The organism is Microbacterium sp. C448 (assembly GCF_000582705.2).
Taxonomy (GTDB): Bacteria; Actinomycetota; Actinomycetes; order Actinomycetales; family Microbacteriaceae; genus Microbacterium; species Microbacterium lacus_A.
In genome coordinates this window covers 1-57492 of the sequence record NZ_HG779619.1, presented here as the reverse complement: position 1 = coordinate 57492, position 57492 = coordinate 1, and the positions used below count along the sequence as shown (strand labels likewise).

Below are 57492 nucleotides of genomic sequence, written 5' to 3'. Positions count from 1 at the left end.
GATCAGCGACAGCATCCTCGACGCGATCCTGACGGAAGATCCGGTCGGGCGCGTCGCGGTCGAAACGCTCGTCACGACGGGTCTCGTTCACGTCGCGGGTGAGGTGTCGACCTCGGCGTACGTCGAGATCCCCGCGATCGTCCGTCAGGTCGTGAACCGCATCGGGTACACCTCGAGCGAGACCGGCTTCGACGGCGATTCGTGTGGTGTGAGCGTGTCGATCGGCGCGCAGTCATCTGACATCGCGGCGGGAGTCAACAAGGCGTTCGAACAGCGCGAACAGCGATCGGCCGATCCGCGCGACGAGCAGGGCGCGGGCGACCAGGGCATCATGTTCGGTTACGCCACGACCGAGACGCCTCAGCTGATGCCGATGGCCAGTTGGACCGCGCACCGGATGGCGGAGCGTCTCGCAGACGTCCGGCGCGAGGGTCGTCTGCCGTTCCTGCGGCCGGACGGCAAGACCCAGGTCACGCTCGGCTACGACGGGCCGACTCCGAAGACGGTGGACTCGGTCGTGCTGTCGACGCAGCACCACCCCGACATCTCTCAGGACGATCTGCGTGCCCTCGTGCAGGCCGAGGTCATCGACCCGGTGCTCGAGGCTACGGGTCTCGACATGCCCGACGTGAAGTACTACATCAACCCGGCGGGTCCCTTCCTCGTCGGCGGACCGAAGGGTGATGCGGGTCTCACGGGTCGCAAGATCATCATCGACACCTACGGCGGGGCATCGCGGCACGGCGGCGGGGCATTCAGCGGCAAGGATCCCTCGAAGGTCGATCGTTCGGGCGCATACGCCATGCGTTGGGTCGCGAAGAATGTCGTGGCCGCGGGTCTCGCGGACCGCCTCGAGGTCCAGGTTGCGTACGCGATCGGCAAGGCGCGGCCCGTCGGCATCTACGTCGAGTCGTTCGGCACCGGGCGAGTCCCGGATGCCGAGATCACCCGTGCGATCACGCAGGTCTTCGACCTGCGCCCGGCGGCGATCATCGAGCAGCTCGACCTGCTGCGTCCGATTTATGCGCAGACGGCCGCCTACGGCCACTTCGGACGTGACCTGCCGGACTTCACGTGGGAGCGCCTCGACCGCGTCGAGGAACTGCGCGCCGCAGCCGGATTCTGACCGTGGCAGGACGTCCGGTGGCGCGCGTGCTGCTGGATTCGCCGCTGCCGCAACTTGACCGCTTGCTCGACTACGCGGTCCCGCCGGCGATGGATGACGCGGTCGTGCCCGGCGTGCGAGTTCGCGTTCCCCTGCGCACGGTCGGTCGACTCGTCGACGCCTATGTCGTCGAGCGTGGCGAGGCCGTGGATCCGGACCGACCGCTGTCCGAGATCGACACGGTCGTCTCGGATGTGCGGCTGCTGCCAGAGCGCCTCTACACGCTCGCCCGTCGCGTGGCGGATCGAGCGGCGGGTTCGGCCTCGGACATCCTGCGCCTGGTGATCCCCAAACGTCAGGTGCGCGTCGAGAAGGCCTGGGTCGCGGGGGAGCGGCCCCTCGTGCCCGAGATCTCCGCAGACAGTGTGGCGGCTGCCGAGAGGACGTTGGGCTTCTACCCGGGGTTGTGGGGGGCGATAGATGGCGGCGGTCGTGTGGCCCTGGACGCGCCGCCGCGCCCGGCCCGGACGGCGACCGGCGAACCCGTCGGCGAATGGGCGCTTCTGCTTGCCGCTGCGGCGACCCGGACGTTGGCCGCGGGGCGCAGCGCGATCATCGTCGCACCCGATCACCGGGACCTTGACCAACTCGCGCGGGCTTTGTCAGGCGCGGTGCCCGCTGAAGCGATCGTGCGCGACGACTCGTCTCGCAGCGCCGCCGAGCGGTATCGCGGTTACCTTCGGCTGTTGGCGGACGCGCCCGCCGTCGTCATCGGAAACCGCTCGGCCGTGTACGCCCCGGTGGCGAACCTCGGGCTCGTTGCGATCTGGAACGACGGCGATCCTCTGCTCGAAGAACCGCTCGCACCGTATGTCCACGCCCGAGATGCGGCCCTCGTGCGACAGGGGCTCGATGGCGGCGCGCTGATCTTCGCGGGACACACCCGAACGACGGATGTCGAGCGCCTGGTCTCGGTCGGCTGGCTGCGCGATCTCCCGGCAACCCGTCGCACCGCACCACGCGTCGTTCTGAGCGCCACCCGCGAGGGCGAGCGGCCCGGGGTGCGCGTGCCGTCTGCCGCTTTCGCTGCCGCCCGCGAGGCACTCGCCCATGGTCCCGTTCTGGTGCAGGTGTCGCGCCCGGGTTACGCACCGGTCCTCATCTGCGACGGCTGCCGGCGCGCCGCACGCTGCGCGCACTGCGGGGGACCGCTGCAGGCCGAACGCCGCGGCGCGATACCCACCTGCCGGTGGTGCGGGCGCGTCGCAACGGGATGGCAGTGCCCGCACTGTGAGCAGACGAAGTTCCGGCTCGCATCGGCGGGGAGCATCCGCACGGCAGACGAACTCGGGCGTGCTTTCCCCGACACGCGCGTGATCATCTCGGATGGCTCGCACCCCGTGCTGGAGGTCGATGATCGGCCGGCGCTGGTGATTGCGACCCGCGGCGCGGAGCCTTTCGCCGCGGGCGGATACCGCGCCGTCGTGTTGCTCGACGGCGACCGGATGCTGATGTCCGATGCGTTGCGCATCGGCGAGGCGTGCCTGCGTTGGTGGTCGGATGCGGCGGCACTGGCAACCCCCGGTGCGCCCGTTCATCTGGTCGGGGTGGCGGGCGCGGTCGGACGCGCTCTCGCGACATGGACGCAGCCGGCGTACGCGCGGGCGGAACTCGACGACCGTGCTCCGCTCCGCATGCCCCCGACGTATCGCGTGGCATCCCTCGAGGGCGACTTCGACGCCGTGGAGCGCGCGGTTATCGAACTGCGCGCGGCGGTCGCTCTCGATCCGGAAGCGGTCATCGGGCCCGTCGAGATCCCGGCCGATCCGATGGCGACGCGCCCCGGCCCTGCGGCCCGTGTGCTGGTGCGTTTCGACTACGCGCACGGCGCGGCCGTCACCACGAGTTTGCGGGCAGCCGTCGTCGCTGCCGCCCTCCGCGGGCGCCGCGGACCGAGGAAGAGTGGATCAAGCACGACTGCGCCGCGGAATACACTCAGAGTGCGGGTCGATCTGGCCGACCCGGAGCTCTAGGAGGCGTCATGCGGCTGGTCTTTGCCGGGACGCCCGAACCCGCGGTGCCCTCGCTCGGGGTGCTCGCGGCGGAGGGGCACGAGATCGTCGGTGTCGTCACGCGACCCGACGCTCCGCTCGGGCGGAAGCGCGTGCTGACGCCCTCGCCCGTGGCCGAGGCCGCGGAGAAGCAGGGGCTCAGGGTCATCCGTGCCGGGCGCCTCGACGACGCCGTAACGGACGCGATCACCGCACTCGAACCAGAGCTGGGCGTCATCGTCGCGTACGGCGGCCTGGTGCGCGAGCCGCTTCTCAGCGCGCCCACGCACGGCTGGATCAACCTGCACTTCTCGCTGCTGCCCCGCTGGCGTGGAGCGGCACCCGTGCAGCACGCGCTCATTGCGGGCGATGAACTCACGGGTGCGAGCGTCTTCCAGCTCGTGGCCGAACTCGATGCGGGGGATGTCTTCGCCGAGCGCAGCTATCGTGTGCCGCGGGATGCGACGGCCGGCGAGGTCTTGGTCGACCTCGCGGGGCTCGGGGCCGAACTCCTGCGCGATGTCGTCGCCGGCATCGAGAGCGGACGGATGACCGCCGCACCGCAGGTGGGCGAGCCCACGTTCGCTCTCAAACTCACGCTGGACGACGGCCGGGTTCGCTGGGACGAGCCCGCCGAGCGAGTTCTCGGGCGCATCCACGGCACGACCCCCGAGCCGGGCGCTTTCACGACGGTCAACGGCCAGCGTCTGAAGGTGCTCACGGCACGCTCCGGCGGGGCGCACATCGCATTGCGCCCGGGCGAAATCGCGGCCGCGGGCCGGGACATCCTGATCGGCACCGCAACGGACGCGATTCACGTCGATCGCGTGCAGCCGGCGGGACGACCGGCGATGGCGGCGGGCGATTGGTGGCGGGGTCTGCGCACCCCTGACCTGAGGGCAGGCGAATGAAGATCCAACCCGCACGTCGCGTTGCGTACGAAGTCCTGAGTGCCGTGTCGGAGTCGGATGCCTACGCCAACCTGCTTCTGCCCGTCGGCATCGGTCGTGCGGGCCTCGGATCTGCCGACGCCGGCCTTGCCACCGAGTTGACCTACGGGACGCTGCGACGCCGCGGCTACTACGACGCCGTCATCGAGCTCGCGTCACGGCGCAAGGTGGCCGCGATCGATGCCCCCGTGCTCGATGCGCTTCGCATGACGGTGCACCAGCTTCTCTCGACCCGTGTCGCCTCGCACGCGGCCGTGCACGAGGGCGTCGAGCTCGTGCGGGTCTACGGCGGCAGTAGCGCGACGGGCTTCGCGAACGGGGTGCTGCGCTCCATCGCCCGGGAAGATCCCGGAACGTGGCGCGAACGCGTGCTGGCCACGGCACGGAACACCGACGAGCGTCTCTCGCTCGGGCACGCGCATCCGACGTGGATCGTGCGCGCCTTCCGTCGGGCTCTCGCCGCCGAGGGCCGCAGCGATGAGCTTGAGGCTCTCCTCGCGGCAGACAACGCTTCGCCGTCGGTCACCATGGCAGCGCTGACGGGTCTGGCCGATGTGCCGGAAGACGCCGTGCGCACGCTGTATTCGCCGCTGGGCTTCCGTGCCGGGGGCGGTGACCCCGAACCTCTCGTCATCGGATCGGGCGGGCGCCTCCGCGTTCAGGACGAGGGCTCGCAGCTCGCGGCGCTCGCGCTGACCCGGGCCCGCGAAATCCGCGCGGGGGAGCGTTGGCTCGACCTGTGCGCCGGACCCGGCGGGAAGACCGCGGTGCTCGCCGCCGAGGCGCGGGGTGAGGCATCCGTCGACGCGAACGAGGTCTCACCGGCGCGAGCGGGACTCGTGCGGCGAGCGCTCGAGGGTGTCCCCGCGACCGTCGAGGTCAGCGAGGAAGATGGCCGCACGCGCGTCGACCGCGACGCCGGCGGGTACGACCGCGTGCTGGTCGATGCCCCCTGCACCGGCCTGGGCGCGCTGCGCCGCCGACCGGAGGCGCGTTGGCGGAAGGGCCCGGAGGATGTCCCGCAGCTCACGACGTTGCAGGGCGAACTGTTCGATGCGGGTGTGCGCGCACTCCGTCCGGGCGGCATCGTCGCGTATGTGACGTGTTCACCGCACCTCGCCGAGACCGTCGGAGTGACCCGTGAGGGCGCACGGCGCTGGGAGGGCCAGATCACCCAGCTCGATGCCCGTGCGGTCGTCCGTGACGTCTCGCGCGCACCGATCGATCTGCCCGAGGCATCCGAGGACGCCCTCCACGTTCAGCTCTGGCCGCACCGGCACGGCACCGACGGCATGTTCATCGCCCTCTTCGAGCGCAACGCCTGACGTCGCGCGTGAGCGCTTCCGCTGTCGCAGATCGACCCTCCGGCGCGGTGGAAACGTCGATGTGCGACAGCGGAAGGGCATCTGGGTCAGTCGAGGAAGTGCAGACGCCCGCCGTGCACCTCGAGCTGGCGACGCAACAACTCCAGCGCGGCGGGATGAGCGCGCGCGAGTTCGCTCCCGTCGACCAGGATCGTGTCATCGGTCACGGCGCCGTCGGCGAGGTCGCTCAGCACCCCGATCATCCGTTCCGCGCCGCTGAAGGCGAGCTCACCGCCGAGGTGGACGACGACGCGTCCTTCGCTCCGGTCGATGCGGATGCCAGGTGCTGCGATCGCCTCGTGGGGCTCGAAGACATGCATCCCGAACTCGCCCGACATGCGCTCCAGGATCTGGATGCCTCGGACGCTGTTGCCGTGGCGATCCAACCGCGGGCTGAACGTGGCAACCCCGAACTGCGACGGCGCGATGGCGAGCAGAGCCCCGCTGACACCGCTCTTGGCCGGGAGCCCGACGCGCAGCAGCCATTCCCCGGAGTAGTCGTACATGCCGCAGCTCGCCATGACCGAGACGACATCGCGGGCGACATCCTCGCGCACGACACGTTCGCCCGTGACCGGGTTCACGCCCCCGAACGCGAGGGTCGCGCCCATCACGGCGAGGTCCCGAACGGTGACGAGTACCGAACACTGGCGGAAGTACGTCTCGACGACCGTCGGGACATCGCCACGGATGATGTCGTGCGAGCGCGTCAGGTAGGCCAGGGCGCGATTGCGATGGCCGGTCTCGGATTCGCCGCGGTAGACCTCCTCGTCGACGGTCAGCGTTCGACCGGCAAAGCGTGAGAGACCCGCGACGATCGTCTCGGCGCGCGAGAACTCGTCGCCCTCCCCGAGAAGAGACGAGGTCACGATGGCGCCCGCATTGACCATGGGGTTGGCGGGACGACCGGTCCCCGCCTCGAGGCTGATGGCGTTGAAGGGCTCGCCGCTCGGCTCGACCCCGACCCGCGCGAGGACCGCGTCCCGCCCGAGCTCTTCGAGGGCGAGCGCGAGCACGAACGGCTTCGAGACCGACTGGATCGTGAACTCGACGTCGTCATCGCCGACAGAGGTCACCCGCCCCCTCGGGCCCACAACCGCAAAGGCGAGCCGCTCGGGATCGGCCGCCGCAAGGGAGGGGATGTAGTCGGCGACACCTCCGGCGTCGCGCCCACGCACGTCGTCCAGCACGGTCTCGAGCATGCGCACAATCGGGTCCACGCCCTGACCCTATCGGCCGGTATCGACGCTCTCGTCGCTCAGCGAGAGGACGCGACATGCCGCGTGCACCTCTACGCCGACGGCATGTCGCGTCCTCTCGGGGTCACTGGCGTGCTCGAGGGCCGACGTGGCTTGTCGTGAGGAGTCCGTCGGCATAATGAGGGGGTGCCCCAGACCGAGCTTCCCTCCGCCCCGCGGATCAACCCGAGCATCCTTGCGGCGGACTTCGTCAACCTGCAGGCCGATCTCGAGCGGATCGCCACCGCTGACTTCGTCCACGTCGACGTCATGGACAACCACTTCGTGCCGAACCTGACATTCGGGCCCCAGATGGTCGGGCGAATCCAGGCGACGAGCCCGGTACCGCTCGATGTGCACCTGATGATCGATGACCCCGATCGCTGGGCCCCGGGGTACGCCGAGCTCGGCGCAGCATCCGTCACTTTCCATCTCGAGGCCGCGACAGACCCGGTCGCGTTGGCGCGCAAACTCCGCCAGATCGGCGCACGCGCGGGCGTCGCCGTCAAACCGGATACCCCGGTCGAGGGGCTATTCGACGTGCTCGACGAGTTCGACCAGATCCTCGTCATGACCGTTGAGCCCGGCTTCGGCGGCCAGTCGTTCCGCGCGGACACGATGCCCAAGCTGCGTCTGCTCTCCGAAGAGGCGCGCCGGCGCGGCTCACAGGTCTGGCTACAGGTCGATGGCGGGATCTCGCAGTCGACCATCGCGCAGGCTGCCGAGGCGGGGGCCGACACCTTCGTCGCCGGATCCGCGGTGTTCGGAGCGGAGCGTCCGGATGCCGCGATCGCCTCGCTCCGTGCGGGCGCGGCTCGCCACGTGCACTGAGCCGGTAGCCTGGCAGGGTGAAGACATTCGACGAGCTGTTCGCGGAGCTGACGGTCACGGCCGCCGAGCGACCCGAAGGCTCGGGTACCGTGGCGCAGCTCGATCGCGGAGTGCACGCGATCGGGAAGAAGATCGTCGAAGAGGCCGCCGAAGTGTGGATGGCCGCGGAGTATGAGTCCGACGAGGCCACGGCGGAAGAGATCTCGCAGCTGCTCTACCACCTGCAGGTGCTCATGTTGGCGAAGGGTCTGACGACCGGCGACGTCTACCGACATCTCTGATTCGCCCTCGTCCTTCCACCCTCGAACCGAAAGCCCGCATCACCATGTTGCGAATCGCCGTGCCCAACAAGGGCTCGCTCGCCGACACAGCCGCCGACATGCTCGCGGAGGCCGGATACACCGGCCGCCGCGACCCGAAAGACCTGCACGTCATCGACCCGCAGAACGACGTCGAGTTCTTCTACCTGCGTCCGAAGGACATCGCGACCTACGTCGGTTCCGGCGCCCTCGACGTCGGGATCACCGGCCGTGACCTCCTGCTGGATGCACGGATGCCGGGGGCTCAGGAAGTCGAATCCCTCGGTTTCGGGGGCTCGACCTTCCGCTTCGCGGGCCCTCCCGGACGCTTCGAATCGGTGAAGGACCTCGAGGGGATGCGGGTCGCGACCGCGTACCCGGGTCTCGTCGACGGGTTCCTCGACGAACACGGCGTGGCCGTCGACCTCGTACCGCTCGACGGTGCGGTCGAGTCGGCCGTCCGCCTCGGCGTCGCGGATGCGGTCGCCGATGTCGTGTCGACCGGGACGACCCTGCGTCAGGCGGGGCTCGAGATCTTCGGTCCGGTCATCCTCGAGTCGGACGCCGTGCTCATCGCCGGCCCCGACCAGAAGGTCGGGACCGAGACGCTGCTGCGGCGCCTCCGCGGCGTGATGGTGGCCCGTCGATTCGTCCTCGTCGATTACGACCTGCCGGCGGCCCTTCTCGACCAGGCCGCCGCCGTCGCTCCGGGTATCGAGTCGCCGACGATCTCGCCTCTGCGCGATCCCGAGTGGGTCGCCGTCCGCGTCATGGTTGCTCGTCACGGTGTCAACCGCGTCATGGACGAGCTCTACGCGATCGGTGCGCGGGCCATCCTCGTCACCGCCATCCACGCCGCGAGGTTGTGACGACGTGGCTCTCGTCTGCCGCGTCATCCCGTGCCTCGACGTCGCGGCGGGGCGCGTCGTCAAGGGCGTCAATTTCGCGAACCTGCGGGACATGGGCGATCCCGTCGAGCTCGCGCGGCTCTATTTCGCGCAGGGCGCCGACGAGATCACCTTCCTCGATGTGACCGCGACCGTCGATGAGCGCGCGACGACCTACGACGTCGTGCGCCGAACGGCCGAAGAGGTCTTCATTCCGCTGACGGTCGGCGGGGGAGTGCGCACGGCCGAGGATGTCGCACGGCTGCTCGCGGTCGGTGCCGACAAGATCGGCGTCAACTCGGCCGCGATCGCGCGGCCCGCGCTGCTCGACGAGATCGCCGACCGCTTCGGTGCCCAGGTGCTGGTGCTCTCGCTCGATGTCAAGCGCTCCGCCGCGACCGACTCCGGATTCGTCGTCACGACCCACGGCGGACGGACCGAAACGACGCTCGACGCGCTCGAGTGGGCGCGCGAGGCGATCGAGCGGGGTGCGGGCGAACTGCTCGTCAACTCGATCGACGCGGACGGCACGAAGGAAGGCTTCGACCTGGAACTCGTCGGGCTGATGCGCGAGATCGCGAGTGTGCCCGTGATCGCATCGGGGGGCGCGGGTTCGGCCTCGGACTTCGCGCCGGCCATTCGCGCGGGAGCAGACGCCGTGCTTGCCGCGAGCGTTTTCCACTCGGGCCAGCTCACGGTCGGGGATGTTAAGGCGGCCATGACCGCGGACGGGATCGAGGTTCGATCATGAGCGACGTAGACGCATCCGGCACCGACGTCGACGACCGCATCGCGCGCGTCGCCTTCAACGACGACGGCCTGGTGGCTGCGATAGTGCAGCAGCATGACACGCTCGAGGTCCTGATGCTCGGATGGATGGATGCCGAGGCCCTCCGCCGCACGCTGACGAGCGGTCGGGTGACCTTCTGGTCGCGCTCGCGGCGCGAGTATTGGCGGAAGGGCGACACGTCGGGACACATCCAGCTCGTTCGCGGTGCCCGTCTCGACTGCGACGGCGATGCCGTGCTGCTGAGCGTCGAGCAAGTGGGCGCCGCTTGTCACACCGGCACCCGCACGTGTTTCGACGCGGACGATCTGGCGCCTGTCGTCGCTGTCGAGGCTGAGTCGGATTCCCCTGCGGGATTCGGGGAGGCCGACGCGTGACGGTTCGTCGGGCACGGTTCATCACCGTGCTGCTCCTGCTCGCGGCCGGCTCGTTGCTGCTTATCGCGTCGACTCAGACGTGGTTCGTCGTCGTGCTGCGCGAGAGCCCGGACACACCACTCGAGGTCAGCGGATCGGCCGCGATGCCGGTGCTCGCGCCCCTCGCGCTTGCCGCGCTGGCCCTGGCCGCCGCGACATCCATCGCGGGTCGCTTCATGTCGTACGTCTCCGCGATCCTGGCGATTCTGCTCGGGGTCGCTCTTGTCGTACTCCTGTGGTCGCCCTCGACGGGCGACACCGCCAGCGCGATCGCTCCCACGGTGACCGAGGCGACCGGAATCGCGGGTACGGATGCCGTGGCCGCTCTGGTTCGACGCGTAGAGACGACGCCGTGGCCCCTCATCGCGCTCGTTCTGTCCGCCGCGCTCCTGCTGATCGGGCTCTTCGCCGTCGCCACGGCGCACACCTGGCGCCGCACGGGCCGGCGGTACCGGACGGACTCGACTGCTCGAAGCGCCGGAGCGGCGACCCGAAGCGCTGGAGGAGCGACCCGAACCGCCGGAGCGACGACGCAGGCCGACGACCCCACGGCCCCCGGAACGGGAGCACCCTCGACGCCCGGTGAGCCGCTCGATGCCATCGATTCGTGGGACGACCTCAGCCACGGATCCGACCCGACGCGCTGATCCCGGCACAGTCCAACGGGCTCAGCACCCCGCGCGCTCCCGATAGACTGGGGTGCGCATTCCACCGAAGGAGCCCCCATGAGCCACGACATCGACGAGCCCGGTCACGGACACTCTCCGGCCGCCTGGACAGCAGTGGTGATCATGCTGGTCGCGGTCACGATCGGCACCGTCGCCTTCGTCATCGACGTTCCCTGGGTCGTTTGGGCCTCTGCTGTTCTGCTGCTCGTCGGCCTGCTGGTCGGCTGGGTGATGAAGCGCGCCGGTTATGGAGTCGGCGGCGCCAAGTCCGCCCCGAAAGCACATTGAGCATGCTCGCCGACCTCACATCCGGCGCCGTGGAAGATGCGCGCGCTCGTGAGGCCGAGCTTCCCCTCGTCGACCTCGAGCGCAAGGCCCTCGCCGCGGCTCCCGCGATCGATGCTCTCGCAGCCCTTGCTCCGACCGACACTGTACGGATCATCGCCGAGGTCAAGCGGGCGAGCCCGTCACGCGGCGACCTCGCCGACATCCCGGACCCGGCTCTGCAGGCAAGCCTCTACGAGCAGGGTGGCGCATCGGCAATCAGCGTCCTGACGGAGGGACGCCGCTTCAAGGGCAGCCTCGCCGACCTCGAAGCCGTACGCGGCGCCGTCTCGCTCCCCGTCCTCCGCAAGGACTTCATCGCGACGGCCTATCAGGTGTTCGAAGCACGCGCCGCGGGCGCCGACCTCGTTCTGCTGATCGCCGCCGCACTCGACCAGCCCACACTCGCGACGCTGCATGAGCTCGTTCGCGAACTGGGCATGACCCCCCTCGTCGAGACGCACAATCTCGACGAGGTCCGCCGCGCAAGCGAGATCGGAGCACGCCTCGTGGGTGTCAACGCACGTGACCTGACGACATTCGAGCTCGACCGTGACCTTTTCGGTCGCCTGGCCGAGCACATCCCCGTCGACGCGATCAAGATCGCCGAATCGGCGGTGCTGCGTCCCGAGGACGTCGCGCACTATCGCAACGGCGGCGCGGATGTCGTGCTCGTCGGCGAGGCGCTCGTGACGGGCGATCCCGTCGCCACGCTCCGCGACTTCCTGGCGGTGCCGACATGAGCCTGCGCGCGGCCACGGGGCCGTTCTTCGGCGAGTTCGGCGGGCGTTTCATGCCCGAGTCGCTCATCGCCGCGATCGACGAGCTCACCGCGGTCTACGAATCGGCGATGGCGGATCCGGAATTCACGCGCGAGTTCCACCGCCTCCTGGCGACCTACGCCGGCCGCCCATCGATCATCACCGAGGTGCCGCGTTTCGCCGAGCACGCGGGCGGTGCCCGGGTTTTCCTCAAGCGTGAAGATCTGAACCACACGGGGTCGCACAAGATCAACAACGTGCTCGGCCAGGCGTTGCTCACGCAGCGTCTCGGCAAGACGCGCGTGATCGCCGAGACCGGCGCCGGCCAGCATGGTGTCGCCACCGCGACGGCCGCGGCTCTGTTCGGCTTCGAATGCACGATCTACATGGGCGAGGTCGACACCGAGCGTCAGGCCTTGAACGTCGCACGGATGCGTCTACTCGGCGCCGAGGTCATCCCCGTCACGACGGGCTCGCGGACGCTGAAGGACGCGATCAACGAGGCCTACCGCGACTGGGTCTCGAGCGTCGAGACGACCAACTACATCTTCGGCACGGCTGCGGGTCCGCACCCGTTCCCGGCGATGGTGCGGGACTTCCAGAAGGTCATCGGCGACGAGGCGCGCGCCCAGCTGCTCGAAGAGCTCGGTCGTCTGCCCGACGCCGTCGTCGCGTGTGTCGGCGGCGGGTCGAACGCCATCGGCATGTTCGACGCGTTCCTCGACGACACCGATGTGCGCCTCTACGGCGTCGAAGCAGCCGGTGACGGCGTCGACACCCCGTTCCACGCGGCATCCATCGAACGCGGACGCCCCGGCATCCTGCACGGCGCGAAAACCTTCGTGCTGATGGACGAAGACGGCCAGACGACCGAGTCGCACTCGATCTCCGCCGGTCTCGACTACCCGGGCGTCGGTCCCGAGCACGCGTGGCTCTCGGCGATCGGACGCGCGGAGTACATCCCGGCGACCGATGATCAGGCCATGCAGGCTCTGCGCCTGCTCAGCCGCACCGAGGGCATCATTCCCGCCATCGAGTCCGCACACGCCCTCGCGGGCGCGCTGCGAATCGGGCAGGAGCTCGGACCCGACGGCATCATCGCGATCTGTCTCTCGGGACGTGGCGACAAGGACATGGACACCGCGGCGCGGTACTTCGAGCTGTATGACGCGGATGCGGTGGCCCCGGTTATCCCCGAAGACGTCATCGGTCCGGATGACGCCGCATCGGGAGAGGGCATCCAGCTGTGACGTCACGCGTCGAAGAGGCGATCTCGCGCGCCCACTCCGAGGGGCGGGGAGTGCTGATCGGATACCTGCCGGTGGGCTTCCCCGACATCGAGACGAGCATCGAAGCCGCGGTGGCGCTGGCCGAGAACGGCGTCGACATCATCGAGCTCGGCCCGCCGTACAGCGATCCGGTCATGGACGGGGTCGTCATTCAAGAGGCGACGCAGGCTGCTCTGGCCGCGGGGTTCCGCCTCAGGGATCTGTTCCCGGCGATCCGCGCCATCACCGAGCGCATCGACATTCCGGTCCTCGTCATGTCGTACTGGAACCCGATCTGGCAGTACGGCGTCGACCGCTACGCGGACGACCTGCTCGCCGCGGGCGGGGCCGGCATCATCACGCCGGACATCACGCCGGAAGCAGCGGGGGAGTGGATCGCCGCGAGCACCCGCACGGGACTTGACCGCGTCTTCCTCGCCGCGCCGACCTCGACCGACGAGCGCCTGAGCCTCGTGGTCGAGAATTCGACGGGCTTCGTCTACACGGTTTCAACGATGGGCATCACGGGAGAGCGCACCGCGCTGGATGCCGCCGCTCGCACGCTCGTCGCCCGCCTCCGCGACCACGGCGCGAAGCACGCGTGCGTCGGCATCGGCATCTCGACGCCGGATCAGGTCACAGGAGTGATCGAGTACGCGGACGGCGCGATCGTCGGTACGGCGCTCGTGCGTGCACTACGCGACGGCGGCGTGGAGGGCCTCAGCGAGGTCGTCCGTGCCCTCTCTGCGGGCACCGCGCTTCCCGCGCGCTGACCGGCCGCGCCGTTCGCCGAGGACAGGCGATTCGCCGAGAACAGGACGATCCTTCGCCGATCGTCCTGTCTCCGGCGATTCTCCTGTTCTCAGCCGTTCTCATCCCGGTAGGTGCACCGGTGGGCAGGGCGTCGAATCGGGCGCGTCGCCGCGCTGATCTAGACTTCCGGTCATGCCTTCTTTCGCCCTGAGCGTGCACGCGAGCATGCATGCAAGTGTTGTTGCGAGCATCCCGAGCCCCTCGGTCAGCTTCATCGAGCTCGGACCTTTCCGCATCTACTTCTACGCGCTCTGCATCATCGCCGGCATCATCGTTGCCGCGATCATGACGAACCACCGCCTGACCAAGCGCGGGGCAGAGCCCTGGGTCGTGCTGGACGTCACGCTGCCGGCCATCGTGCTCGGCATCATCGTCGCGCGGATCTATCACGTGCTCACGCATCCGGCGTTCTACTTCGGCGAGGGCACCAACCCGCTCGCGGTTTTCTTCATCTGGGAGGGCGGCATCGCTATCTACGGTGCCCTCATCGGTGGGGCGATCGGTGCATGGCTCGGTTGTCGCTGGAGCGGCATCCGATTCTGGACGTACGCGGATGCCCTGGCCCCGGGTCTGCTGCTCGCCCAGGCGATGGGTCGCTTCGGCAACTGGTTCAACAGCGAGCTGTTCGGGCTGCCCACCGACGTTCCGTGGGGACTCGAGATCGACCCGGAGAACGTCGCCTTCCCTGAGGGCCTCGCGCCTGACACGTTGTTCCACCCCACGTTCCTGTACGAAGTGATCTGGAATGTCGCGGGCGTTCTCGTCCTGTTGTGGGTGGGGCGCAAGTTCCAGCTGCAGTGGGGTCGCCTCTTCGGCCTGTACCTGATCTGGTACAGCGCGGGCCGCATCGTGTGGGAGTCGATCCGCATCGATCCCAGCGAGATCATCCTGGGCCTCCGCACCAACGTCTGGGCCGCCATCTTCGGTGTGATCATCGGCATCGCGATCATGGTCATCCAGAAGCGCCGTCACACCGGCAAGGAGCCGAGCCCGTATATGCCCGGGCGTGGCCCCGCCGCAGCGGAGCCCGGCGAACACGCTGGGGTACAATCGCAAGACACCACTGAGTTCGTGGACGTGAGCGAGCCGCCCGCGAACGAACTCCCTGGCGGGGCAACGGCCACAAGCACAGTCGCCAGTAAATAACCGCCACGAAGTAATGCTTCCGGGCCGACGTCGTCCCATAAGATCCACCAGTGAGGACGGTTGACATGGCCGTGAGCCCGAACAACGGCGACAACAGTTCATTCCCCGCAAAGCAGGGGATGTACAACCCGGCATTCGAGAAGGACGCCTGTGGTCTGGCGATGGTTGCCACGCTCCGCGGCACGCCCGGGCACGACATCGTTGCGCAGGCGCTGACGGCGCTGCGCAACCTCGAGCACCGCGGGGCAATCGGCTCCGACGCGGGTACCGGCGACGGTGCCGGCATCCTGACGCAGATCCCCGACGAGTTCCTCCGAGCGGTCGTCGAATTCGACCTGCCCCCGATGGGCGAATACGCGGTGGGAATGGCGTTCCTGCCCCTCGACGAGGACGAGCGGACGAAGCTCAAGGCCGGCATCGCCGAGATCGCGGCGAGTGAGAACCTCGTCGTCCTCGGATGGCGCGAGGTTCCGACCGACGAGCGCCACCTGGGCAAGCTCGCCCACGCGGCACGCCCGGCGTTCGAGCAGCTCTTCGTGTCGCGTCCGGCCGTGGGCAATGCTCCGGCGCTCTCCGGGATCGACCTGGACCGTCGGGTCTTCCGGCTGCGTAAGCGTTCGCGGCACGAGCTCGGCGCGTACTTCGTGTCGCTCTCGGCGCGAACCCTCGGCTACAAGGGCATGGTCACCACGCTCCAGCTCGAGCCGTTCTACCCCGACCTGCAGGACGAGCGCTTCGCGTCCGAGCTCGCGGTCGTGCACTCGCGTTATTCGACGAACACCTTCCCGTCGTGGCCGCTCGCGCAGCCGCTGCGCATGCTCGCGCACAACGGCGAGATCAACACCGTCAACGGCAACCGCAACTGGATGCGGGCGCGCCAGTCGCAGCTCGAGTCCGAGCTGCTCGGCGACATCAAGCCGTTGTTGCCGATCTGTACGGTGGGCGCATCCGACTCCGCGTCTTTCGATGAGGTGCTCGAGCTGCTCACGCTCACCGGGCGCAGCCTGCCGCACGCGGTCATGATGATGGTGCCCGAGGCGTACGAAAAGCAGGCCGACATCGACCCGAAGCTGCGGGCGTTCTACGACTACCACTCCATGCAGATGGAGCCGTGGGATGGACCGGCCGCCCTGATCTTCACCGACGGCACGCTCGTCGGTGCGACCCTCGACCGCAACGGGCTGCGTCCCGGCCGCTGGACCGAGACCACCGACGGCCTCATCGTCATCGGCAGCGAAACCGGCGTGCTCGACTTCGAGCCCGAGCGCATCAAGCGCCGCGGGCGCCTGCGTCCGGGCCGCATGTTCCTCGTCGACACTGCCGCGGGTCGCATCATCGAAGAAGAAGAGGTCAAGCAGCAGCTCGCCGAGCTCCACCCGTGGCAGGAATGGCTCGACCGGGGCACGGTGCGCCTGTCTGATCTTCCCGAGCGCGAGCACATCGTGCATCCGATCGCCTCGATCACTCGTCGTCAGCGCACCTTCGGGTACACGGAAGAAGAAGTGCGGATCCTTCTTACGCCCATGGGCCAGAACGGCGCTGAGCCGCTGGGCGCAATGGGATCCGACACGCCCATCGCCGTGCTGAGCGAGCGCCCCCGCCTGCTCTTCGACTACTTCGTGCAGCAGTTCGCCCAGGTCACGAACCCGCCTCTCGACTCGATCCGCGAAGAGGTCGTCACGAGTCTGCGCATCGGGCTCGGCCCCGAGCCGAACCTCCTGTCGTGGGGTCCCGACCACGCGCGCACGGTCACGCTCGACTTCCCGGTGATCGACAACGACGAGTTGGCGAAGATCCAGCACGTCGACACCGCGCTGCCGGGCCGCTCGTCCGTCACGATCCGCGGGCTTTACCGCGTCGAGGCCGGACGCAAGGGGCTCGAGAAGCGCATCACGCAGATGTGCACCGAGGTCGATCAGGCGATCGAGGACGGCGCGGAGTTCATCGTGCTGTCCGACCGCGACTCCAACAAAGACCTCGCGCCGATCCCTTCGCTGCTCATGGTCGCCGCGATCCACCACCACCTCATCCGCAAAGAGACGCGCATGAAGGTCGGTCTGGTGGTCGAGGCGGGCGATGTGCGCGAGGTTCATCACGTGGCGACGCTGATCGGGTACGGCGCATCCGCCGTCAACCCGTACCTGGCGATGGAGACCGTGGAGTACCTGGTTCGCGCCGGGTTCATCTCGAACATCACGCCCGAGAAGGCCGTCAAGAACCTGATCTACGCGCTCGGCAAGGGTGTTCTGAAGATCATGTCCAAGATGGGCATCTCGACCGTCTCGTCGTATGCCGGCGCGCAGGTCTTCGAAGCCGTCGGACTCTCGCAGTCCTTCATCGACGCCTACTTCACGGGCACCGAGACGAAGCTCGGCGGCGTGGGCATCGATGTCATCGCAACCGAGAACGCCTCTCGCCACGCGTACGCGTACCCGGAAGACGCCGCGGTGCACGCACACGAGCGCCTGTGGACCGGCGGGGAGTATCAGTGGCGGCGGGATGGCTCGCCGCACCTCTTCAACCCCGACACCGTCTTCAAGCTGCAGCACGCGACCCGTTCGCGTCGCTATGACCTGTTCCGCGAGTACACCAAGCTCGTCGATGACCAGGCTTCGGAGCTGAAGACGCTCCGCGGCATGTTCCGTCTGCGCAAGGGCGTGCGTCCGGCCGTGCCGATCGACGAGGTGGAACCCATCTCGTCGATCATGAAGCGGTTCCAGACGGGCGCGATGAGCTATGGCTCGATCTCGAAAGAGGCGCACGAGACGCTGGCGATCGCGATGAACCGCATCGGCGGACGATCGAACACGGGCGAGGGCGGCGAAGATCTCGACCGCCTGCTCGACCCCGAGCGGCGGAGCGCCATCAAGCAGGTGGCCTCGGGCCGCTTCGGCGTGACGAGCATGTACCTCACGCATGCCGAGGACATTCAGATCAAGCTCGCCCAGGGTGCCAAGCCCGGCGAGGGTGGTCAGCTGCCGCCGACGAAGGTGTACCCGTGGATCGCGCGCACACGCCACGCAACCGCGGGTGTGGGCCTCATCTCGCCGCCGCCGCACCACGACATTTACTCGATCGAAGACCTCAAGCAGTTGATCTTCGACCTCAAGCGCGCAAACCCGAAGGCGCGCATCCACACCAAGCTCGTCAGCCAGTCGGGCATCGGTGCGGTCGCGGCGGGTGTCGCGAAGGCGCTGTCCGACGTGATCCTGGTGTCGGGTCACGATGGGGGAACGGGCGCCAGCCCGCTCAACTCGCTCAAGCACGCCGGAACGCCGTGGGAGCTGGGGCTCGCCGAGACGCAGCAGACGCTGATGCTGAACGGTATGCGCGACCGCGTGGTCGTGCAGGTCGACGGACAGCTCAAGACCGGACGCGACGTCATCATCGGCGCGCTTCTCGGCGCCGAAGAATTCGGCTTCGCGACGGCCGCGCTGGTGGTCGAAGGCTGCGTCATGATGCGCGTCTGTCACCTCGACACCTGTCCGGTCGGAGTGGCGACGCAGAACCCTGTTCTGCGCGCGCGATTCACCGGCAAGCCGGAGTTCGTCGTGAACTTCATGGAGTTCATCGCCGAAGAGGTGCGCGAGCTGCTCGCCGAACTCGGCTTCCGCTCGATCGATGAGGCCGTCGGACACCACGAGTTGCTGGATGTTGACGGCGCTGTGGAGCACTGGAAGGCGAGCGGAATGGATCTCTCGCCGATCCTGGTGGGTCCGCCGTTCGCCGAGGACGAGCCTCGCCGCAACGCGCGCGAACAGGAGCACGAGCTCGACGAGCACTTCGATGTGCAGCTCATCGAGCGCGCGCAGGACGTCATCGCACACGGTGGCCAGGTCGAGATCGACCTGCCGATCCGCAACACCGCGCGCGCCGTCGGCACGATGCTCGGCAACCGCGTGACGCTCGCGCACGGTGAGAACGGACTGCCGTCCGGGTCGATCGTGGTCAACCTGCGAGGCTCGGCCGGTCAGTCATTCGGCGCGTTCATGCCTGCGGGCATCACGCTGCGCCTCGAGGGCGACTCGAACGACTACGTCGGCAAGGGCCTCTCGGGTGGTCAGATCGTCATCCGTCCGCCCCGCGGCGCTTCGTTCGACGCCTCGCAGAACGTGATCGCCGGCAACGTGATCGGCTATGGCGCGACGCAGGGCAGCATGTTCCTGCGCGGTGTCGTGGGGGAGCGCTTCTTCGTCCGCAACTCCGGCGCGACCGCCGTCGTCGAGGGCGTGGGCGACCACGCGCTCGAGTACATGACGGGCGGACTCGCCGTGATCCTCGGGGCGACGGGGCGCAATCTCGGAGCCGGGATGTCGGGCGGAACCGCCTACGTCTACGACCTCGACCGCACGCTCGTGAACCGCGAGGCCCTCGCATCCGGTGAACTCGAACTGCTCGAGCTCGGCTCGGGCGACGTCGAGATCCTGCGCGACCTGCTGAAGTTGCACGTCGCCGAGACGGACTCGACCCTCGCGGCCGACCTGCTCGACAACTTCGACGAGGCTGTCACGCGCTTCACGCGGGTTCTGCCGCGCGACTACGCGGCGGTGCTCGAGACCCGCCAGGCGGCGGTTGCCGAGGGGCTCGACCCCGACGGCGACGTTGTCTGGACTCGCATCCTGGAGGTGACCGGTGGCTGACCCGAAGGGTTTCCTCAAAGTCACGGAGCGCGAACTCGCGCCCCGTCGTCCCGTGCCCGTACGCATCATGGACTGGAAAGAGGTGTACGAACCGGGTGACAAAGCCGTTCTGCGTCGCCAGGCCGGGCGTTGCATGGACTGCGGCATCCCGTTCTGTCACAAGGGCTGCCCGCTGGGCAACTTGATTCCGGAGTGGAACGACCTGCTGTGGCGCGGCGAGGGCCGCGACGCGATCGAGCGTCTGCACGCGACCAACAACTTCCCGGAGTTCACGGGTCGGCTGTGTCCCGCGCCCTGCGAGAGCGCCTGTGTGCTGGGCATCAACCAGCCCGCGGTGACGATCAAGCAGGTCGAGGTCGGCATCATCGACCAGGCATTCTCCAACGGATGGGTCGAGCCCGAGCCCCCGGGACGCCTGACCGGCAAGACGGTCGCCGTCGTGGGCTCCGGCCCCGCGGGCCTCGCGGCCGCACAGCAGCTCACCCGCGCCGGACACACGGTCGCCGTTTATGAGCGCGATGACCGCATCGGAGGACTGCTGCGCTACGGCATCCCCGACTTCAAGATGGAGAAACGCCACATCGAGCTGCGCCTCCGCCAGATGCAGGACGAGGGCACCCGCTTCCGTGCCGGCGTCGAGATCGGCGTCGACATCTCGTGGGACGACCTGCGCGCGCGCTACGACGCCGTCGTGGTCGCGACCGGGTCGACCCTGCCGCGCGACCTGGCGATCCCGGGTCGTGACCACGCGGGCATCCACTTCGCCATGGAGTATCTGATCGAGTCGAACCGGGTCGTCGCCGGCGATTCGGTACCGCACCAGATCTCGGCCGAGGGCAAGCACGTCATCGTCATCGGCGGTGGCGACACCGGTGCCGACTGCATCGGCACCGCGCACCGCCAGGGGGCGCTCAGCGTCACGAACCTCGCGATCGGCATCCAACCGCCCAGCGTGCGCCCCGAGGAGCAGCCCTGGCCGATGACGCCGACGCTGTTCGAGGTTTCTTCGGCCCACGAAGAGGGTGGTGAGCGCATGTACCTGGCGTCCACCGTCGAGTTCCTTTCGAACGGCGCTGGCGAAGTGCGGGCGTTGCGGGTGGCGGAAACCGAGTATGTGGACGGCCGTCGCGTGCCCAAGAGCGGCACGGAGCGCGAGATCCCCGCGGACCTGGTTCTGATCGCCCTCGGGTTCACCGGCCCGGAGCAGAACGACCTCGCCGACCAGCTCGGCGCGCGATTCACCAACCGGGGCAACGTCGAACGTGACGGGGATTACCAGACCACCGCGCCGGGCGTATTCGTCGCCGGCGACGCGGGTCGCGGCCAGTCCCTGATCGTCTGGGCCATCGCGGAGGGCCGTGCCGCGGCCGCCCGTGTAGACGCTTACCTGATGGGGTCAACCGAACTGCCATTCCCCGTGCATCCCACCGACATCGCGATCGGACTGCAGCCCGCGTAGGCTGACCCTCGGACTTTGTTACCGGTCCCATCCAGACCAAAACCCCGAACCCCACCGGAGCATCACACGATGAGACGTGCCAAGATCGTCGCCACCCTCGGCCCCGCAACCTCGACCTACGAGTCGGTGCGAGCGATCATCGACGCGGGGGTGGACGTCGCCCGCATGAACCTCAGCCACGGCGACTACGCCGTGCACGAGAGCAACTTCGCGAACGTGCGTAAGGCGGCGGAGGATGCGGGTCGCCCCGTCGCGATCCTGGTCGATCTGCAGGGCCCGAAGATCCGCCTCGGCAAGTTCGCCGACGGCCCCCACGACCTCGCCGTCGGCGACATCTTCAAGATCACGATCGACGACATCCCCGGCACGAAAGAGATCGTCTCGACGACCTTCAAGGGGCTGCCCCAGGACGTCAACCCCGGTGACTTCCTCCTGATCGACGATGGCAAGGTCAAGGTCGAGGTCGTCGAAAAGACCGACACGGTCGTCACGACCAAGGTCATCGTCGCGGGTCCCGTTTCCAACAACAAGGGCATCAACCTGCCCGGTGTCGCCGTCAACGTCCCCGCATTGTCCGAAAAGGACGAGGCCGACCTCCGCTGGGGTCTTCGCATCGGCGCCGACCTCATCGCGCTGTCGTTCGTGCGTGACGCGAAGGACGTCCAGCGCGCGCACGTCATCATGGCCGAAGAGGGACGCCACGTCCCGATCATCGCCAAGATCGAGAAGCCGCAGGCCGTCGACCACCTCGAAGAGATCGTCGACGCGTTCGACGGCATCATGGTCGCCCGTGGCGACCTGGGCGTCGAGCTGCCCCTCGAGGCTGTGCCGATCGTTCAGAAGCGCGCGGTCGAGATCGCTCGTCGCATGGCAAAGCCCGTCATCGTCGCGACGCAGATGCTCGAGTCGATGATCAACAGCCCCGTCCCGACCCGAGCCGAAACATCCGATGTCGCCAATGCCGTCCTCGACGGTGCGGATGCCGTGATGCTCTCGGGCGAGACCAGCGTGGGGGAGTACCCCGTGGTCGTCGTGGAGACGATGGCTCGCATCGTGGCTTCCACCGAAGAGCACGGGCTCGACCGCATCGCCAAGCTCACCAACAAGCCGCGCACGCAGGGTGGCGCGATCACCCTCGCCGCCATCGAGGTCGCCGACTTCGTCGAGGCCAAGTACCTCTGCATCTTCACCGAGTCGGGCGACTCGGCCCGTCGTATGTCGCGCCTGCGCCCGAACATCCCGATGCTCGCGTTCACGCCTGAGCCGGCCATTCGCCGCCGTATGGCGCTCACCTGGGGCATCCAGTCGACCCTGGTCGAGCACGTCGCCCACACGGACCGCATGTTCATCCAGGTAGACGACTACCTGCTCTCGAACGACCTGGCATCCGTCGGCGACAAGGTCGTCGTGATCTCGGGATCCCCTCCCGGAATCGTCGGCTCGACCAACGACATCCGTGTCCACAAGGTCGGAGACGCCGTCCACGGCGCCGCCCCGATCTACCAGACCCGGGAGTAGCCGCGGGGACGGGCGGGGCGGCCGATAAAAGTACCGGTGGTGGGACTCGAACCCACATGCCCTCACGGGCAACCGATTTTGAGTCGGTCGCGTCTGCCATTCCGCCACACCGGCCCGCACGTCCGAGAATGACCATACCGTAGGATTCAAACGTGACCGAGCTAGACCAGAACTCAGCGCCCACGCCCTCGACCCCGAGGCGCGTCGTCGTCGCGGAGGACGAGTCGCTCATCCGACTCGACATCGTCGAGATCCTCCGTGACAACGGATACGACGTCGTCGGAGAGGCAGGGGACGGCGAAACCGCCGTTCAGCTCGCCACCGAACTGCGTCCGGATCTGGTGATCATGGATGTCAAAATGCCCATCATGGATGGCATCAGCGCCGCTGAGAAGCTGAACAAGAACCACGTGGCGCCCGTCGTGCTGCTGACGGCGTTCAGCCAGAAAGAGCTCGTGGAGCGTGCCAGCGAGGCCGGCGCCCTGGCGTACGTGGTCAAGCCGTTCACGCCGAACGACCTGCTTCCGGCGATCGAGATCGCGCTCAGCCGCTACCAGCAGATCATCACGCTCGAGGCCGAGGTGGCCGACATGGTCGAGCGCTTCGAGACCCGCAAGCTCGTCGACCGGGCCAAGGGCCTGCTGAACGAGAAGATGGGCCTGTCGGAGCCCGAGGCTTTCCGCTGGATTCAGAAGGCGTCGATGGATCGGCGTCTGACGATGCAGGATGTCGCGAAGGCGATCATCGAGCAGCTGGCGTCGAAGAAGGCTTAGCCCGCATCTCGGGGGGTCGCTTCGACAAGCTCAGCGACCGATCCGCTGCGGTCCCTGAGCTTGTCGAAGGGACCACGAGGGCTTACGGCGTGGCGGGCACGTCCTTGATGAGGTTCGTGATGCGGACCGTCGACAGGCGTCGGCCCTGTTCATCCGTCACGACGATCTCGTGCACCGTCACGCTGCGGCCGACGTGAATCGGCGTGCAGGTGCCCGTCACCACGCCAGCGGTGGCTGAACGGGTGTGCGTCGCGTTGATGTCGAGACCCACGGCCAGTCGACCGGGTCCGGCCAGCAGGTTCGCGTGCATCGAGCCGAGCGATTCTCCGAGCACGACGTAGGCACCGCCGTGCATGAGGCCGACGGGCTGCGTGTTCCCCTCGACGGGCATCGTGGCGATGGCACGCTCGCGCGAGAACTCGACCCAAGACATCCCCATCTTGTCGCCCAAGGCGCCGAATCCGCGTCGGTTGACCCATTCGAGCGGGTCCACGGCGGGAGCATCAGACATGGGCCCTCCTTCAAGAGCGAGGGCACGGTCGCGCCCGTGGGGACTGTCCGAACCGGTGGCTAGGCTGTGGGGGTGCCGGACTCCGAAAAGCCTACCCTCATGATCGTCGACGGCCATTCGCTGGCTTTCCGAGCGTTCTACGCGCTCCCGGTCGACAATTTCACCACCAAAGATCATCAGCACACGAACGCCATCTACGGCTTCCTGTCGATGTTCGTGAACCTGATCAAAGACCACAAACCCACGCACATCGCGGTCGCCTTCGACCTGTCGCGTACCTCGTTCCGTACCCGCGAGTACGCGGAGTACAAGGCGAACCGCTCCGAGACGCCTCCCGAGTTCTCCGGCCAGATCCCGCTATTGCGCGACGCCCTCGACGCGATGGGAATCCCGATCGTGACGAAAGAGGACTACGAGGCCGACGACGTTCTCGCAACCCTTTCGACCCAGGGTGCGGCGCAGGGTTTCGACGTCTTGGTCGTCTCGGGCGACCGCGACTCGATCCAGCTGGTGACGGATGACGTCACGCTTCTCTACCCGTCTGTGCAGGGCGTCTCTCAGCTCAAGCGCTACGACACCGCCGCGGTGATCGAGCGCTACGGCGTCCGGCCGGAACAGTATCCAGACATCGCCGCGCTCGTCGGTGAAACGAGCGATAATCTGCCCGGCGTGCCAAAGGTCGGCGAGAAGACCGCGGTCAAGTGGCTGAATCAGTTCGGCTCGCTCGACGAGCTTCTGAGCAACGCGGACAAGGTCGGCGGCGTCGTCGGCAACAACCTCCGTGAACACATCGATGCCGTGCGGCGCAACCGCACGCTCAACCGCCTCGTCACGGACCTTGAGCTTCCGCTGGGCCCGGCCGATCTCGCGATGCAGCCGATCGACGCGCAGGCGGTGCGCGACATCTTCGCGCGCCTCGAGTTCCGAACCCTGCTGCCCCGCGTCTTCGAGGCCGTCGGCCTGGATGCCGAAGAGACCGCGGCCGCAGCCGCACGTGAGCCGGGCGTCGCGGCCCCGACGGTGCGAGAAGTGACCGCTGTCGAGGCGGCTGAGTGGGCCAACGCGCTCGCACCCGAGGTATCCGTCGGTGTCACCGTCACCCTGCAATCCGGGATGCCGCACCGCGTGGGTCTCGCAACGAGCGATGAGGCACTGGAGCTGACGTGGACGGCGGATGCTCCCGGCTGGGACGCCTTGGGGGAGTGGTTCGCCGGGCCGGCACCCAAGGTGACCAACGATGCCAAGCCGCAGGTCAAGGCGCTTCGCCGTGCGGGCTATTCCCTTGGCGGGCTCGCATTCGACACGTTGCTGGCGGGTTGGCTGCTGCGCCCGAGCTTCCCCGACAAGACCCTCGCCGACCTCGTCGACCGGTACCTGGACGAGAAGCTGCCGGAGTCCGATCCGACCCAGCTCGTTCCCGAGACCGAGGGCGCGACTCCCGCGCAACTCGCCTGGTACACACTGCGCGTCGCCGACGCTCTCGCCGACGACATGCCCGAGCCGGTCCGCGCGGTTCTGGACGACATCGAGCTGCCGACCCTCACGGCTCTGGCGGATCTCGAACTCGCGGGCGTCGCGGTCTCGCATACCAAGCTCTCGGAGTTCTCGGCCGAACTCGGGGCGCGTGCCGAGGGAATCGCACAAGAGGCGTACGCAACCATCGGTCGTGAGGTCAACCTCGGGTCGCCCAAACAGCTGCAAGAGGTTCTTTTCGAAGAGCTCGCTTTGCCGAAAACGCGCAAGACGAAGACGGGATACTCCACGGATGCCGCCGTGCTCGCCGACCTGCAAGAGACGGCGCCGCATCCGTTCCTGAATCTTCTGCTGCAGCATCGCGAGGCGACCAAGCTGCGCCAGATCATCGAGTCGCTCGACACGGCGATCGCGGACGACGGGCGCATCCACACGACCTATCTGCAGACAGGCAGCCAGACCGGCCGTCTTTCGAGCACCGACCCCAACCTGCAGAACATTCCTGTCCGCACCGAAGAGTCGCGCCGCATCCGGAGCGCATTCGAAGTCGGGCGGGGGTACGAGGCTCTCCTGACGGCGGACTACTCGCAGATCGAGATGCGGATCATGGCGCATCTGTCAGAAGACCCTGGTTTGATCGAGGCGTTCAACTCGGGCGAGGACCTGCACCGCTTCGTGGGTGCCCGCGTGTTCGGCGTCGAGCCGGCCGAAGTCAGCTCGGCCATGCGCACGAAGGTCAAAGCGATGTCGTACGGGCTGGTCTACGGTCTCTCGGCGTTCGGGCTGTCCAAGCAACTCCGCATCGAGCAGAGCGAAGCCAAACAGCTGATGATGGAGTACTTCGCCCGCTTCGGAGCCGTGCGAGACTACCTGCGCGCTTCGGTGGAACAGGCCAAGATAGACGGGTACACCACCACGATCTTCGGTCGCCGTCGGCCGTTCCCGGACCTCGCCAGCCCGAACCGTGTGCTGCGCGAGAACGCCGAGCGCGCGGCGCTGAACGCACCTATCCAGGGCAGTGCGGCCGACATCATGAAGATCGCGGTGCTCGACATCCACGCAGCCCTGCGCGAGCAGGGTCTCGGGTCGCGAGTCCTGATGCAGATCCACGACGAACTCGTCCTCGAAGTGGCGCCGGGGGAGTGGGACGCCACGGAACAGATCGTCCGGACCCGCATGGGCGGTGCCGCGAAGCTTTCGGTTCCTCTCGATGTGCAGATCGGCCGAGGTTCGGACTGGAACGAGGCCGCTCACTAGGCTCGAAGGATGACCGAAGCAACTCGCACGCAAACGCAGATCGACGCGATCGCCGAATCCTGGGTCGACACGCTCGCAGAACTCTCGCCCACGCTCGGTACGTACATCGGCCGGACGGAGCACGCCGACCGGTTCGATGACTTCTCGCCCGAGGGCCACGCGCGGTTCGCCGACGAGGCCCGCCGTACGCTGGGCGCACTCGATGCTGCGCAGCCGGCAGATCCGATCGACGACATCACCCGCACCGATCTCTCGAGCGAGCTTCGTCTGGCGTTGGAGCTGCACGACATCCGCTGGAACCTGCGAGACCTCAACGTGATCGCCTCTCCCGCGCAAGAGATCCGCGAGGTCTTCGACCTCATGCCGACAGCATCCGCCGAGGACTGGGAGGTCATCGCCCGCAGGCTCGGCGCGGTCAAGGGGGCTGTCAAGGGCTACACGGAGTCGCTCCGCGAAGGTCTGCGTCAGGGCATCGTGCCCGCACGGCGTCAGGTCGTCGAGGTTCTCACGCAGATCAGCCGCTACACCGCCGACAATGGCTTCTTCGCCGAGTTCGCCAGCGAAGCCGCCCCCGCGGAGGGGCAGCTGCCGGCATCTCTGGCACGCGAACTCGCCGACCAGTCGGGTGCCGCGCGAGTCGCCTACGATGACCTCGCAGAGTTCATGCGCGCGGAACTCGCCCCCGATGCGGGTGAGGCCGACGCCGTGGGGCGTGAGGTCTATGCCCTGCACTCACGCCGTTTTCTGGGTGCAACCATCGACCTCGACGAGACGTACGAGTGGGGCACGGAAGAACTCGCGCGCATGGTCGCCGAGCAAGAGTCCATCGCCCACGAGATCAGCCCCGGCGCAAGCGTCGAAGAGGCCGTCGCCCTGCTCGAGAAGGACCCGTCGCGCAAACTGCACGGAACCGAGGCGCTGCAGGAGTGGATGCAAGCAACGAGTGATCGAGCCGTGGCCGAGCTGGGGGCCACGCACTTCGACATCCCCGAGCAGATCCGCACGCTCGAATGCATGATCGCCCCCACGCAAGAAGGCGGCATCTACTACACCGGCCCCACCGACGACTTCTCCCGCCCCGGCCGCATGTGGTGGTCGGTGCCCGAGGGCGTCACCGAGTTCGACACCTGGCGCGAACTGACGACCGTGTATCACGAGGGAATCCCCGGACATCACCTGCAGATCGGGCAGGCCGTCTACAACCGGGCGCAGTTGAACTCGTGGCGGCGCCTGCTCGCTGGAACGTCCGGTCACGCCGAGGGGTGGGCGCTCTACGCGGAGCGCTTGATGCAGGATCTCGGGTACCTCGATGACCCCGCCGACCGGTTAGGCATGCTCGATGGACAGCGGATGCGTGCGGCCCGCGTCGTTCTTGATATCGGTGTGCACCTCGGCAAGCAGCGCCCGGATGGCGAGGGCATCTGGGATGCCGACTACGCACTTGCCTTCATGGGTCGGAACGTCAACATGCCGGACGAGTTCGTGCGTTTCGAGGTCAACCGCTACCTCGGGTGGCCGGGACAGGCCCCCTCGTACAAGGTCGGTCAGCGCATCTGGGAGCAGGTGCGCGACGACTACGCCGAGGCCCGGGGCACAGACTTCTCGATCAAAGAGTTCCACAAGCGCGCCCTCGACATGGGCGGCGTGGGTCTCGACACGCTGCGTACGGCCCTCCTGCGCGGCTGACCTCGGATCGGGCCGACCCCCTGTCGACGCACGTTGGGGCAAGCGGGAATGGTCGAGTGAGGCTTCCTGTTACATACACGTGAATAGAAAGGCGTGCCCATGACTCTCGAACTCGGTCTCGATACCTTCGGCGACATCACCCGCGGCTCCGATGGCTCTCTGGTCAGCGATGCTCAAACGATCCGTGACGTCGTCGACGAGGCGGTGCTTGCCGACCAGGTGGGCATCTCGCTCATCGGTCTGGGGGAGCACCACCGACGCGACTTCGCCATCACGAGCCCCGAGATCGTCCTGTCGGCGATTGCGGCCCGCACCGAGAACATCCGTCTCGGCACCGCGGTGACGGTGCTCTCGAGCGACGATCCCGTGCGCCTGTATGAGCGGTTCGCCACGCTCGACGCGATCTCGCGGGGCCGCGCCGAGATCATCCTGGGGCGTGGTTCGTTCATCGAATCGTTCCCGCTGTTCGGCTACGAGCTGAGCGACTACGAGGTGCTGTTCGAAGAGAAGCTCGGGCTCTTCACCGAGCTGCTGAAAGAGAAGCCGGTCACCTGGCAGGGCACGACGCGCGCCCCCCTGAACAACGCCGACGTGTTCCCGAAGACGGAGAACGGCCTGAAGGCATGGATCGGCGTGGGCGGCAGCCCCGAGTCGGTCGTACGTGCCGCGCGGCACGGCCTCGGCCTGATGCTCGCGATCATCGGGGGACCGGCCCACCGGTTCCGCCCGTTCGTCGAGCTGTACCACCGCTCGCTGACCGCGCTGGGAAGCGAAACCCTGCCGATCGGCGTCCACTCGCCGGGCCACGTCGCCGAGACCGACCAGCAGGCGTGGGACGAGGCCTTCCCCGGTTTCGAAGAGCTGAACAACACGATCGGCCGCGAGCGGGGCTGGCCTCCGTACAACCGGATGCGCTTCCAGCACGATGTCGGACCCGAGGGTGCGGCGTATGTGGGTTCGCCCGAAACGGTCGCGCAGAAGATCGCGCAGACCGCGCGAACGCTCGGAATCTCCCGCTTCGACCTGAAGTACGCTTCGGGCTCGTTGTCACACGACAAGCTCATGACGAGCATCGAGCTCTACGGCACGCGGGTTATCCCGCGTGTGCACGAGCTGCTCGCTGAGGACCCGGGGTCGCACGCCGCGTAGGTGTTTGCCCGTGTTTGGCGGACACAACGACGGTGACTTCGTGCCTATCGCAGGCCCTCCGGGCTGAACCGGGGCTCTGAAGGCAGATTTACCGTCGTTTTGTCCGCCGCCTCGGTCGTCACGGCCGGTTGGCGAAAGGCCGACGTGCGCGCGGCGCTTAGGCTGGGTCGGTGTCATCCGTACGTTACGTCGCAATTGGCGATTCCTTCACCGAGGGCGTCGGCGACGAGCTTCCCGATGGCACAACCCGGGGCTGGGCGGACCTCGTCGCACAAGGGTGGGCGAACGCGAACGCCGAGCCCGTCGAGTACGCGAACTTCGCCATTCGCGGCAAGTTGATCTGGCCGATCGTCCGCGAACAGCTCGAGCCCGCGCTTGCCTTGAAACCGACGCATTTGTCGTTCAACGGCGGCGGCAACGACATGCTTCGTCCGCGAGCGGATATCGAGCACATTGCGGATGCCTTCACGCAGGTGCTCCGGCGCTGCGATGAGGAGGGTGTCACCCTCATCCTGCTCTCGGGCGCGGACCCGTCGCAGCAGCTTCCGCTCGGCCGCATGATTCGGCGCCGCGGCGATGCCTTGTCTCGTGCCGTCCTCGCGCGGGCGACGGGTCGCGCCGATGTCGTTCGGGCACTCAACTGGCCTGATGCAGACCTCGGAACCCCTCCGTTCTGGTCGGAGGATCGGCTGCACATGAATGCTCGCGGACACCACCGGGTGGCTGCTCGCGTGCTGGACGCTCTCGGGCTCACCCCACCCGCCGACTGGTGGGAGCTACCGTCCCTCGCGGCCGGGGGATTGACGGGGCTGAGGTACTACCGCACGCACGTCGGGCCCTGGATGCGTCGGCGCATCACGCGCACCTCATCGGGCGACGGCCGGATCGCGAAGTACCCGGAGTGGGTAGCGGTTCCGCCGTCCGCCTGAGCTGCGTCAGTTCTCGTTCGGGTGCTTCTCTCGCGAGTCAGCAGCCGGGGCCCGACGGGTCTTCGGCGCAGGTCCGCTGCACGAGTCCGGTACGCACCTCGACGACGCGCACGTCGTAGAACGCGGCCGCGGAGGTGACCGCACCGGTGACCGGCCGCCACGTGCCCGTGCCGAAGTTGACGGCCGCGGTGTACACGACACGCACGCCCGCTCGATACGAGCCCGGGGCCCTATAGACGTGACTGGTCGGGGTCGCGGTGTAGTCGGGAACGCCGAGGCGAGCCCAGCTCGATCCGCCCGTCGTTGTCATGCGGCTCGTACCATCGCCGTGATCGAACCGGAATCCGGTCGGCGTGAACCGCACTACGACGTCGTAGCCCAACAGCGGCCCGCTCTGCAGCTGGACGGATGACCCTGCCACCAGATTCGTCGGCATCCCGACTACACCCAGACCGAGCGGTTCGCCCGTCACCGTGGGCAACGCGGGAATGAAGGAGCGCAGATCTTCGGCGGTCACGTCGGGGAGCGTCACGACGCTGTACAGCGGTCGGCACAGTTCGGAGTCACATTCCTCCTCGGCTGCCGGGGGAGTACTGCCCGATCCGCCGCCGCCCGACCCGCCCTGGCCGTTGGATGAGCCGGAATTGCCCGGAGTGGTGGTCCCGGCGCCGACGTCGACCTGGCTCCCGTCGGTGGTCGCGCTGCAGGTGTTCGTCCACCCGCCGCCGCACTCGGGCTCCGCAGAGGTGACCAATGCAAGGGCTAGGGCTGCTGCAATGCCTGACAGCGCGAGCGATCTCAACATGGCGGTCCGTCGGCCCTGCCAACTATGGACGTTATTGCCAATCCGGTCTCGCTTAGCGACGGCACCAGTTGCAACCGCATGGACTGAACATCGACCCGATCTGGCGAGACAATCGACACCCCATCCACGTTGTGAACGTCGACCGCAGAGACGTCCAGGCAGACATCAGCACCTACCGAACTGTCGTCGCTGACTGTCGTCGGGGCAAACGTCTTCACTTCCGACTTCCCGCTTACGACCTCTCCATCGGCATGCATTTGAGCAAACAGTTTGCGATCCGCAGCGTTCGCGTCACCGGTCGTCCAGGCGTAGACGGCCTCGAACGTCTCGGGGTCCGCGAGGTCCACGTGGTTCAGCGCATCGACGTACGCCCGATAGGTGGCTTCCGCGGCAGCGAAAGCCTCGGCCTCCGAGGTGAAGGACGGGGACGGGGTGGGTTCCGCTACCGGATCGGCCGCGCACCCGGCCAGCAGAGCGGCGAGAGCCGCGACGACGAGGATCGGGACGGGCCGCTGCACGCCCACACGCTAGCGCGCGGTGCCGCTCAGCGTTTGGACTTATCCACAGAGTAGGTCAGCTCCGCGAACTGACCGACCCGGCGCACTCCCTCGAGACTCAACCGGTCGGATTCCAGCCGGCGGGGGAGAAGTGCCCGCCCCGATCCCAACGCGACCGGGGCAACGCTCACCACGATCTCGTCGAGGAGCCCCGCATCCGCGAACTGCCCGGCGAGATCACCGCCCCCGACCACCCAGACATCTTTCTCGCCAGCAGCCGCGACAATCTCGGACCAGGTATCGACGATTGCACCCGACCGGAAACGGATGTCGGCTCCCGGAACAGCTTTCAGAGACCGACTTGTGAAGACGAACGTCGGACGATTCGCATAGAACTGTGCCCACTTCTCGGGATGCTCGAGCAGTTGATCGTTGCCCACAACCCATTCGTAGGTCGTGGAGCCCTCGACGAGTACGCCGATTCGATCCATGAACGCGTCGATGCCGGCCTCCGCTTCGGCGGCATCCGGCACGGCGAAGAGCCAGTCAAGGGAGTCGGACAGATCCGCGATAAACCCATCGAGCGTGGCAGCTGTGTAATAAACAACCCGAGTCATCCTGCAAATGTACGAGGCAGCACCGACACCCACTCGACGAACCGACGAACCGACGAACCGACGAACGGTCTAGCGGATAAGGACGGCCGACGAAAGGGGGTGGGGTCAAGGGCGGGTGGTTGATACAGATAGAGCATGCACAAAATCCACTACGCGGGAGATTCGATCGTGACCGGGTCGGAGATCGCGCGCGCACTGCTGGACTACGCGCAGGCTTTGTCGCAGGTGACTGCATCAGCCACCGTTGAGGTGCCGACGTTGGAAGAAGACGGTGAACGCGGTCGAGTCGAGTTGCTCATCGGCCCCGCCAGCCAGCTGATCGCGCACGAATTGCGCACGGACGAAGCGGATCCGGTCGATGACGAGCTCGTCGATCGGATGACTGCGGAGGCGAAGCGTCTCCGCCAGTTCGGCTGGCACACGCCGACGGCGGGAGTTGTGCCGATCGATTCGAAGCAGGAGTGGGCGGACCTCGAGGAATTCTGAATCGCCCGCAGCTCAGCGCGTAGCGTGTGAGCGTGCGCCGACGCTACGAACTTCCCTCGATGCGGGCGATCACGGCGCTCGGCCTGGGCGCGACGATCGCGACACTGTCGGCGACAACCCTCATGCACCTCGTCCAGGGTGTGCTGCACTACGGCTGCGAGTTTCTCATCGGGGGAGAGGCAGGCACAGGGTCATGGGTCTGTTCGGATGGAATCGGATACCTCCTTCCGGGCATCTCGCTCGTCGTTCCGATCTTTCTCGCGGCCGTGCTCGGTACGGTGGTGACGTTCGCGCTGTACGCGTTTGGCGCGTCGAATTGCGCTCGGACTCAGCGCGGTGGCGCCGCTGGCATGGGCGTTCGTGTGGACCCTCTCAGCGGCCCGGTTGTACGTCGATAGCCATCCCGACAGCATCGGAGTGTGGGCGAGCGCGGTCCTGCCGGCCCTGCTGGTCTCTGTCGGAGGAGTGCTCGTGCTTGCCGTCACCCCGATTCGGAGCGCCACGGGCGATGGCACTGTGCTCGGTGTCGGCCTCGCGCTCTTCATCGTCTTTGCTGCGATGCAGCCGGGCCTCATCCCGATTCTTGCGGTCTCCGCGGCGCGCAACGCGTCCGATGACGACATCAATGTATGTATTGACACAATGATACAATTGCCGACACAATAGGGGAGTGGACAGCTACCTAGCAATCGAACCCGCGTCGGCCACGCCGCCGTTTGAGCAGCTGCGAACACAACTCATCCGCGCGATCGAGACGGGAAGGCTCGTCCCGGGAGAGCGGTTGCCCACAGTACGGCGACTCGCAGAGAGCCTGGGCATTGCGGCGGGAACAGTTGCGCGGGCGTACCGCGAACTCGAGGCATCCGGATTCATCGAGACTCGGGGCAGAAACGGCACGTTCGTCTCACCGCATGGCGACGCCGCACATCGCGAAGCGCAGCGCGCGGCTATTGCGTTCGCGGATCAGGTTCGCGCTCTGCGGTTCGACCGAGAAGAAGCTCTGGCACTCGTGGCGGCAGCACTGCGGGCGGATGCGCCGAGCTAACGCTCGAGCGTGCGCGTGAACGCCCCGCACGGAGCTTCTCTGGGCTTTCATGCCTCCGTCGGGGAGAGCCCCAAGCGTCGAGTTCTAAACGAACTGACATAATGTGCATTATCGGCGATTATGCACAGGCCTCGAGAGTGGCACGAAGGCCCTGGCTCAAGACCCCCGGAGTTCTCCCAGCGCAGAGACGACGAGCCGTGGCGGTTCGTCCGCAAACATCAGGGTGGCAAGAGTCTTCGTGCACGAGCGACAACGGACGATCGCCGCGGTGTCGTCGATCTCGACCCAAGCCTCGGCAATCCGAGCCGCCGTTCCGCATGCGCCACATACGGCGATCATCCCGGTCGGTTCGCCACCGAACAGACGCTCCAGAGCGCCAGCCAGCACATTGCCATCAACATGGTCGGCGTGAGCCGCACGCCTGTGTGGATCCATCATCCGCCCCCGAATCGTTCGGTTTTGATGCGTGCCGGATCGTGGCCGAGCTCGACAAGTCGACGCGAGACGACCTCGACGAACGCCGTCGGCCCACAGACGTACACCGTGGGCGAATCCGTCGCGGGAAAGACTGCCGCGGCGATCGTTTCGGCATTCAGTCGTCCGACGACACCCGGCCAGCCCGCGGGAGCATGCTGCGTGAACGCCCAGGTGAGATCGATCCCCTGCTCCCCCAGCATCATCAGATCATCGCGATATATCGCATCTTCCGGCGATTTGACCGAATACAACAAGCGGAACGGTTGGCCTGTGCCGGCGGCAGCCCGGGCGCGGGCGATGGCACGGAGCGGCACGATCCCCGATCCCCCCGCGATCAGCTGAACAGCCGAGGCATCCTCATCCCGCCAGACGAAGTATCCGCCGAGCGGTCCGAGGACCTCGACATGATCGCCCGGCTGCGCGTCACGCACGAGATAAGGCGAGACTTCTCCCTCAGGGTGCTCGTCGACCGCGAGCTCGATCCGCTCCCCCGTGCCCGACGAGCCGAGCGAATACGAGCGCACCGCTTGATAGCCGTCCTCCGCGGTCAAACGGACGTCGACATGTTGACCCGGAAGATTGCCCGGCCATCCGGGCACATCGATGCCCAGAACCCGCGCATTGGGAGTGACTTTCGTGACGTCCGCAACCTGCGCGACGGCCCACGTACGAGGGTTTACCAATAGCGTTCCTCGGTCCAGGGGTCACCGTGGGTGTGGTACCCGTTCTGCTCCCAGAATCCCGGGTCATCGTGCGCCTGCAGCGTGATGCCCCGAACCCACTTGGCGCTCTTCCAGAAGTACAGGTGCGGCACGAGCAGCCGTGCGGGGCCGCCGTGCTCGGGATCGAGCGGCTCACCGTCGAACTCGAACGCGATCCACGACTTACCGCCGAGCAGATCTTCGAGAGCGAGGTTCGTCGTATAGCCACCGTAGGAGTGGACCATGACGTATTCATCGGCTGTGTCGATTCCGGCGAAGAGCGTGTCGAGCGAAACACCCCGCCACGTCGTTTCCAACTTCGACCAGCGTGTGACGCAATGGATGTCGGTGTGCACATCCTCGATCGGCAGCGCGTGGATCTCGTCCCACGTCCAGTTGGTGACGACACCCTTCTCCGTGCCAATCGAGAAGGCCCACTCCCCCGTGTCGATCCGGGGCGTCGGACCGGCAGAGAGCACCGGGAAGTCAGCGGTGAGGTACTGGCCCGGCGGGAGTCGCGGATCGCTCTCACGTCGTCGCTCACCGAATCCTCGCGAGAAGATCGCCACGTCAGCCTCCCGTCACGCCCGATCGGGCTCCGAAATCGTGCCCGGTTGGGGCAAGTCCGAGCCACAGCGTATCCGAGCGCACCTCGTCCGCGACACAGCGGATCGTCGCAAATCGTTACGCTCGAGTCGTGACACTCCCCCACGCACTGCGCCTCCCCGGCGGAAGCCGTACGCAGTGAGTGGGATCCTCACCGGGTTCGCCGTCGTCGGACTCGCCATCGCGCTGGGTTATGTTCTCGGACGACAGGGATTACTCGGCGAGCACGCACGCTTTGTCCTGTCTCGTCTGACCTTCTTCGTTCTCTCGCCATTCCTGCTGTTCGTGGTCCTGGCCGAGGCGGATATACCGACGCTGTTCTCCGCGCTACTGCCCGTCTCGGCGCTGACAGCGATCTCGATGTTCGCGGTTTACGCGGTCCTCGCTCGCTTGCTCTGGCGACGCGGGCTGGGAGACACCGTCGTGGGTGCGCTCGGTTCCGGCTACGTGAATGCCAACAACATCGGCATTCCGATCGCGCTCTACCTGCTGGGCAACGCCGCATTCTCGGCACCCGTGATCCTCGCCCAGTTGCTCGTCTTCATGCCGATCGCTCTCGTGCTGCTCGACGCGTCGACCAGCACGTCGGCGCCATCCGTCGGTCGCATCCTCAGGCAGACAGCCCGTAACCCGATGCTCATCGGCGCGGCGCTCGGTGTCGTCGTTGCGCTCACCGGGATCCAGTTGCCACCCGTCGTGTGGGAGCCGATCGCGCTGATCGCGGGCGCATGCGTTCCCATCTTGTTGATCTCGTACGGCCTCTCCCTGCCCGGGGCCCGGGTGCTGACGACGAAAGGGCGCCGCCGCGACATCCTGTTGGGGAGCGGGCTCAAACTCGTCGCGATGCCGCTCGTCGCGTGGGCGCTCGCGCAGTTCGTGTTCGCGCTCCCCCGCGACCAGGTTCTGGCGGTCGTCGTGTTGGCCGCGCTGCCAACCGCGCAGAACGTCTTCAATTTCGCGCAGCGCTACGACGTCGGCGAACGCATCGCGCGCGACACGATCTTTCTGACGACGATCGGATGCATCCCGGTGCTGCTGATCGTCGCGTTCCTGCTGTCGTAAAAGTCAGACGACACGCACTCGCCGACTACCTGTGCACGGCGCCACGACAGCGCTAACCTGGTGTCTCACAGGTATTTCCCAGAAAGGACACTCCCATGTCCACCGACATTCCCGTCGAAAAGGCTGCCGTCAACGGCATCCGTACCGCCCTCGGCCTGAGCGGTGCCATCGCGCTCATCGTGGGTATCCTCATCCTCGTCTGGCCCGGACGCACCGCGATCGTGGTCACCGCCATCATCGCGGTCTACGCAATCGTCGGCGGCCTCGTATATGCCGGCCTCGGCATTTTCTCCAAATCCATGAGCGGGTGGGCACGCGTCGGCCACATCGTGCTCGGCGTGATTTACGTCATCGCCGGCGTCATCGCCTTCTTCAACCTCGGCGCGACCGCTGCGTGGCTCGCGCTGTTCCTCGGCATCCTCGTCGGCATCATGTGGATCGTCGAAGGCGTCGTGGCACTCACGACCCTCGGCGGCTCGGCATCGAAGGGCTGGACGGTGTTCTTCGCGATCATCAGCATCATCGCCGGCATCGTTCTGCTCTTCTCCCCCATCTGGGGCGCCGTGGTGCTCTGGTGGCTGCTCGGCATCTCGCTCGTCGTGCTCGGCATCATTCAGATCGTCCGCGGGTTCAGCTTCAAGTCGCTGTAGTCGATCGTTCGCAACACGCGAAAAGCGCGCATCCCTGACGACGGGATGCGCGCTTTTTCGTGCGGCAGGTCAGCCGAAGTCGGTGGTGTCCCCGACGAGGCGCGTGTTGTCCTCCGGAATCGGATCGACAGCCGCGCGCGCGATCTCGGCGGCGAACTCGCCCACGTTGTAGAGCTTGCCGGCGGATTCGCGCCGCGAGGCGATGGCGCCGGGGTTTGCCCGCTCGAGCAGGGTGGCCGTGATGGTCCCCTCGATCATGTCGCCCGAAACGACGACGAACTCGATCCCGCGCTCCGTCAGATCGGGGATGAGTTCACGCAGCGCATCTTCGCCCGCGCGCTTCGACAAAGCGACGGGTTCGTACTCGGGCATCGTCGGCGTCGTACGGATGAAGTGGGCCTGATGGCTCGTCACGAACACGACACGTGACCCCGCACCGAGCAGCGGCAGTGCGCGCTGCAGCGCGCCGACCTGGGCATCACGGTTGAGCAGGAGCGCGTAGTCCTCGCCCATTCCGCTTTCCATGCCGCCGGATGCGTTCAGGACCAGGATGTCGAGTCCACCGAACTCCCGCTCAACCTCGGCGTACATCGTGCCGACCGAGTCGGCGTCGGTGAGGTCCGCGCCGATGACGAGCGCGCGGACACCGAGCTCGCGGACCTGAGCGGCGAGCTTCTCGGCCCGGGGCGCCTTGTTGCGGAAGTTGATGACGACGTCCGCGCCCGCCTCGGCGAGAAGGCGCACCGTATCGGCACCGATTCCGCGGGATGAGCCCGTCACGAGCGCCCGCTTTCCTGCGAGCGAACCGGGGGCGAGGGGCTGTGACATGCGTACTCCTGGGGTGGCGGGGTGAGACGTTCTCGACCCTACCAAGTGGGCGTTGATCGCCCGTTCTTACGGCAAATGCCCCGGCCTTTCGGGCACTACCGCGTGCTAGGTTCGTTGAGGAGGAGGCTTCCCATGGAACTCATCCAGAACATCGAGCAGTTCGCGTGGATCGGATGGATCGTTCTGATCCTCGTCTTCTTCACGATCGAGACTTTGACGCTCGAAATGACCTTCCTGATGCTGGGACTCGGCGGTGTCGCTGGCCTGGCCTCGGACCTCGCGGGTGCGCCACTCTGGCTGCAGGTCATCATCGCCGCCGCTGTCGCCGCTCTTCTCCTGCTCGTGCTCCGGCCGCCCCTGCTGCGACGCCTGCGGCGGGGTGAGGATCCTGCGCTCAGCAATATTGATGCACTTCGCGGCATGCTCGGTGTCGTCGTCTCCACCGTCGGTCCGATGGGCGGGCAGGTCCGCCTCGCGAATGGCGAAACGTGGACGGCCCGCGCAGCGACGGCGATCGAGATCACCCCCGGCGTCGCGGTCACCGTCACGCTGATCGATGGAGCCACCGCCATCGTGCAGCCGGTCGAAACAACGCAAGCAATCCAGGAGGACTTCCCCGCATGATCGAGGACATCATCCCCACCGCGATCGGATGGGCGCTTGCGCTCGTCGTTTTCATCTTCGTCGTCGTCGTCATCGCTCGGTCGATCCGCATCATTCCGCAAGCCTCCGCGGGAGTCGTCGAGCGACTCGGGCGCTACCGCCGCACCCTCATGCCGGGGCTGAACGTGCTGGTGCCCTTCATCGACCGAGTTCGCCCCCTGATCGATCTGCGCGAGCAGGTCGTATCGTTTCCCCCGCAGCCCGTCATCACCGAAGACAACCTCGTCGTCTCGATCGACACGGTCATCTACTTCCAAGTGACGGACCCCCGCGCGGCCACCTACGAGATCAACAACTATCTCGGTGCCGTCGAACAACTGACGACCACGACGCTTCGTAACGTCGTCGGAGGCCTGAACCTCGAAGAAGCGCTGACGAGCCGCGATGAGATCAACCAGAAGCTGCGCATCGTGCTGGACGAGGCGACCGGCAAGTGGGGCATCCGCGTCGGTCGCGTCGAGCTGAAAGCGATCGACCCGCCCGCCTCCATCCAGGATTCGATGGAGAAGCAGATGCGTGCCGAGCGTGACCGACGCGCTCTCATCCTGACGGCCGAGGGCACGAAACAGTCTGCGATCTTGACCGCCGAGGGCGCTCGCCAGGCCGAGATCCTCCGCGCCGAGGGAGACAAAGCCGCGGCGGTTCTGCGCGCCGAGGGCGAGGCTCAGGCGATCCAGACCGTCTTCCACGCCATCCACGTAGGCGACCCAGACGAGAAACTCCTGGCCTACCAGTACCTGCAGATGTTGCCGAAGATCAGTGAGGGTGAATCGAACAAGCTCTGGATCATTCCCAGCGAGTTCACCGCAGCGCTCAGTGGCATCACAAACGCCTTCGGTGTGAAGCCGGCGACACCCGAGCAGCCCGCTCCCCCGGCGCCGAGCGGTCGCGTTCCTCCGCTCGCCTGACCGTCTCTCGTGAGCCACCCCTGGTTCGCCAGTGCGCGCACGCCCCGCGTGCTGGCTCATCGCGGGCTCGTCACGCCGCGCATGGCGCGTGAGGGAATCGTAGAGAACTCTTTCGCGGCCCTGGCGCAGGCACACGCCACAGGCGTCCTGTACGTCGAATCCGACTGCCATGTCACCCGCGACGGTGCCGTCGTCCTCTTCCACGACAACGACCTGAAACGCGTCGCCGGCGACCCCCGCCCGATAGCGGATGTCGAGTTGGGCGAACTCCAGGACCTGATGGCATCGCGCGGCGGTCTCGCGACTTTGAGCCAGGCGCTCGAGGCCTTTCCCACCCTCCGCTTCAATCTCGACGTCAAAGCCGCGGCGGCAGCTGCCTCGGTCGGACGCGAGGTCGCCGAGCACGGCGCGCGGGTCCTGCTCACGAGCTTCTCGGACCGGCGGCGTCGCGCCGCGCTGGCCACAGCACGCTCTGCCGCCGGAGCCGTGAGACCCGCGACATCCGCTGGCACCGCCACCATCGGCCGGCTCGTCGCCGCGCTGGCCATCCTTCCCGCGCGCGCCACTACTCGACTGTTCGCGGGACTGGACGCCATCCAGATCCCCGAACGCCACGGGCGCTTTCGCGTCCTCACACCGCGGCTCGTCCGTGCCGCGCACGCGGCGGGCGTAGAGGTGCACGTCTGGACCGTGAACGATCCGGCGGACATGCGCCGCCTGGTGCGACGAGGAGTGGACGGGATCGTCACCGATAGGGCGGACGTCGCGCTCGACGCATTGAGGTAGCCACGTCACTCGCGCAGGCCGTGACTCTGTGCGTTGACTGGGAATGCCCCGGCGGCACGGCCCGTTCGGATGATCCACCCAGGTCATGGCGTTATACCGGAGGAAGGAGTCATACGACTCCGTCATACACACGCCGAGGAGACCACACGATGGCAGATCGCAGCCTACGGGGCATGCGTCTCGGCGCCCAGAGCCTACAGAGCGAAGAGGGCGTCGTATTCATGGAGCGCACGGAGTACACCTACGCGTGTACCGTGTGCGAACGAGAGACCAAGCTGGTGTTCGCGGCGGACGCCGAGGCACCGGAAGCCTGGGAGTGCCGCACATGCGGTGCCGAGGCCGCACTGGTCGTTGACAACGAGGCCGTGACGATCGATCACAGCGCCGACAAGATTCCGCGTACGCACTGGGACATGCTGCTCGAGCGTCGTTCACGCGCCGAGCTCGAGGAACTCCTCGAAGAGCGCCTCGCGTACCTGCGGGCACGGCGCGGTGCCGGCCAGAACCCCGACAGCCTGCTGCTCGGGGCGTAGCCCACACGCCACCGAGAAGGGACCGGATGCTTCGGCATCCGGTTCCTTCTTCATGTCTGGCCGACAGTTCTCACACCGCGCGCCTGCGCGTTCTCAGCACCAGCCCCAGTCCCGCGAGCGACAACAGGCTCGCGGCCGCGATCCCGATCGGCACCGCGTCGCCCATCACCACGGCCGGAGTCAGTCCCGTTCGCAGGGGAACCTCGGTGAGCATGTATCCGGCTTCGTCCACGGGAAGACCGTCGATCACACTGCCGTCCGGCGCGATCACCTGGCTCGTGCCCACGGTTGACAGGTTCACCACGGCCCGACCCGTTTCGATCGCGCGCATGCGGGCGAACGCGAGCTGTTGCACGTTCTCGTCCGTCCCGCGGAAGTCCGCATTGTTCGTCTGGAACATGTACACCTGCGCGCCCTCGCGTGCCCCGTTCCAGATGACCTCGTCATAGATGACGTCGAAACAGATCGCGAGGCCGACACCGACTCCATCGACATCGAAGAGCGGCGCATCGGTGCCCGGTGTGTACTCGCGCTGGATCAGATCGATCAGGTCGGGCGCGAACAGGCGGTAGAACCAGCGGTCCGGAACGTACTCACCGAACGGCACGGGGTGTCTCTTGTCGTACGTGGCAACCGCGCCCTCCCCCGCCTTCCACAGTATCGACGTGTTGAAGAACAGTCCGTCGCGTTCCGTGGCGGCGTTCACGATCAGCGGCGCATCGACACGCTCGGACACGTTGTCGAGCGTTCTCGCGGTGTCCGAGTTGTTCAGCGGATCGGAGTCCAGGCCACCCTCGGGCCACAGCAGCACGTCCATCTCTTGGCCATAGAGCGGCCGAGTGGCGGCGAGCTGCGCGGCGAGTACCGCATTCGCCGGAGCACCGTCGAAGTAGCCCGACGGACCGTTCCCCTGCACGGATCCCACACGCAGGGTCCCCGCGTCTGTGGTCGGAAACTGCGGCGCAACGGTGATCAGCAGGATGACCACCGCCGTGGGCGCCGCGGTACGCAGATCTCGGAACCTCGCGGCGCGCGCGTACTCGATCAGCGCAGCGCAGGCTGCCACCACCAGGAAAGACAATCCTGTGACGCCCACCCAGGACGCGGCCTCCGCAAAGGGCCCGTTCGTCTGGGTTATGCCCACCCGGCCCCAGGGATACCCGCCATACGGCCACGTGCCGACGACCAGTTCCCGCACGCACCACAAACCGGCGACGAGGGCCGGCAGCGCAATCAGGCGTGACCACAGTCCCGGCAGCACACGGGGCAGCCAGCGATAGGCCAACGCGATCAAGACCGTCAGTACGGCGGTGATGGCCGCCTCGAACAACGACAGGGCAAGCCAGGGAACGGGGCCGAGATACCGCGCCGTGAAGACCTGGTTCGAGAGGAAGAACGGAGCCGCGAAAGCGAACCCCACCAGGACGGCACCCCAAACCCCCCGTCCGATGATGGAGATGAGCGCCAGCACGACGGCGACGAAAGCTGCGGGCCACCACGCGACGTCGGGATAGGCCAGATCGAGCGCAAACCCGCCCGCGACCGAAGTGAGGACGGCGGCCCACAGCGGCAGGAGGGGCCGGGGCATGAGCTCAGACACCCGAGTAGGCAACGATTCCGCGCCGCACCGCATCGAGCGCGGTTCGTGCCGTGCGTCCCAACTCGCCGTCGGCCACGATCGAAAGTTGATCGAGTAGATCGATCAACTGCTTGCACCACCGCACGAAGTCTCCCGCAGCCATATCGGCGTCTTCCAGAACACGGTCCAAGGGCATCCCGCGCGCCCAGCCGCGGATCGCGCGGGCGAGACCCGTGGCGAGGGGCTCTGATCCCGGCAGGCGATGCTCGCGCTCGAGGTCGTCCAGGTCGGACCAGAGCTCTTCCGTGGCGCTCAAGGCGACGCGGAACTCGCCGCCGGGCAGCCCGTGCTCGCCCGGGCCCGCCGAGTCGCGGCGCGGTTCGTAGACGAGGCAACTGGCGAGGGCGGCCAGCGACGGCGCATCCAACCGGTCCCACAGACCACGTCGCAGCGACTCGGCCACGAGAAGGTCGCGTTCACCGTAAATCCGGCGCATCGTGCGCCCCGCAGCGGTCAGCGTGGTTCCGCCGTCCTCCCCCACACGCAGGTAGTCGAGCGCGGCGAGCACATCGGTGACGCGGTCGAACTGCCGCGCGACCGTACCCGTGCGGGTGTCGATCTCGCGTCGGGTCTTATCGATCTGTCGCTTGAGCTTCCAGTACCGCTCGGCCCAGCGGGCGTGCGCCTCACGATCCGGGCAGGTGTGCGACGGATGTCTCTGCATCCGCGTGCGCAGATCGCGGATCTGAGTCTGCCGGCGCTCGCGCGCACCCTTCGAACCGAGGAACTCTCCGCGGTTCTGTTTCTCGAGATCGCTCAGTTCGCGCCGGATGCCCGAATACTCGGCGAAGTCGCCGCGATCGCAGGTCATCGACTTCGCGTAGCCGTTAAGCGACTCTTCCTGCTCGCGCACCTGGCGGGCGAGGCCCACGACGGCACGGTCGGCCTGGAACTGTGCGAACGAGGATTCGAGTAGCTCGCGGGCGCGTGCTCGACCGTACCGGTCGATCAGGTTGACGGCCATGTTGTACGTGGGGCGGAAGCTCGAGTGCAACGGATACGTGCGTCGCGACGCGAGCGCTGCAACCGCCTGTGGGTCGAGTCCCTCGGTCCACTGGATGACCGCGTGGCCCTCGACATCGATTCCGCGACGCCCCGCCCGGCCGGTCAGCTGCGTGTACTCCCCCGACGTGATCGCGACGCGCGCCTCGCCGTTGAACTTCTCGAGCTTCTCGAGCACCACGGTGCGGGCGGGCATGTTGATGCCCAGCGCAAGGGTCTCGGTCGCGAACACGGCCCGCACGAGCTTGCGCTGGAAGAGCTCTTCGACGACCTCTTTGAAAGCGGGCAGGATGCCGGCATGGTGCGCCGCGACGCCCCGCTCGAGATTCTCGCGCCACTCCCAAAAGCCGAGGACGGCAAGATCCTCGTCGGGGAGCGAGCGTGTGCGATCCTCCACGACAGCCCGAATCTCGGCTCGTTCTTCGGGCGTCGTCAGACGGAGGTTCGCGCGACGGACCTGGGCCACGGCCTGCTCGCACCCCGCGCGACTGAAGATGAAGAAGATGGCGGGCAGCAGATTGTTGCGGCGGAGCAATTCGACCACCTCGGGGCGGTCCATCCGCTCGATGCGCTGCACGTTACTCGGCCGAACCGGACGCTGACCGCCTGACCGGTGACCAGCTGACCGTTGACCAGTTTTGTGGGGACGCCCCCGCGACTGCTCGTAACGACCGGTCTGGCGGGCGCTGTTCATGCTCTGTGCGCGGCGATTGTTCTCGAAGTTCGGACCCTTGGGTGAACGGATCCGCATGAGTTCTTGATTGACCTGGGCGGTCGCGATCCCCGCGCGGTCGTCGAAGAGCGGTAGCAGATCGGTTCGCACCAGCACGTGCTGTTCCAGGGGAACGGGCCGGATCTCGGACACGATGACCTCGGTGTCGCCGCGGACCGTGTCGAGCCAGTCACCGAACTCTTCCGCATTGGACACGGTGGCCGAAAGCGAAACCAGCCGCACCGAGCGATGCAGGTGGATGATGACTTCCTCCCACACGGCACCGCGGAAGCGGTCGGCGAGGTAGTGGACCTCATCCATCACGACGAAGGAGAGATCGCGCAGTGCCGGCGAGTCGGCGTAGAGCATGTTCCGCAGCACCTCGGTCGTCATGACGACGACCCGGGCGTTGCCGTTGATGTTGGTGTCGCCCGTCAGCAGCCCGACCTGGTCGGCACCGTAGACCTGTTGCAGCTCACGGAACTTCTGGTTCGAGAGCGCCTTCATCGGCGTCGTGTAGAACGCCTTGCCCCGGGGCGACAGCATTGCGAGATGGATGGCGAACTCGCCCACGATCGTCTTGCCCGCGCCGGTCGGGGCGGCGACCAGCACGCTGCGACCCTCTTCAAGCGCCTGGCATCCGGCGATCTGGAACGGATCGAGGTCAAACGGCTGAGCTTCGGCAAAGGCTGAGGTGACGGGGTGACGCTGCGCTTCGCGCGCCGCGGCGAACCTTTCCGCCGGCGACGGGATCTCCGCCGAGGGACTCACCCGTCGAGCCCGGGCGTTGGCAGAAGAGGCTGGCGCTTGTTGCGACGCCGATCGAACAGTACCGAGAGTCCAGCCGCGGCGAGATACAGGATGATCATCATTCCGGCAAGAAGGAGCATGGAGGCGATGTCTGCCGCCGGGGTCGCCAGTGCGGCGAACGTCGTCGAGATGATGACCGCCACCCGCCAGCCCTTCAGGATCGCGATACCGCTCATGATCCCCGCGAGGTTGAGTGCCACGAGGAAGACCGGCAAGACGAACGCGACGCCGATCACGAGCAGGAACTTGAACACGAAGTCGTAGTAGATGTCGTACTTGTAGAACTGAGCCATCCCCGTCGGAACGAAGCTCGCCATGAGCTCGATGACGTGAGGCAGCAGGAAGAAACCGAGCGTGCAGCCCGCGAAGAAGAGAGGGATCGCCGCTCCGAGGAACGACCAGGTGTAACGGGCCTCTTTGCGAGTGAGACCGGGCATGATGAACGCCCAGATCTGCCAGAGCCACACGGGAGCCGAGATCAACAGGCCGATCGCGAACGAGATCCGCAGACGAAGGTCGAACCCGCCCGTGACGGTGTCGAAGTTGAGCTGGACGTAAGTCCGGCCTTCTTCTTCCGCGATCTGTCTGATCGGGACCGTCAGCAGATCGATGATCGGTCCGGTGATGAAGAAGGCCACGACCATGCCGACCACGAGCGCAAGCGCAGCGATCATCAGCCGCTTGCGCAACTCCACGAGGTGCGCCGCGAGAGACATCCGCTTATCGCGGCGCGGTTCGTCCTCCGAGACGGTCGCGCCCGCGTCGGTCGTGACCACGCTCGACTACGGCTTGGCTTCGGAGCTTCCAGCCGGCGGGGGCGGCGTGAGCCCCGTAGCCGACGGCGGATAGGGTGCGGCGGTCTGGTCTGACTTCGCGGTCTCGGAGGCCGCGTCTTCTTCCTTCATGGCCTTCATCTCGCCCCGGAACACCCGGGCGGACTGGCCCATGCTGCGCGCCAGCGCGGGAAGCTTGGCGGCACCGAAAAGAAGAAGGATCACGGCGAGGAGGATCAGCAGGTGCCATCCGGTCAGGTTTCCTAGCATGTGCTCTCTCCGTCGTATCGCCAGAACGTGCGCAGGTGCCAGTCTACCCCGCGTGTGTGAGGGGAGCCCTGAAGGCGCGGCGACCTACAGGTACTGAGCAAGCCCGGCGCGCGCCCACTCCACAGCGGCGATGCGCGCTTCGTCCGGTGCAACGATCTCGACCTCTCCCCCGCGGCGCGCAGCCAGCCGCTTGAGTTGCGTCGGATCGGCGACCCGAAGCGCCGCCCTCGACCGCGTGCCCTCGGCCTTCACCACGGCGTGGTCCAAGAACTGCCCGAGAAGAGGAGCGACATGCGAGCTGAACCGGATGGTCGCCTCGAGCGGGCCGTCCGCTGTGCCGAAGATGCTCGCCTCGGGATCATCGTGGGCACCGGCGGGGATGTCGGTGACGACGACATCGCTCACGCGTTCGAGGTGGAACGTCCTCATATCTCGGCGCATGTGGCACCAGCCGCGCAGGTACCACTGGTCGTCCTTGACCAGGATCTTGACCGGGTCGACCGTGCGCGTCGTGGGCGAATCATCCGGTTTCTGATGCGTGAACGACACCGCGAACCCGCGATCGAGCGCGTCCATGACGGCCGATCGCACCTCGTCCGCGGGATGTGCTGCAACCGTCAACTCGGCGGGTGCTGTGCTCGCGCCGCGCGAGAGCTTCGCGATGAGCCCGGGCACGACCCCCTGCGCAGCGACTCCCGGAGCTGCGCCCGCGAGCTGCAGCCCTGCCAGGAGCGCCGCAGCTTCGCGGGCCGTGAGTCGCGGGGCCCGTTCGAAGGCGACGGTGTTGAGCAACTGCAGTTCGTCATGCTCGTCGAGCAGGTCCCAGTCGATGTCGAACAGGTCGTTGTGCATGCCGTCGGGCAGGCCGATCACGACCAGCCCCTCGGCCAAGCTACGCAGGACATCGGGCGCCACGTCGAGCTCGCGAGCGGCCTCGGTGACCGAGACGGGTCCGCGTTCCACCAGGTACGGGACGAGATTCATGACGATCGCGACGCGGTCGATCGCGAGAAGCGGTTTGTCGGGACTCATGTGCTCACCCCGTGCGCCTCGAGAGTTCGCTGTAACCGCGCAATGACCTCGCGGCGCAATTCCGGCGGGGACTCGACACGTACCTCGGGGCCATACGAGGCGAGCTCATCGGCAAGCACGTGGATGTCGACGAATCGAACGCGCAAGATGTCTCCGTCGCGCGTGCCTCGCCGACGTAGACGGACGGCGGCCTCGGTCGCATCCTGCACGTGCAACTCGGCGACGTTCTGCGCCGACACGCTCTCGAGTCCCAGCCGAGCACGCTCCCCCGCACCCAGGCGCGCCTCGGGATCGAACCCTTCTTTGGTCACCACGACGTCGCCGACGATTCTCGACAGCAAGAAGGTGCGCGTCTGCCCGAGATCGCGGTCGAGACCGTGCACGTGCCAGCGACCCTCGAACTCGATCAGCGCGTGCGGTTCGACCGTTCGCAGACGCGGGACGTCGTCGCCCGGCTTGACGTAGGTGAACCGCACAACGCGCGCCTGATCGTTGGCCTGACGCAACGGGCCGAACGCCGGGTCGCGCGCAGAGATGCGCGGGGCGAACCCGATGATGGGCTCGTCGACATCGATCCCCAGCGCGCGGATCTTGCGGAGGGCGGCACTCGCGTCCGCCGACATCGAGCTCTCGCCCCACACCGCGGCGGCGAGGTTCAGGACTGCCACCTCGGCGGGCGTGAACGTGATGTCCTCGGGCAGCAGGTACTCCGCCTTGGGAATCAGATAGCGGGCTTCGCGCAGGTCGTCCGGATCGGCGTGATCCCCGACCGTATGGATCGGTACGCCCAGGTCGCGAAGAGCATCCTTGTCGCGCTCGAACATCTTCTCGAGGGCGTCGGAGCTGCGACCCTCCGCTCGCGCCTCGCGATAACCCGAAACAGACGAGAGGATCTGCTCCTTCGTCAGCCCGTACCGGTGCGCCATGAGCGCGACGGTCAGACTGAGCAGTCGCTCCTCGGGCGCTATCTTCTCCGGCACGGACCCATCCTAGGCGCGGGCACGGAACCCCAGACAGGGCGCGGGATTACTCCGGCAGTTCGTCGAGTCCGAGGATGTCGACCACGAACACGAGCGTCGAGTCCGCGGGTACCGCACCGCTCGCCTGGTCGCCGTAGCCGAGCTCGGGCGGCACGACGATCAGCACCTGCGAACCGACCGTCTGTCCGCGAAGGCCTTCCGCGAACCCTTCCACGACCTGGTCGAGCGAGAACGAAACCGGCGCTGTGCCCCACGACGAGTCGAACTCATCCTTCGTGTCCCACAGCACACCGGTGTACGCGACGCGAACAGGCACGTCCCCGGTCACCTCGGCGCCCGTGCCCTTCTTGAGGACCTCGACCTTCAGATCCGTCGGCGGGGCGCTGTCGGGGACGATGATGCCCGGACGCCCATCGGGAGCGCGAACGACGCTCGGCAGGCCGTTCTCGGTCACGAACTGATCGGCACCGTCGGCCTTCGCGAGGTAGACCTTCTGCAGGTCGACGGACAGGATCGCGGTGCCGTCTTCGGCCAGTCCCAGGCTCGCCGCCGACTCGGCCGGCAACGAAGAGCTCGGCATCAGTGTCAGAACGCGGCTTCCCTCACGCGCACAGGCCAGGGAATCCTCGAGACCCGGGAAAGTCGTGGTCCACTCCGAGAGCGGGCGTGCCTGCGCCAGATCGCCGTCGAAGAGGGTCGCGCCGAGGCGTTCCCCCGTCTCTCCGTCGAAGAGCACGATGTCCGCCAGCACGAGTTGATCGGGCGTCGAGATGGCGATTCCGTCACCCTCGATGGGGTCCGTCCAGACCGTCTCTTCCGTGATCACGGGGGTATACGCGTCCAGTTCGGGCTCGGATCCGAAGGCGCCCTCCACGGTCGCCGGAAGCTCGGCCTCCGGAGAGACGGGCCGAACACACGACGTGTCCGCAGAATCGGCCGACGAGCACCCGACGAGTCCGACGCTGACGAGACCGACCGCGACCGCGGCTACGAGGAATTTACGCACGGGGATCAGTCTACGGTCGGCGCTTCGGCGTCTCTGTCAGGGGCAGTGTCGGGGGCAATGTCTGCAGCAGTGTCTGCAGCAGTGTCGACGGGCCCGTCGCCGATCCGCCGCGCGTCGGCGGCACGCTGCGCGTCGCGCACACGCTTGCGGAGGTTCTTGTCGGTGATGTCGCGGTCTCCCACGGCACCCGGCGTCCAGAGCTCGACGTCTTCGTCGCCGTAACTCGACTTCGAGGCGCGGCGTTTCTGCTCGGGTGCGATCGCCCCGGGCGCCAGTCGCCGGGCCGAGATCAAGAAGCCTGTGTGCGCGACCATCCGATGATCGGGCCGGACCGCGAGCCCTTCGACGTGCCATCCGCGCACCATGGTCTCGGATGACTCGGGTTCGGTGAACAGCCCCGTGCCGCGCAAGAACTCAGCGACACGCGAGAGCTGCGTCGCCGTCGCGACGTAACAGATCACAACGCCACCGGGCCGAAGCGCCTCGGCGACCACACCGATGCACTCCCAGGGGGCGAGCATGTCGAGCACGACACGATCGACGCTCGCGGGCTCCGTTGCCGCGGGGAGCTCCTCGGAGAGATCGCCGACGACGACCTGCCATGTCGGGGGCTCCTCGCCGACGAAAGTCTGGACGTTGGCGCGAGCAACCTCGGCGAAATCCGCGCGGCGCTCGAACGAAAGCAGCCGACCGGCCGGGCCGATCGCCCGCAGCAACCACAACGACAGTGCACCCGAGCCCACTCCCGCCTCGACGACCGTCGCGCCGGGGAAGACATCCGCCTGGGCGAGGATCTGCGCCGCATCCTTCGGGTACACGATCGCCGCGCCGCGCGGCATCGACATCACGAAATCGCGCAACAGCGGACGGAGTGCGAGGTACTCGTGGCCCGCGCTGTTCTCCACGACCGAACCATCCGGCAGCCCGATGAGCGCTTCATGGCGCAGAACGCCGTGATGCGTGTGCAACTCGCCGCCGACGCGCAGCGTGATCGTGTGCAGGCGACCCTTGGGACCTGTCAGCTGCACCCGATCGCCCGCGCCGAACGGCCCGGATGTACGCGGACCCTCGTATTGCTCCGCGACCGTCATGCGACGTGTCCCGCGTGCAAGCCGCGCTCGGCGTGCATTCGCGCGACATCCGCGACGCCCACATTCGCCAACGTCTCGAGGATGACCGACGTGCCGGTGCCGGCCAACGAGACGAGGTTGGGGACGCCGATGACGGTGCAGCCCGCCGCGACAGCCGAGCGCACCCCGTTCGGGGAGTCCTCGATGGCCACCGTGTCGCTGATGTCGACGCCGAGGAGTTCCGCCGCCTTCAGATACGGGTCCGGGAAAGGCTTCGGGCGTTCGACGTCGTCACCGGCGACGATCAGATCGAAGGCGTCGAAGTCGAGCAGATCGACGATCGACGTCGCCATCCGGCGCATCGACATCGTCACGAGGGCCGTGGGGATGCCCGCCTCGCGCAGCGCCATCAGCAACTCGCGCGCACCCGGACGGAACGGTACCCCGCCGGCCGCGAGCGAAGCCAACACGTCGTCGGTGAGACTATCGATGATCTCCGGAACACTCATCCGCACGCCAGCGGCCTGAAAGATGCGCGCCGCGTCTTCGAGTCCGAGGCCGACGAGCTGCAAAGCCTGTTCGTGCGACCACGTCCCCCCGAAGCTCTCGACGAGCGGCGTCTCGGCCGCCATCCAGTGGGGTTCGGTGTCAACAAGGGTTCCGTCCATGTCCCAGAGGACAGCACGCGGATGGGGATGGGTCACCCGCCCCATGCTACCGAGAGCGCCGCGCCGAGCCTGGACCGTCCCCGAGCCTGAACGCCTATCCTGGAGAGATTCCTCGCGGCGACATCCGTCCTCGCGTGGGCCGCACGCCCAGGAGGCGCGGTGGGAGGAGGCGCGGTGGAAGGTCTCGGACGCAGAGTGCTCGTCGTCGCATTCGATGGGTGGAACGACGCGGGTGAGGCGGCGTCGGCTGCCCTCGGCGTGCTGCGTGGAGCGGGCGAGTTCGAACCCGTTCACTCGGTCGATCCCGAGCTCTACTTCGACTACCAGTACACGCGTCCGTCGGTCGCCATGGATGCCGAAGGGCGACGCTCGCTGCGCTGGCCCGAGGCGACGATCCTCCGACCAGCCCAGCGCACGCGCGGCACGCAGCTGTGGCTGCTGACGGGGGTCGAACCCGCCCGCGCGTGGCAGGCGTTCGCCGCCGAGCTCGTCGACGTCGCCCTGCGCGAAGACATCACCGGCATTGTCGGCCTGGGGTCGATGATGTCCGATGTACCGCACACGCGCCCCATCTCGGTCTTCGCCGGCACCGACAACGAACGCATCCGCGAGAGCCTCGGGCTCGAACGCAGCACCTACGAGGGGCCCGTCGGCATCCTCTCGGTCCTCTCGGCCGCGGCCGAAGAGGCCGGGATCCCGGCCGTCGGACTCTGGGCGAGCGTGCCGCACTACGTGGCGGGACACACTCCCTCGCCGAAGGCGACGCTGGCTCTGCTGGATCGTCTCGAGGATGTCGCGGGTGCTCCGATCGAGCGGGGCGATCTGCCGACCCAGGCGGCGACGTGGGAAGCATCCATCGACGCCGCTGCCGCCGACGACGAAGAGATGACGGAATACATCCGTCAGCTCGAGCGCACCCGCGACACGTGGGACTCACCCGAGGCTTCCGGAGACGCGATCGCCCAGGAGTTCGAGCGCTACCTACGCCGAGGCGGCGACGGGCCGACCAAGCCCGGTCGCGACGACCCGCGCCGCTGACGCTCCCCCGTCGATCAGTAGGGCTGCAGCACGCCCGTCGACAATAGGACGATCAGGGCGCCACCGAGCAGCAGGCGATAGATCACGAACGGCAGGAAGCTGCCGCGTTTCAGATACCGCATCAGGAACGCGATGACCGCAAGGCCCACGATGAACGCGACGACCGTCGCCGCGGCCGTGTCGAGCAGGCTGTAGGGGCCGCTTGGGCCCTCGAAACTCTGCAGCAGCTCGTAGAACCCGCTCCCGAAGACAGCGGGCACGGCGAGCAGGAATGCATACTCGGCCGCTGCGGGCCGTGTGTATCCGAGCGTCAAGCCCATTGTCGTCGTCGCTCCGGAGCGCGACACACCCGGGATCAGCGCGAGCGCCTGCGCGAGGCCGAGCGCCAGCCCGTGCGGATAGGTCAGATCCTTCATCTCCCGTACGCGTCGACCCCATCGGTCGGCAGCACCCAGCAGCAGGCCGAACACGATCAGCACGATCGCCACCAGCCAGAGGTTGCGGAACGTACCGCGGATCGTGTCCTGGAAGAAGAACCCGAGCACCGCGATCGGCACCGAACCGATGATGATGAGCCAGCCCATCCGGGCATCGGCGTCACCCCGCGGCACCTTGCCGACGAGCGACTGCGCCCAGCGCGAGATGATCCGCACGATCGTGCCCCAGAAGTACACGAGCACGGCCGCCTCGGTGCCGAGTTGCGTGATCGCGGTGAAAGTCGCGCCCGGGTCGGTGGCCGACGGCAAGAACTCGCCGAGGATGCGCAAGTGCGCGCTCGAAGAGATGGGCAGGAACTCGGTGAGTCCCTGCACGACGCCGAGGATGAGGGCTTCGATGAATTGCATGGGCAACTTCCGGTGCGGGGTCGTGACGGGAGGATGAGGATGGCCTCTGACCGAGGCATCCGTAAGTCAGTATCGGCGGATCAGATCGGTGAGCACGCGCTGCCCGAACTGGAGCGATTCGATCGGCACACGTTCGTCGATCCCGTGGAACATACCGGTGAAGTCCAGGTCGGCGGGGAGGCGCAACGGCGCGAAACCGAAACCGGCTATGCCGAGCGCCGCGAGAGCCTTGTTGTCGGTGCCGCCTCCCATCAGGTACGGGATGACGGGTACGCCCGGGTCGTGCTCGCCGAGCACGGCGACCATCTCATCGACCAACGAACCGGAGAACGGGACTTCCAGGCCGATGTCGGCGTGCACGATCTCGATCTCGATGTCGTCACCGATGATGCGGCGGATGTCTGCGAGCGCCGCGTCTTCCGTGCCCGGGAGAACGCGCACATCGATCAGGGCTTCGGCGTGATCCGGGATCACATTGTGCTTGTAGCCGGCGGTGAGCCCGGTCGGGTTGGTCGTCGTGCGAAAGGTCGAGCGCAGGAATCCCTCGGCCGGGCCCGCGTGCGCCGCGAGCATGTCCGGGTCGCTCGTGTCGGTTCCGGTGAGGGCAGCGAGGCCCTCGAGCAACTGGGTCGTCGTCGCCGTGAGCCGCACGGGCCATTGCGTGCGCCCGAGGGCAGCGACGGCCTCGGCCAGGCGCGTGACGGCGTTATCGGGATGCAGACGCGATCCGTGGCCGGCGCGACCGCGCGCGATCAGGCGAATCCAGATCAGGGCCTTCTCGCCCACCTGCAGCAGGTACGCCCGGTGGTCGTCGACCGAGATGGAGTAGCCCCCGACCTCGCTGATCGCCTCGGTCGCGCCCGCGAACCACTCGGGACGCTGATCGACGACAAGTTGCGAGCCCTCGACACCGCCGTTCTCTTCATCGGCGAAGAATGTGACGATCACGTCGCGTTCGGGCTGGTGCCCCGCGCGCAGGATGTCGGCGATCGAGGTCAGGATCATGGCATCCATGTCCTTCATGTCGACCGCTCCCCTGCCCCAGAGCATTCCGTCGCGCACCTCACCGGCGAAGGGATCGACGCTCCAACCCTCGGGCGGAGCGGGCACGACATCGAGGTGCCCGTGCAGGATCAGGGCAGGTTTGGACGAATCACGGCCCGGGATCCGCGCGTGGACGTTCGTGCGTTTCGGGATGGGCTCGAAATAGTCGACCGCCAGCCCGAGGGCTTCCAGGTACGCACCGACATACTCGGCCGCCTCGCGCTCGCCGTTCGCCTTACCGCCGCCCCAGTTCGAGGTGTCGAAGCGGATCAGATCCCGCGCGATCCGGGCGACTTCGGGCAAATGCTGCCCGGAGGGGGACGGCGAAGAGGACGCATCGGCTCCGGGCATGCCGACCACGCTACCCGGGTCGGGGTAGTCGGCCGAGTCGTGATAGTCTCGATCCTCGGTTGCGGAAGCAGCTCACCCATGCGCGGGTGGCGGAATAGGTAGACGCGCTAGCTTGAGGTGCTAGTGCCCTTTAACGGGCGTGGGGGTTCAAGTCCCCCCTCGCGCACAGCGGTAAAGAAGGCCCCGGATCTGGGATTTCAGATCCGGGGCCTTCTTCGTTGAACGCCCGCTCGCGGAGCGCGGCACCGCCCCCGTCGCCTAAAATCGAGAGCATCGTGACATCTGAAGAAAAGACCGGACCTGCCGACCATCGTCCGGCGGACCCTCGCGTGGTCCACGAGGCGAAGCGGCGCGTAGTCGACGAGGCGAAGCGCCGGAGGACGATCGCGATCATCTCCCACCCCGACGCCGGCAAGTCGACTCTGACGGAGTCGCTGCTGCTGAACGCGCACGCCGTCTCCGAGGCGGGTGCGGTACACGGCAAGTCGACGCGACGCTCGACGGTCTCCGACTGGATGGAGATGGAGAAGGCGCGCGGGATCTCGATCAGCTCGGCGGCGATTCAGTTCATCGTCGAGGACGTCGTCGTGACCGTCGTGGACACACCGGGCCACGCGGACTTCTCGGAGGACACCTACCGGGTGCTCTCCGCCGTCGACACGGCAGTCATGCTGATCGACGCGTCGAAGGGCATGGAGGCCCAGACGCTCCGGCTATTCGAAGTGTGCCGTAACCGCGGCATCCCGATCATCGTCATGGTCAATAAGTGGGACCGTCCTGGCCGTGACCCCCTCGACCTCCTCGACGAGCTCCAGCGCGTCACGTCGCGTCAGCCGATGCCGCTCAATTGGCCCGTCGGTGAGGCCGGACGCTTCCTCGGTTTGCGTGATGTCGTATCTGGCGAACTCCTCACGTTCGAGCACGTCGACGGCAACGCTCATCTTCCGCGGATCCAGCTGCATCCCGCGACGGACGCCGCCGGGATGCTCGGGGACGACTGGCAGACCGCCGTCGAAGAGGCACAGTTGGTCGAACTCGACGGTGGAGAGTTCCGCGCCGAGGCCTTCGCGGATTTGACCGGCATGCCCGTGTTCTTCGGTGCCGCCGTCCGCAATGTCGGCGTCGAGCAGTTGCTGCGTTTCGTCTGCCGTGCCGCGCCCTCGGCGACGCCGCGAATCAACGTGAACGGGATGCCCCGTCCCGTCGATGCGCCCTTTTCCGCACAGATCTTCAAGGTCCAGGCCAACATGGACCCCGCACACCGCGATCGGGTCGCGTTCATGCGCATCTGTTCGGGAATCTTCACGCGAGGTATGTCCGTCGTGCACGCACAGACGGGCCGCCCATTCGCGACGAAGTACGCCTTGCAGATGTTCGGTCGAGAACGCGACACCGTCGACACCGCGTGGCCCGGCGACATCGTGGGGCTCGTCAACGCCACGCACCTGCGACCCGGCGACACGCTCTACTCGGAAGACCGGGTCGAGTTCGAGGGCATCCCCTCGTTCACCCCCGAGCTGTTCGCGCTCGCGTCGCCCGTCGACGTCAGCACCGCGAAGAAGTTCCGCAAGGGCATCACGGCGTTGACCGAAGAGGGTGTCGTGCAGCTCCTCGACTCCGAGAAGCGTGGACCCCAGAATCCCGTGCTCGGCGCGGTCGGTGCGATGCAGTTCGAGGTGCTTTCGGGACGCATGGCCTCGGAGTTCGGGGTCGAGATTCGGTTGACCGACCTGCCGTACACCGTCGCCCGACTCGTCGACGCCGATACGGCTGCCGCCCTGGCGTCCCGACGCGACTGCGAGATCGTGATGCGGAAGACGCAGCGGCTCGCCCTGTTCCGCACCGAGTGGCAGTTGCGCTCGCTGGAGAAGGACATCCCGGGGCTTGCGTTGGACGCGGACCGGGTCGTCGTCGGGCGGTAATCAGCCCATCGACACGCCGAACGCCAGACCAAGCACGTAGGTCACCGCGGCAGCGCCGAACCCGATCGCGAGCTGGCGCAGCGCGCGTCGGAGTGGCGGTCCACCCGAGAGCAGCCCCACCATCGCCCCCGTCGCAAGCAGGGCGATTCCCACCAGCGCCAGGGCCAGCGCGACCGCGGCGACGCCCGACAGTCCGAAGATCCATGGCAGCACCGGGATGATCGCGCCCGACGCGAAGAACAGGAAGCTCGAGCCCGCCGCTGCCCACGCGCCGCCCACCACATCGTGTTCCCCCGCGGCCTCCCGAGGAACCGCGAACGGCGTCGAGCGGTCCGCGGCGCGCGCCGCCTCCACCGTCAGGCGAGCGCGCTCGAGGGCTTCGCCGATCGCCATTCCTCGCGTGCGATACACGAGCGCCAGCTCGTTGGCGTCGAGGTCGAGGTCCGGCAGTACATCATCCGCGTACCCGTTGGGTTCGGTTGCCGCGAGCAGTTCTCGCTGCGACCGGACGGACACGAACTCCCCCGCTCCCATCGACAGTGCGCCGGCGAGCAGTCCCGCGATGCCGCTGAACAGTACGAACTGCGGTGCCACGCCGGTCGCCCCGATACCCATGACCAGGGCGAGGTTGCTGACCAGGCCGTCGTTCGCCCCGAACACCGCCGCGCGGAAAGTCCCGGACAACCGTCGCCGCCCTCGCGCCGCGAGGCCTCGCACGACCTCGTGGTGGATCTTCTCGTCGGCGCGCATCGCGGGCGTCGCCGCCGCATCGCTGTCGTACGGCGACCGGCCCTCCGCGTTCTGTGCGAGAGCGAGCACGAAGATCGATCCGAAGCGCCGGGCCATCCATCCGAGCACGCGTGTTTCGAGGTCAGCCTTCGGGAGGCGCGCAGGTTCGCCGCCGAGCAGCGCCAGCCAATGCGCCTCGTGCCGCCCCTCGGCCTCCGCGAGTGCCAGCAGGATCTCGCGCTCTTCGCCCTCGCGTCGCGCGGCGAGGTGCCGGTAGACGCTCGCTTCCGCACGTTCGTTGACGAGGTACCGGATCCATCGTCGCCTGTCGGCGGCGGTCGGTGTCGGCGCGGGCGCGCTCATAGGGCCTCCAGGACGACGGGGACGGTGGAGTAGAGAGGGTGGGAACCCGCTCAACGCTATCCACCGCCGGTCATCGACGACCGCCGATCGCCGGTATTGCCAGCATTTCGGGCCTCCGAAGCGGACTCGGTGAGGCGAGCCGCGATCAGGAGTGGACGCGGCGGCGGAGGACCTCGATGCGCGCCTGCAGCTGGGCCACCGTCGCGTGCGACACGGCGGGACCGCCGCAGATACGCCGCAGTTCGGCGTGCACGAGTCCGTGCGGTTCGCC

General features: G+C 67.2%; 56 protein-coding genes and 2 tRNA genes (1 of these 58 only partly in view). 36 read left to right on the top strand and 22 right to left on the bottom strand.

Annotated elements, in window-relative coordinates; genetic code table 11:
* The 4 genes in view from metK to MIC448_RS03750 are tightly spaced (at most 8 nt apart) and all read left to right on the top strand, a layout consistent with a single transcriptional unit that may run on beyond the window.
* On the top strand, window positions 1-1126 hold the 3' portion of the coding sequence (metK, locus tag MIC448_RS03765) for a methionine adenosyltransferase (protein WP_036296255.1). The gene continues 68 nt to the left of window position 1, outside the view; 1126 of the gene's 1194 nt are visible here — the last part of the coding sequence; its start codon lies off the left edge, out of view; its stop codon occupies window positions 1124-1126.
* A gap of 2 nt (window positions 1127-1128) precedes the next feature.
* Window positions 1129-3138, top strand: coding sequence for a hypothetical protein (locus MIC448_RS03760; RefSeq protein WP_036296254.1), 2010 nt, complete (start codon window positions 1129-1131; stop codon window positions 3136-3138).
* An 8-nt stretch (window positions 3139-3146) separates the two neighbouring features.
* Window positions 3147-4067: a methionyl-tRNA formyltransferase gene (gene fmt, locus MIC448_RS03755; protein ID WP_036296252.1), complete on the top strand. Its 921-nt coding sequence runs from the start codon at window positions 3147-3149 to the stop codon at window positions 4065-4067.
* Window positions 4064-5431 carry an RsmB/NOP family class I SAM-dependent RNA methyltransferase gene (locus MIC448_RS03750; protein ID WP_036296250.1) on the top strand — a complete coding sequence of 456 codons (1368 nt, stop codon included), beginning with the start codon at window positions 4064-4066 and terminating at the stop codon, window positions 5429-5431. Before fmt ends, MIC448_RS03750 begins: the two co-directional genes overlap by 4 nt.
* Before the next feature lie 86 nt (window positions 5432-5517).
* Here MIC448_RS03750 and glsA read toward each other — a convergent pair whose 3' ends face one another.
* Window positions 5518-6690 (bottom strand): glutaminase A, encoded by a 1173-nt coding sequence (gene glsA / locus MIC448_RS03745; protein WP_051513078.1) that lies wholly within the window; start codon window positions 6688-6690, stop codon window positions 5518-5520.
* Window positions 6691-6855: 165 nt separating this feature from the next.
* Here glsA and rpe point away from each other — a divergent pair, with 165 nt between their 5' ends.
* From rpe to pyk, 14 genes are all read left to right on the top strand, one after another.
* Window positions 6856-7539 (top strand): ribulose-phosphate 3-epimerase, encoded by a 684-nt coding sequence (rpe, locus tag MIC448_RS03740; protein WP_036296248.1) that lies wholly within the window; start codon window positions 6856-6858, stop codon window positions 7537-7539.
* 17 nt (window positions 7540-7556) lie between these two features.
* Window positions 7557-7820 (top strand): phosphoribosyl-ATP diphosphatase, encoded by a 264-nt coding sequence (locus tag MIC448_RS03735; protein ID WP_036296246.1) that lies wholly within the window; start codon window positions 7557-7559, stop codon window positions 7818-7820.
* A 44-nt stretch (window positions 7821-7864) separates the two neighbouring features.
* Window positions 7865-8707, top strand: coding sequence for an ATP phosphoribosyltransferase (gene hisG / locus MIC448_RS03730; RefSeq protein ID WP_036296244.1), 843 nt, complete (start codon window positions 7865-7867; stop codon window positions 8705-8707).
* A 4-nt stretch (window positions 8708-8711) separates the two neighbouring features.
* Window positions 8712-9476, top strand: a complete 765-nt coding sequence (gene hisF, locus MIC448_RS03725; protein WP_036296242.1) for an imidazole glycerol phosphate synthase subunit HisF — start codon at window positions 8712-8714, stop codon at window positions 9474-9476.
* Complete coding sequence (hisI, locus tag MIC448_RS03720; protein WP_036296240.1) at window positions 9473-9889, top strand: phosphoribosyl-AMP cyclohydrolase; 417 nt, start codon at window positions 9473-9475, stop codon at window positions 9887-9889. The genes hisF and hisI overlap by 4 nt, the downstream gene beginning before the upstream one ends.
* Window positions 9886-10575, top strand: coding sequence for a Trp biosynthesis-associated membrane protein (locus tag MIC448_RS03715; protein WP_051513076.1), 690 nt, complete (start codon window positions 9886-9888; stop codon window positions 10573-10575). Before hisI ends, MIC448_RS03715 begins: the two co-directional genes overlap by 4 nt.
* Window positions 10576-10653: 78 nt before the next feature.
* Window positions 10654-10884 (top strand): DUF6704 family protein, encoded by a 231-nt coding sequence (locus MIC448_RS03710; protein ID WP_036296238.1) that lies wholly within the window; start codon window positions 10654-10656, stop codon window positions 10882-10884.
* Between the two features lie 2 nt (window positions 10885-10886).
* Window positions 10887-11663 (top strand): indole-3-glycerol phosphate synthase TrpC, encoded by a 777-nt coding sequence (gene trpC, locus MIC448_RS03705; RefSeq protein ID WP_036296236.1) that lies wholly within the window; start codon window positions 10887-10889, stop codon window positions 11661-11663.
* The gene (trpB, locus tag MIC448_RS03700; RefSeq protein ID WP_036296235.1) at window positions 11660-12931 is read left to right on the top strand and encodes a tryptophan synthase subunit beta; all 1272 of its coding nucleotides are present in this window, start codon (window positions 11660-11662) and stop codon (window positions 12929-12931) included. Before trpC ends, trpB begins: the two co-directional genes overlap by 4 nt.
* The gene (gene trpA / locus MIC448_RS03695; protein ID WP_036296234.1) at window positions 12928-13722 is read left to right on the top strand and encodes a tryptophan synthase subunit alpha; all 795 of its coding nucleotides are present in this window, start codon (window positions 12928-12930) and stop codon (window positions 13720-13722) included. The genes trpB and trpA overlap by 4 nt, the downstream gene beginning before the upstream one ends.
* A gap of 172 nt (window positions 13723-13894) precedes the next feature.
* Window positions 13895-14908, top strand: coding sequence for a prolipoprotein diacylglyceryl transferase (lgt, locus tag MIC448_RS03690; RefSeq protein ID WP_243419894.1), 1014 nt, complete (start codon window positions 13895-13897; stop codon window positions 14906-14908).
* 65 nt (window positions 14909-14973) lie between these two features.
* Entirely contained in the window at window positions 14974-19548 is a 4575-nt protein-coding gene (gltB, locus tag MIC448_RS03685; RefSeq protein WP_036296233.1) for a glutamate synthase large subunit, read from the top strand.
* Window positions 19541-21007 carry a glutamate synthase subunit beta gene (locus MIC448_RS03680; RefSeq protein WP_036296232.1) on the top strand — a complete coding sequence of 489 codons (1467 nt, stop codon included), beginning with the start codon at window positions 19541-19543 and terminating at the stop codon, window positions 21005-21007. Before gltB ends, MIC448_RS03680 begins: the two co-directional genes overlap by 8 nt.
* Before the next feature lie 69 nt (window positions 21008-21076).
* Entirely contained in the window at window positions 21077-22525 is a 1449-nt protein-coding gene (gene pyk, locus MIC448_RS03675) for a pyruvate kinase (protein WP_036296231.1), read from the top strand.
* 31 nt (window positions 22526-22556) lie between these two features.
* Here pyk and MIC448_RS03670 read toward each other — a convergent pair.
* Window positions 22557-22639 (bottom strand) — tRNA-Leu (locus MIC448_RS03670).
* Between the two features lie 38 nt (window positions 22640-22677).
* Between MIC448_RS03670 and MIC448_RS03665 the strand changes: the two genes are divergently transcribed.
* Entirely contained in the window at window positions 22678-23298 is a 621-nt protein-coding gene (locus MIC448_RS03665) for an ANTAR domain-containing response regulator (RefSeq protein WP_036296230.1), read from the top strand.
* 82 nt (window positions 23299-23380) lie between these two features.
* Here MIC448_RS03665 and MIC448_RS03660 read toward each other — a convergent pair whose 3' ends face one another.
* Window positions 23381-23809 (bottom strand): hotdog fold thioesterase, encoded by a 429-nt coding sequence (locus MIC448_RS03660; RefSeq protein WP_036296228.1) that lies wholly within the window; start codon window positions 23807-23809, stop codon window positions 23381-23383.
* Window positions 23810-23881: 72 nt separating this feature from the next.
* Between MIC448_RS03660 and polA the strand changes: the two genes are divergently transcribed.
* The 4 genes from polA to MIC448_RS03640 all read left to right on the top strand — a co-directional run bounded on the left by polA (window position 23882) and on the right by MIC448_RS03640 (window position 30303).
* Complete coding sequence (gene polA / locus MIC448_RS03655; RefSeq protein WP_036296226.1) at window positions 23882-26539, top strand: DNA polymerase I; 2658 nt, start codon at window positions 23882-23884, stop codon at window positions 26537-26539.
* Between the two features lie 9 nt (window positions 26540-26548).
* Entirely contained in the window at window positions 26549-28225 is a 1677-nt protein-coding gene (locus tag MIC448_RS03650) for a DUF885 domain-containing protein (protein ID WP_036296223.1), read from the top strand.
* Between the two features lie 99 nt (window positions 28226-28324).
* Window positions 28325-29374: an LLM class flavin-dependent oxidoreductase gene (locus MIC448_RS03645; RefSeq protein ID WP_036296221.1), complete on the top strand. Its 1050-nt coding sequence runs from the start codon at window positions 28325-28327 to the stop codon at window positions 29372-29374.
* A gap of 170 nt (window positions 29375-29544) precedes the next feature.
* Complete coding sequence (locus tag MIC448_RS03640; RefSeq protein ID WP_036296216.1) at window positions 29545-30303, top strand: SGNH/GDSL hydrolase family protein; 759 nt, start codon at window positions 29545-29547, stop codon at window positions 30301-30303.
* A 37-nt stretch (window positions 30304-30340) separates the two neighbouring features.
* Here the strand turns inward: MIC448_RS03640 and MIC448_RS03635 are convergent, their stop codons facing one another.
* Genes MIC448_RS03635 through MIC448_RS03625 form a run of 3 tightly spaced genes read right to left on the bottom strand, consistent with a single transcriptional unit; the run spans window position 30341 to window position 32222 of the window.
* Complete coding sequence (locus MIC448_RS03635; protein ID WP_144237976.1) at window positions 30341-31057, bottom strand: hypothetical protein; 717 nt, start codon at window positions 31055-31057, stop codon at window positions 30341-30343.
* A 44-nt stretch (window positions 31058-31101) separates the two neighbouring features.
* On the bottom strand, window positions 31102-31626 hold the full coding sequence (locus MIC448_RS03630) for a hypothetical protein (protein WP_144237975.1): 525 nt from the start codon (window positions 31624-31626) through the stop codon (window positions 31102-31104).
* Window positions 31627-31652: 26 nt separating this feature from the next.
* Complete coding sequence (locus tag MIC448_RS03625; RefSeq protein WP_051513070.1) at window positions 31653-32222, bottom strand: dihydrofolate reductase family protein; 570 nt, start codon at window positions 32220-32222, stop codon at window positions 31653-31655.
* Between the two features lie 135 nt (window positions 32223-32357).
* Here MIC448_RS03625 and MIC448_RS03620 point away from each other — a divergent pair, with 135 nt between their 5' ends.
* From MIC448_RS03620 to MIC448_RS03605, 4 genes are all read left to right on the top strand, one after another.
* The gene (locus MIC448_RS03620; protein ID WP_051513069.1) at window positions 32358-32708 is read left to right on the top strand and encodes a hypothetical protein; all 351 of its coding nucleotides are present in this window, start codon (window positions 32358-32360) and stop codon (window positions 32706-32708) included.
* Between the two features lie 32 nt (window positions 32709-32740).
* Complete coding sequence (locus tag MIC448_RS03615) at window positions 32741-33106, top strand: hypothetical protein (RefSeq protein WP_144237974.1); 366 nt, start codon at window positions 32741-32743, stop codon at window positions 33104-33106.
* Between the two features lie 73 nt (window positions 33107-33179).
* Window positions 33180-33374 (top strand): hypothetical protein, encoded by a 195-nt coding sequence (locus MIC448_RS03610; RefSeq protein WP_144237973.1) that lies wholly within the window; start codon window positions 33180-33182, stop codon window positions 33372-33374.
* Window positions 33375-33378: 4 nt separating this feature from the next.
* Window positions 33379-33753 (top strand): GntR family transcriptional regulator, encoded by a 375-nt coding sequence (locus tag MIC448_RS03605; RefSeq protein ID WP_036296211.1) that lies wholly within the window; start codon window positions 33379-33381, stop codon window positions 33751-33753.
* A gap of 156 nt (window positions 33754-33909) precedes the next feature.
* Here MIC448_RS03605 and MIC448_RS16350 read toward each other — a convergent pair whose 3' ends face one another.
* From MIC448_RS16350 to MIC448_RS03595, 3 genes are read right to left on the bottom strand one after another with little or no spacing between them, the layout of a single operon-like run.
* On the bottom strand, window positions 33910-34188 hold the full coding sequence (locus MIC448_RS16350) for a DUF6510 family protein (protein WP_036296210.1): 279 nt from the start codon (window positions 34186-34188) through the stop codon (window positions 33910-33912).
* Window positions 34188-34913 (bottom strand): FAD-binding oxidoreductase, encoded by a 726-nt coding sequence (locus tag MIC448_RS03600; protein ID WP_199484404.1) that lies wholly within the window; start codon window positions 34911-34913, stop codon window positions 34188-34190. The genes MIC448_RS16350 and MIC448_RS03600 overlap by 1 nt, the downstream gene beginning before the upstream one ends.
* Complete coding sequence (locus MIC448_RS03595) at window positions 34907-35500, bottom strand: sulfite oxidase-like oxidoreductase (RefSeq protein ID WP_036296206.1); 594 nt, start codon at window positions 35498-35500, stop codon at window positions 34907-34909. Before MIC448_RS03595 ends, MIC448_RS03600 begins: the two co-directional genes overlap by 7 nt.
* Before the next feature lie 175 nt (window positions 35501-35675).
* Here MIC448_RS03595 and MIC448_RS03590 point away from each other — a divergent pair, with 175 nt between their 5' ends.
* Window positions 35676-36599, top strand: a complete 924-nt coding sequence (locus tag MIC448_RS03590; RefSeq protein ID WP_036296204.1) for an AEC family transporter — start codon at window positions 35676-35678, stop codon at window positions 36597-36599.
* Window positions 36600-36694: 95 nt separating this feature from the next.
* Window positions 36695-37249, top strand: a complete 555-nt coding sequence (locus tag MIC448_RS03585; protein ID WP_036296202.1) for an HdeD family acid-resistance protein — start codon at window positions 36695-36697, stop codon at window positions 37247-37249.
* Between the two features lie 69 nt (window positions 37250-37318).
* On the opposite strand, the gene MIC448_RS03580 is transcribed toward MIC448_RS03585, so the two are convergent.
* Entirely contained in the window at window positions 37319-38077 is a 759-nt protein-coding gene (locus MIC448_RS03580) for an SDR family oxidoreductase (protein WP_036296199.1), read from the bottom strand.
* A gap of 132 nt (window positions 38078-38209) precedes the next feature.
* On the opposite strand from MIC448_RS03580, the gene MIC448_RS03575 reads away from it, so the two are divergent.
* The 4 genes from MIC448_RS03575 (at window position 38210) to MIC448_RS03560 (ending at window position 40967) form a co-directional block, all read left to right on the top strand.
* Window positions 38210-38701 carry an NfeD family protein gene (locus tag MIC448_RS03575; protein ID WP_036296195.1) on the top strand — a complete coding sequence of 164 codons (492 nt, stop codon included), beginning with the start codon at window positions 38210-38212 and terminating at the stop codon, window positions 38699-38701.
* The gene (locus MIC448_RS03570) at window positions 38698-39648 is read left to right on the top strand and encodes an SPFH domain-containing protein (protein ID WP_036296193.1); all 951 of its coding nucleotides are present in this window, start codon (window positions 38698-38700) and stop codon (window positions 39646-39648) included. The genes MIC448_RS03575 and MIC448_RS03570 overlap by 4 nt, the downstream gene beginning before the upstream one ends.
* A 9-nt stretch (window positions 39649-39657) precedes the next feature.
* Window positions 39658-40434 carry a glycerophosphodiester phosphodiesterase family protein gene (locus MIC448_RS03565; protein WP_036296191.1) on the top strand — a complete coding sequence of 259 codons (777 nt, stop codon included), beginning with the start codon at window positions 39658-39660 and terminating at the stop codon, window positions 40432-40434.
* A gap of 149 nt (window positions 40435-40583) precedes the next feature.
* A complete protein-coding gene (locus tag MIC448_RS03560) occupies window positions 40584-40967 on the top strand; it encodes an RNA polymerase-binding protein RbpA (RefSeq protein WP_036296185.1) in 384 nt (127 codons plus the stop codon).
* Between the two features lie 70 nt (window positions 40968-41037).
* On the opposite strand, the gene lnt is transcribed toward MIC448_RS03560, so the two are convergent.
* The 9 genes from lnt to MIC448_RS03515 form a co-directional block, all read right to left on the bottom strand.
* Complete coding sequence (lnt, locus tag MIC448_RS03555) at window positions 41038-42555, bottom strand: apolipoprotein N-acyltransferase (protein WP_036296309.1); 1518 nt, start codon at window positions 42553-42555, stop codon at window positions 41038-41040.
* Window positions 42556-42559: 4 nt separating this feature from the next.
* Window positions 42560-45073 carry an RNA helicase gene (locus MIC448_RS03550; protein ID WP_036296306.1) on the bottom strand — a complete coding sequence of 838 codons (2514 nt, stop codon included), beginning with the start codon at window positions 45071-45073 and terminating at the stop codon, window positions 42560-42562.
* A gap of 14 nt (window positions 45074-45087) precedes the next feature.
* Window positions 45088-45846: a twin-arginine translocase subunit TatC gene (tatC, locus tag MIC448_RS03545; protein WP_036296303.1), complete on the bottom strand. Its 759-nt coding sequence runs from the start codon at window positions 45844-45846 to the stop codon at window positions 45088-45090.
* A 66-nt stretch (window positions 45847-45912) separates the two neighbouring features.
* On the bottom strand, window positions 45913-46173 hold the full coding sequence (tatA, locus tag MIC448_RS03540; RefSeq protein WP_036296183.1) for a Sec-independent protein translocase subunit TatA: 261 nt from the start codon (window positions 46171-46173) through the stop codon (window positions 45913-45915).
* A gap of 84 nt (window positions 46174-46257) precedes the next feature.
* Window positions 46258-47205, bottom strand: a complete 948-nt coding sequence (locus tag MIC448_RS03535) for a YafY family protein (protein ID WP_036296181.1) — start codon at window positions 47203-47205, stop codon at window positions 46258-46260.
* Window positions 47202-48185: a YafY family protein gene (locus MIC448_RS03530; protein ID WP_036296178.1), complete on the bottom strand. Its 984-nt coding sequence runs from the start codon at window positions 48183-48185 to the stop codon at window positions 47202-47204. The genes MIC448_RS03535 and MIC448_RS03530 overlap by 4 nt, the downstream gene beginning before the upstream one ends.
* A 46-nt stretch (window positions 48186-48231) precedes the next feature.
* Window positions 48232-49191, bottom strand: a complete 960-nt coding sequence (locus MIC448_RS03525) for an FKBP-type peptidyl-prolyl cis-trans isomerase (protein ID WP_036296176.1) — start codon at window positions 49189-49191, stop codon at window positions 48232-48234.
* A 5-nt stretch (window positions 49192-49196) separates the two neighbouring features.
* Window positions 49197-50282 carry a tRNA (adenine-N1)-methyltransferase gene (locus MIC448_RS03520; protein WP_051513068.1) on the bottom strand — a complete coding sequence of 362 codons (1086 nt, stop codon included), beginning with the start codon at window positions 50280-50282 and terminating at the stop codon, window positions 49197-49199.
* Window positions 50279-50965: an HAD family hydrolase gene (locus tag MIC448_RS03515; protein ID WP_373457220.1), complete on the bottom strand. Its 687-nt coding sequence runs from the start codon at window positions 50963-50965 to the stop codon at window positions 50279-50281. Before MIC448_RS03515 ends, MIC448_RS03520 begins: the two co-directional genes overlap by 4 nt.
* Window positions 50966-51103: 138 nt before the next feature.
* On the opposite strand from MIC448_RS03515, the gene MIC448_RS03510 reads away from it, so the two are divergent.
* Complete coding sequence (locus MIC448_RS03510; protein WP_036296172.1) at window positions 51104-51967, top strand: PAC2 family protein; 864 nt, start codon at window positions 51104-51106, stop codon at window positions 51965-51967.
* Window positions 51968-51981: 14 nt separating this feature from the next.
* On the opposite strand, the gene MIC448_RS03505 is transcribed toward MIC448_RS03510, so the two are convergent.
* Window positions 51982-52812, bottom strand: coding sequence for an undecaprenyl-diphosphate phosphatase (locus MIC448_RS03505; protein ID WP_036296166.1), 831 nt, complete (start codon window positions 52810-52812; stop codon window positions 51982-51984).
* 66 nt (window positions 52813-52878) lie between these two features.
* The gene (locus MIC448_RS03500; RefSeq protein ID WP_051513081.1) at window positions 52879-54207 is read right to left on the bottom strand and encodes a M20/M25/M40 family metallo-hydrolase; all 1329 of its coding nucleotides are present in this window, start codon (window positions 54205-54207) and stop codon (window positions 52879-52881) included.
* An 80-nt stretch (window positions 54208-54287) separates the two neighbouring features.
* On the opposite strand from MIC448_RS03500, the gene MIC448_RS03495 reads away from it, so the two are divergent.
* Both MIC448_RS03495 and MIC448_RS03490 read left to right on the top strand, forming a co-directional pair.
* Window positions 54288-54373, top strand: a tRNA-Leu gene (locus tag MIC448_RS03495).
* Between the two features lie 109 nt (window positions 54374-54482).
* Entirely contained in the window at window positions 54483-56129 is a 1647-nt protein-coding gene (locus MIC448_RS03490; RefSeq protein WP_306342076.1) for a peptide chain release factor 3, read from the top strand.
* Here MIC448_RS03490 and MIC448_RS03485 read toward each other — a convergent pair whose 3' ends face one another.
* On the bottom strand, window positions 56130-57221 hold the full coding sequence (locus MIC448_RS03485) for a VIT1/CCC1 family protein (RefSeq protein ID WP_036296160.1): 1092 nt from the start codon (window positions 57219-57221) through the stop codon (window positions 56130-56132).
* Window positions 57222-57492 lie beyond the last annotated feature (271 nt).

What these genes read in the sequence shown, in the direction of transcription:
- fmt (WP_036296252.1), top strand. Translation starts at nt 3,147, where the DNA reads ATGCGGCTGGTCTTTGCCGGGACGCCCGAACCCGCGGTGCCCTCGCTC.
- MIC448_RS03750 (WP_036296250.1), top strand. Translation starts at nt 4,064, where the DNA reads ATGAAGATCCAACCCGCACGTCGCGTTGCGTACGAAGTCCTGAGTGCC.
- hisG (WP_036296244.1), top strand. Translation starts at nt 7,865, where the DNA reads ATGTTGCGAATCGCCGTGCCCAACAAGGGCTCGCTCGCCGACACAGCC.
- hisI (WP_036296240.1), top strand. Translation starts at nt 9,473, where the DNA reads ATGAGCGACGTAGACGCATCCGGCACCGACGTCGACGACCGCATCGCG.
- MIC448_RS03710 (WP_036296238.1), top strand. Translation starts at nt 10,654, where the DNA reads ATGAGCCACGACATCGACGAGCCCGGTCACGGACACTCTCCGGCCGCC.
- trpC (WP_036296236.1), top strand. Translation starts at nt 10,887, where the DNA reads ATGCTCGCCGACCTCACATCCGGCGCCGTGGAAGATGCGCGCGCTCGT.
- trpB (WP_036296235.1), top strand. Translation starts at nt 11,660, where the DNA reads ATGAGCCTGCGCGCGGCCACGGGGCCGTTCTTCGGCGAGTTCGGCGGG.
- lgt (WP_243419894.1), top strand. Translation starts at nt 13,895, where the DNA reads ATGCCTTCTTTCGCCCTGAGCGTGCACGCGAGCATGCATGCAAGTGTT.
- gltB (WP_036296233.1), top strand. Translation starts at nt 14,974, where the DNA reads ATGGCCGTGAGCCCGAACAACGGCGACAACAGTTCATTCCCCGCAAAG.
- pyk (WP_036296231.1), top strand. Translation starts at nt 21,077, where the DNA reads ATGAGACGTGCCAAGATCGTCGCCACCCTCGGCCCCGCAACCTCGACC.
- MIC448_RS03660 (WP_036296228.1), bottom strand. Translation starts at nt 23,809, where the DNA reads ATGTCTGATGCTCCCGCCGTGGACCCGCTCGAATGGGTCAACCGACGC.
- MIC448_RS03650 (WP_036296223.1), top strand. Translation starts at nt 26,549, where the DNA reads ATGACCGAAGCAACTCGCACGCAAACGCAGATCGACGCGATCGCCGAA.
- MIC448_RS03645 (WP_036296221.1), top strand. Translation starts at nt 28,325, where the DNA reads ATGACTCTCGAACTCGGTCTCGATACCTTCGGCGACATCACCCGCGGC.
- MIC448_RS03625 (WP_051513070.1), bottom strand. Translation starts at nt 32,222, where the DNA reads ATGACTCGGGTTGTTTATTACACAGCTGCCACGCTCGATGGGTTTATC.
- MIC448_RS03620 (WP_051513069.1), top strand. Translation starts at nt 32,358, where the DNA reads ATGCACAAAATCCACTACGCGGGAGATTCGATCGTGACCGGGTCGGAG.
- MIC448_RS16350 (WP_036296210.1), bottom strand. Translation starts at nt 34,188, where the DNA reads ATGGATCCACACAGGCGTGCGGCTCACGCCGACCATGTTGATGGCAAT.
- MIC448_RS03585 (WP_036296202.1), top strand. Translation starts at nt 36,695, where the DNA reads ATGTCCACCGACATTCCCGTCGAAAAGGCTGCCGTCAACGGCATCCGT.
- MIC448_RS03580 (WP_036296199.1), bottom strand. Translation starts at nt 38,077, where the DNA reads ATGTCACAGCCCCTCGCCCCCGGTTCGCTCGCAGGAAAGCGGGCGCTC.
- MIC448_RS03575 (WP_036296195.1), top strand. Translation starts at nt 38,210, where the DNA reads ATGGAACTCATCCAGAACATCGAGCAGTTCGCGTGGATCGGATGGATC.
- MIC448_RS03570 (WP_036296193.1), top strand. Translation starts at nt 38,698, where the DNA reads ATGATCGAGGACATCATCCCCACCGCGATCGGATGGGCGCTTGCGCTC.
- MIC448_RS03560 (WP_036296185.1), top strand. Translation starts at nt 40,584, where the DNA reads ATGGCAGATCGCAGCCTACGGGGCATGCGTCTCGGCGCCCAGAGCCTA.
- lnt (WP_036296309.1), bottom strand. Translation starts at nt 42,555, where the DNA reads ATGCCCCGGCCCCTCCTGCCGCTGTGGGCCGCCGTCCTCACTTCGGTC.
- tatC (WP_036296303.1), bottom strand. Translation starts at nt 45,846, where the DNA reads ATGTCTCTCGCGGCGCACCTCGTGGAGTTGCGCAAGCGGCTGATGATC.
- tatA (WP_036296183.1), bottom strand. Translation starts at nt 46,173, where the DNA reads ATGCTAGGAAACCTGACCGGATGGCACCTGCTGATCCTCCTCGCCGTG.
- MIC448_RS03535 (WP_036296181.1), bottom strand. Translation starts at nt 47,205, where the DNA reads ATGAGTCCCGACAAACCGCTTCTCGCGATCGACCGCGTCGCGATCGTC.
- MIC448_RS03520 (WP_051513068.1), bottom strand. Translation starts at nt 50,282, where the DNA reads ATGACGGTCGCGGAGCAATACGAGGGTCCGCGTACATCCGGGCCGTTC.
- MIC448_RS03505 (WP_036296166.1), bottom strand. Translation starts at nt 52,812, where the DNA reads ATGCAATTCATCGAAGCCCTCATCCTCGGCGTCGTGCAGGGACTCACC.
- MIC448_RS03500 (WP_051513081.1), bottom strand. Translation starts at nt 54,207, where the DNA reads ATGCCCGGAGCCGATGCGTCCTCTTCGCCGTCCCCCTCCGGGCAGCAT.
- MIC448_RS03485 (WP_036296160.1), bottom strand. Translation starts at nt 57,221, where the DNA reads ATGAGCGCGCCCGCGCCGACACCGACCGCCGCCGACAGGCGACGATGG.